This window comes from Myxococcota bacterium, assembly GCA_039030075.1.
Taxonomy (GTDB): Bacteria; Myxococcota_A; UBA9160; order UBA9160; family SMWR01; genus JAHEJV01.
In genome coordinates this window covers 171,341-218,624 of the sequence record JBCCEW010000009.1, presented here as the reverse complement: position 1 = coordinate 218,624, position 47,284 = coordinate 171,341, and the positions used below count along the sequence as shown (strand labels likewise).

Genomic DNA, 47,284 nt, shown 5'->3' with positions numbered 1-47,284 from the left:
GTGGGTGTTGGTGTGTGTGGGTGGGTGTGTGTGACCACCCCCCGCCCCGGGCGCCGCCCCCGCGGGGCGCCGGAAGACCGCGAAACCGCTTCGCGGCCTTGACCACCCTACGTCCTGCTCTGCAGGCGCACACCATCATCGGAGGAAACCGACCCGTGAACCGTGAAGAGATCTTCGAAGTGATCAAGTCCTCGATCCGCCTGGTCATCGATGGCGCCGACAACCGCGACATCGTCGAGAGCGACAGCATGGCCGACTACGGCGCCGACTCCCTCGAGATCGTCGAAGTGGTTTCCCGCTCGATGAAGGAGACCCGCATCAAGGTCCCGCGCACCGAGCTTTCGACGGCAGAGAACCTCGGCGACCTGCTCGACCTCTTCGAGAAGGCCCAGGCCAGCTAGGCCGCGGCCGGAGGGCCCTCGTGAACGACCGACGCGTCGTCATCACCGGCATGGGTGTCGTCACCGTGCTCGGCCAGAGCTTGACCGAGTACTCGGCGAGCCTGAAGGCCGGACGCTCGGGCATCACCCACTGGAAGGACATGGACCGCCGCATCTACTCGAAGATCGGCGGAGACATGGGCGACTTCGACGTGCAGGATCACCTCGCGTCCTATTCGCAGAACGTCGCGCCGATTCCCGAGGACCTTCAGAAGCGCGCGCAGAAACTGCTGCGCGCCACTCCGCTGTCCGGACGCATCACGTCCATGGCCGCCTTGCAGGCGGCCATGGACGCGGGCCTCCTTCCCGATCGGGAACCCGGCGAAGGCATCGCACCCGAGCGCTTCGGCCACGTGATGGGCGGTCACAACCTGACCGTCAAGTACTACCGCGACAACGTCGAGGTCTTCGAGGACGAGCCCGAGTTCCTCGACCCGCTCTTCGGCGTGCTCTGCCTCGACACCGACGTGCTGTCGGTGACCTCGGAGCTCCTGAACCTCCAGGGTCCGAGCTACACCGTCGGTGGCGCCTGCGCGAGCGGAAACCTGGCCCTGCTCTCCGGCCTGCAGCTCGTGCGCTCCGGCGCCGTCGAGGCGGTCGCGGTGTCGGGGGGAGCTTCGGACTGCGACCCGATTACGCTGCAGGGCTGGACCCAGATCGAGGCGCTGTCCTTCAAGTCGTTCAACGACGAACCCGAGCGTGCCAGCCGACCCTTCGACGTGCGCCGCGAGGGTTTCGTGCCCAGCGAGGGCTCGGCCGTCGTCATCCTCGAGAGTTACGAGAGCGCACGTGCGCGGGGTGCCCATATCTGGGGCGAGCTGCTCGGCGCAGCGTCGGCCTCGGACGCGTCGCGGCTGCCGAAGCCGAGCCAGCTCGGTCAGGTCCGCGTGATGCAACTCGCGCTCCAGGATGCCGGCGTCGACCCGGATCAGATCGACTACGTGAACGCCCACGCCACCTCGACGCCGCTCGGCGACGCGATGGAGGTGATGGCGATCCAGGAAGTGCTGGGAGCCCGCGCGAAGCAGATCCCGGTGAACGCCACGAAGTCGATGCTCGGCCATTGCCTCACGGCGGCGAGTCTCGCCGAGCTGGTCGCGTTGGTGCTGCAGATGAACGAGGACTATCTGCACCCCACCATCAACCTCGAAGAGCAGGACCCGGAGCTCGACCTCGACTTCGTGGCCAACGAAGCCCGCGACCACCGCTTCGACATCGCCATCTCGAATGCCTTCGGCTTCGGCGGGCTGAACTCCTGCGTCGTGGTGGGCCGCAAGCCGTGAGTACGGTCTTCCTCTTCGGCGGCCAGGGCTCCCAGACGCCCGGCATGGGCGACGAGCTGCGCGAGAGTTCCGCCGTCGCACGCGCCGTGTTCGAAGAGGCGGGTGCTGCCGTCGACTTCCCCCTGCTCGAGCGCATGTCCAAGGGTCCGGCCGACGCGCTGCGGCGCACCGAGGTGGCCCAGCCCGCGCTCCTCACGATCACCGTGGCTCACGCACGCGAGCTGATCGCGCGGGGAATCACTCCGGACTACGCGATGGGTCACAGTCTCGGTCAGTACGGGGCCCTGGTCATCGCCGGCGCGCTCGACTTCGCCGATGGCCTGCGGCTGGTGTCCGAGCGCGGCCGACTGATGCAGGCGGCCGTGCCCGAGGGAGAAGGGGCGATGTTCGCGATCGTCGGCGTGGACCGCGACGAAGTGGTCAACGCGTGCCAGACGGCCGCCACGCACGGCATCGTCGAGATCGCCTGCCACAACACCGAGGGACAGACCGCGATCTCGGGAACTCCCGCCGCCGTCGAAGCCGCGGCCGACGCCCTCGAAGAGGAAGGCGCGGGGGTCGTGCCCCTCGAAGTGTCGGCACCCTTCCATTGCTCCTTGCTGGCCCCGATCCGCGACGACTTCCGCCGCTGCCTCGAGGCCGTCCCGTTTCGCGCCCCGGAACTGCCGGTCATCGACAACGTGAGCGCGCGGCCCCTCGAGAGCGCGGACGCCGTGCGCGACGCGCTCCTCGAACAGGTCACGGCGCCCGTCCTGTTCGAAGAGAGCCTCTGCTGGTTGGCTGAACGAGGCGACGTCGATCGCGCGATCCAGTGTGGACCGGGGAAGCAGCTGCTCGGATTCGCGCGACGCATTCTCCGCGAGGCCCGCGGCGAGACCTTCGACGAGGTCGCGTCGCCGACGGCCGCCGCCTGAGGCTCGGCGCCTTGTCCGAGCGGGGATCATTGATCGATCGCGGGTTCGTCATCACGGGCGGAACGCGGGGCCTGGGACGCGCGACCGTCCTCGAAGCACTCGAGCGCGGGGCGAAGGTCGTGTTCTGCGGTCGGCCGGGCTCCGAGGACGCCGCGGCGGAAGTGCTGGACGCGGCGAAGGCGCGCGACCGGGGCGACGCGGTCTGGTTCGTCCCAGCCGACGTGCGCAAGGAAGAAGACGTCGAGACGCTCTTCGACTTCGCCGCCGAGAAGCTCGAGACGCTCCACGCGCTGGTGAACAACGCCGGGATCCTGAAGAACGAGCTCTTGATCTCGACCTCGATCGAGGACTGGCAGGAAGTACTGGACACCAACCTGCGCAGCGCCTTCCTCACCACCCGGCGGGCCGTCGAAGAATTCCTGGTCGGCGGCGAAGGCGGTCGGATCGTCAACGTCAGTTCGATCGTCGCCGGCGGTGCCGCCGGACTCGCGAGTTACGCCACGTCGAAGTCGGCGTTGCTCTCCTTCACTCGCGCGGTCGCCAAGGAGTACGGGCGCCGCAACATCGCGTGCAACGCGGTGGTCCCGGGTTTCCTCGAAACCGGGGTCACCGACGTCCTCTCCGACGAGGGCCGCGAAGACCGCGCGAAGCTCTCGCCGCACCGCCGCCTGGGCCGCACCCAGGAGGCCGTCGAGGCGATCCTCTACCTGGCGTCCGACGAGGCGTCCTATGTCACCGGCGACGCCCTCTACGTCGCCGGGGCGGTGCGCGACGTCCCCGAGCTCCGCTCGTGATCGACGCCCTGGCCGTGACCATCGCCCGCGTCGGCATCCGCGGGTTGGTGGCGCTTCCGCTCGAACGCGCCCTCGCCCTCGGCCGCTTCGTCGGCGACGTCTGCTACCACGTCCTGCGGCTGCGACGCCGGGTGGTGCTCGCGAACCTCGCCCATGTGCTGGGCGATCGCACGACCGAAGCCGAACGTCGCGAGATCGCCGCCGAGTCCTATCGCCAGTTCGCGATGAACGTGGTCGAAGTCGCGCGGGGTCTCCATGCGCCGGAAGAAGTGCGCGGGCTCGTCGAGATCCCGCAGGCCGAGCGGGTCCGCGCCATGCAGAAGGCCGGCGAGCCGCTGATCCTGTGCATCCCGCACGCGGGGAGCTTCGACCGGGCCGGCTGCGGCGCCGCCCACCTGGGCGTGGAACTCCACGCGATGATGACCCCGGTGAAGAGCCCGCGCTTCAACGAGCTGCTGGTCGCCAGCCGCGAGCGCGTCGGGCTCCGCGTCCTCTTGAAGGGCGAGGAGTCGTTCCACGAGATGTTCGACCTGCTCGACGAGGGCAAGACGGTCGCCCTGCTCCCCGATCAGAACGCGCGGCGCGGCGTGACCGTGAACTTCCTCGGGAAGCCGGCGGTCACCTTCCAGGGACCGGCGGTGCTCCACCTCGTGACCGGCGCACCGCTGGCGATCGCGATCGACCGCCGACGACGCGATGACCCGCGCCGGCACGACGCCGAAGTCCGCTTCCTGCCGCCCTACACACCGACGGGCAAGCGCAAGGAGGACATCCGCGCCGTGACGCAGCAACTCTGCGACGTCATGGGCGAGATGATCCTCGAAGCGCCGGAGCAGTACCTGTGGCTGCACCGCCGCTGGGGCAAGGAAGTCACGCGAGGCGAGGCGACCCCGGCCTAGAAGAACTTCTGGGCCATCCCCAACAGGTCGTCGGCCATCGAGCCGTCCTTGTCGGCATCGAGAAAGCTCGAGAGCATGTCGAGTCCCGGCGACCCCGAGCTGCCGCCGCGGGAGCCACCGCCGCCGAGCGCGGCGCCCAGCACGTCGCCCAACCCGCCACCGCTGCTCCCGCCGGTGGCGCCGCCGAGCCCCTGTGCGAGCTGGCCGAGCAGTCCCCCGCCGCCCTGCGTCTGCTTTCCCATCGCGCCCATCACGGCCGCCGCCAGCATCGGGAGCATCTGCTTGATCAGCGACGAGTCGACACCGGTCTGCTGGCTGGCGTGACCCGCCACGTTGCGGCTGACGTCCTTGCTGCCGAGCAGGTGACCCAGAATGGCGTTGCCGTCGGCAATCGTGTCGGGGCGCCCCAGTGTCTCGGGCTGGTCGTAGTACTGCTCGTGGTTGCCCTTCTGCAGTGCCCCCAACAGCGCGTCGAGCCCCCCTTGCGACTGGGCATTGCGCTGCATGCCGCGCGCGAGGGTCGGCAGGACGGCGGCCGCGGCCGAGCGCGCCTGGTCTTCACCGATGCCGAGCTGGCCTGCCAGCTGCTGGACGATGGCACCTTGGTTCTGGTTGAGAAGCATGTCGGCGAGGTTCACGGGGGGTCTCCAGTGGGCGAACCCGCGCTGGGGGAGCGCCGGGGTCACGGTGAGGGCGCAAGCCTCCCACGGAACCCCGGGCCGGGCAACGCCGGGAAAGGCCTGCAGGAGAGCGGCGCACCCGGTCCCCGTGGGGAAACCCGGATGTCACAGGAAGGACACCGGAACTCGCGGCGCGGGAGCTAGAATGGGAGCGCGGATCCCTCCTGGGTGGGCCCTCGTTCGAGCGGCTCCCGATGCTCCCGCGGACCCGACGTCCGCTCCCGATCGTTCATGCCGTACTCGCCTGCCCATGCCGCTCCCTGCTCGCTGCGCCTCCTCGGCCGCCGGTGCGCTGCGCTCGCGCTGGCGGCGGTCCTCCTGGCCGTCGCTGCGCAGGCCGACGAGCCCGAGCCGACCCAGCTCGCCGCCCTGGTTGGCGACGGCACTCCGCCCGTCTCGGCCGGGCCCGTGACCACCATGGCCCTGGCGGCGGCCCTGGGTCACCTGCCCCCGGGCGTGCGCCCGCCGGAAGGCACCGTGATCCTGCGCGAGGAACGCGGGACCTACGGTCCGCGACTGATCGAACAGCTCCCGGTGACCGCACCGGGTGGCGGCGCACCCTACGAAATCGAATACACCGTCGATCCGACCATCGACGCCGAGATGCGCGCGGTGCTCGCCGAGAAAGAGGTCACGCTGGGGCACGTGATCCTGATGGATCCCCACACCGGCGAGGTGTTTTCCTACGTCTCGACCGACCCCACCGTATTTCCCGCGACCGGTACCTACCCGACCGCGTCGCTCATGAAGGTGGTGACCGCGGCTGCCGTCCTGCAGCACGCCCCCAGAGCCGCGAAGCGGAACTGTCGCTGGGATGGCAACCCCTGGATCGTCGAAGAGGAACAGCTCGAACCTCCCGAGACGGGCGGACGCCTCGACTCGCTCGCCGACTCCCTCGCGATCTCGAACAACCAGTGCTTCGCGCGCCTGGCTGTCCACGATCTCGGCGAGAAGAAGCTGGTCCGCGAGATGGAAGTCGCGGGCCTCTTCGAACCGCCGGCCGCGCATCACCTGCCCGGTCGGGTCGAAGAGATCGAAGACGACCTCGCGCTCGGCTACCTCGGATCGGGGCTCGGCGGCTCCTTCGTCTCTCCGATGGCGGCGGCGCGCCTCGCGGCACTCTTCGCGAGTGGCAACCTCGTCCAGCCCTACTGGGTGGCGCGCGTCCGTGACGCGCGCGGACAGCTGCTCGCGAATCCGCCCCACCCTGCGCCGGAGTCGGTCTGGCCCGAGCCCGTCGCGCACTCCCTGCGCCAGTGGATGATCGACGTCACTGCACGCGGCACCGCGAAGAGCGCGTTTCGCGACGAGGAGGGCGTACCCCTGCTCGGCGACATCGCCGTCGCGGGGAAGACCGGCACCCTGCGCGGCACCGAGCCGGAAGGTCGCTACCAGTGGTTCATCGGCTTGGCTCCGGCCGAAGCGCCGCGCCTCGCGATCTCGGCGGTCGTGGTGAACGAGGAAGGAATGTCGAGCGCCGCGCAGGTCGCCGGTGCCGCGCTCGCCCGTCTCTTCTGCTTCGAAGGCACCTGCCACCCGGCGCGCGTCGAACGCTTGCATTGGCGCTCCCGGGAACGGGATCGCGCCACCGCGTCGGAGCTGGCCACCCAGCGCGCCGCGCGGGAGATCGCCGCGCTGAAGCCCCACCCGCGACCGCGTCTGCTCGGCCAGCCGGTGCTCGATTTCCCGCCGCGACTGCGCCGACGGCCGGTGACCGGCGAGATGCGGCTGCGCATCGGCCTCGCGACCTCGGGCAACGTGGTGCGCGCCGAAGTCCTGGACTCGGGACTCCCGACCCGCTTCTCCCCGGTCGTGCTGCGGCAGGTGCGGGGTTGGCAGTTCAGCCAGACCTACGAGGACGGCGAGGCGATCGAGCGGACCTTCGAGTTCCCGATCCGCATCTCGATCGAGTAGCGCACGCCCGGGGGCCGGGGCGCGCGCCCGCACACCGGTTCGGAATGGCTTGCCTCGCCGGCAGTGCGCACCGAGAATGCGCCCGTCCCCCGTCGGTGAGGAGAACCATGGCTGGAGCCCAAGAACGAGACGCCCACGCGGACCCGCTGCACCGCCCCTTCCGCGGCGTCCGGGTGCTCGATCTCTCCCAGGAGATCAGCGGCCCCTACGCGACGAAGCTCCTGGCGGATCTCGGCGCCACGGTCCTCAAGGTCGAGGATCCCGAGGCACCGGACCCGCTGCGCCGCCGGACCGCCTCGCGTCAGGACCTGCCGGACGGCGAGGACAGCGCCCTGTTTCGGTTCCTGAACGGAGGCAAGCGCGGAGCATCCTGCGGAGCCGGGCAGCGCGAAGCGCTACTCGCCCTGGCGAGAAACGCGGACCTGCTCTTCGAGAACGGTCCGCCGGGATCCCTGGAGCGCCGACTCGCTTCCGTCGCGGAACTCCGCGAGGCCAACCCGCGCCTCTCGGTCGTCTCGGTGTCGCCCTGGGGCCGCCAGGGACCGTACGCCGAGCGGCCGGCGAACGAGTGGACGCTGCTCGCGGCGACCGGCTTCACCGGACGTCGTGGCACCCCCGAGCGAGGTCCGATCGGTGCCGGCGGACGACTCGGCGACTACATCGCGGCTTCGTTCGCGGCGGTCGGCGCCCTCGCCGCACTGCACGGTGCGCGGCACACCGGAGAGGGACGCCACGTCGACGTCTCGATGTTCGAAGGCATGTTGCTGTGCACGACGACCTTCGCAGACCTGCACAGCCAGTTCGTGGAAGGCCTCCAGCCCCAGTACCTCGACACCCCGGCCATCGAGCCCGCGTCCGATGGGTGGGTGGGCCTGTCGGCGATCACCAGCCAGCAGTGGCAGGACTTCTGCCTGATGATCGAGCAGCCCGAACTCGGCTTGGACGAGAAGAACCTGAGTGCGGACCTGCGCATGAAGAACCTCGAGTTCATCCACGGCGTCATCCACGCCTGGACCCGCGCGCGCAGCGTGGAGGAGATCCTCGAGCAGGCGAATCTCCTGCGGCTGCCGTCGGCGCCGGTCTGTGACGCCGAGCGCCTGCTGCGGGTCGACCACTTCGCGAAACGCGGCGTCTTCGTCGACAACCCCCACGGTTTTCTGCAGCCGCGGTCCCCCATCCATCTCTCGTCGGTGCCCGACCCGGCGCCCCGACCGGCTCCGTCGCTGGGCGAGCACGCGCTGGCCTGGCCCGAGGAAGCGGGCAACGGCGCACCGGCGGCGCCTTCCGACGCAACCTCGCTCGAAGGGCTGCGCGTCGTGGACCTCACGGCGTTCTGGGCTGGACCGTTTGCGACCCGGGTGCTGTCCCAGCTCGGCGCGGACGTGGTGAAGGTCGAGTCCATCCAGCGCCCGGACGGCATGCGCTTCGTCAACACGAAGCCCGGCTGCACGCCGTGGGAGGCCGGATCGATCTTTCACGGCACCAACACGGGAAAGCGAGGCATCACCCTGCGCCTGGACGCGGCCGAGTCGCAGCCCGCCCTCCGGGCACTCGTCGAACGCGCCGACGTGCTGATCGAGAACTTCTCTCCCCGCGTGCTCGAGCACTTCGATCTCAGCTGGGAAAAGCTCCACGCCTGGAACCCGCGTCTGATCCTGGTGCGCATGCCCGCCTGGGGGCTCGACGGCCCGTGGCGCGACCGCACCGGCTTCGCGATGAACGTGGAGCAGGCCTGTGGGATCGCCTGGCGCGCGGGCTACGCCGACCTTCCCCTCACCCCGAACGTCTGCGACCCGATCGGTTCGCTCCACACGGTGACCGCCCTGCTCGCCGCGTTGGCGCAGCGCGAGCAGACGGGCGAGGGACAGCAGATCGAGGTGCCGCTGGTCGAACCGGGCCTCAACCTTGCCGCGGAACAGGTGTTGGAGCACTCGGCCTACGGCGCGTCTCTGACTTCGGAAGGGAATCGCGGCCCGGATGCCGCGCCGCAAGGGGCGTATCGCTGCCAGCAGGGGGAGTACCTGGTGCTGGCCGTCGAGAACGACGATCAATGGCGCGCGCTGGGCTCCGCCTTCCCGGACGCCGGCCTCGCCGACCCCGCCTGGAACACGGCCGCGGCTCGCCACACCCACCACGACGCGATCGACGCCCGACTTGCGGCGCTCTTCGCGGAACTCCCGGTCGCCGACGCCGAAGCGCGCGTCCTCGCCGCGAGCGTCCCGGCCCAACACCTGGTGAACGGACACCGGGTGTCGCCGCATCCGCAGCTCACCGACCGCGGGTTCTTCGCGGAGATCGACCATGTCGAGACCGGCCGCTCGCGCTACCCCGGCCTCCCCTATGTCGGGGTTGCCGGTGACGGGCCGAGTACGCCGCCGCCGACGCTCGGCGAGCACAACCGCGAGGTCCTCGAAGGCGAGCTCGGTTTCGATCGCGAAACCGTGGATGCCTGGGAGGAAGCGGGGCTGATCGGCCGCAAGCCGGCCTGGGTCTGACCCGCCCCCAGGGCGCGCGCCGGTGAGATAGGCTCTGCCAGCAGGGGTTCGGCGGGCTCAAGCCATTGCTCGGGACGCCGCTAGGAGGAACAGCCCGGAACCACCGCAGCGCAGGGGGGCCGCATGTCGGCCAACGGCAAGTATCGGCTCGAAGACCGCTATCTCGCAGACGAAGGCACGGTCTTCCTCACGGGTATCCAGGCCCTGGCCCGCTTGCCCCTCGAGCAGCTGCGCGCGGACCGCCGCGCGGGACTCACCACCGCCGCGCTCATCACGGGCTATCCCGGATCCCCGCTGGGCGGCTACGACGGCGCGGCCGCCCGGGCAGCCGCCCTGGCCCCCGACCTCCCCGTGCGGTGCCGCCCGGCCATGAACGAGGAGTACGCGGCCAGCGCCGTGATGGGATCGCAGCTCGCCGCGATCCAACCCGACTGCCGCTACGACGGCATCGTCGGACTCTGGTACGGAAAAGCGCCGGGCGTCGATCGTGCCTCGGACGCGCTGCGCCACGCGGTCTACGCCGGAACCTCGATGTACGGCGGGGCCGTCGCGATCGTCGGCGACGACCCGTCCGCGAAGAGTTCGACCCTGCCCTCGTCGTCGGCCGGAATCCTGGCCGGCATGCACGTGCCCCTGCTCTACCCGGGCGACCCGGCCGAGGCGCTCGACCTGGGCCGACACGCCATCGCGCTCTCGCGACTGACCGGGCTCTGGTCGGCGCTGAAGATCGTGGCCGATGTCGCCGACGCCACGGCGAGCGTCGAGCTGCACCCCGAACGCATCGTTCCGGTCCTGCCCACCTGGAACGGTCGTCCCTACCTCCACCGCCCGGACGGCCGCCTGCTCACCCCGCACACCCTCGACCTCGAACGCGAGATCACCGAGGTGCGCTACGAGCTCGCGAAGCAGTACGCGTCGGACAATCATCTGAACCGCGTCACCGTCGACCCGAAGGAAGCCTGGCTCGGCATCGTCGCTTCGGGGATCACGTACCGCGAAGTGCGCGAGGCCTTTGGGCGCCTCGGCCTCGAGAGCCACGCCGACATCGAGGCCTGCGGGATTCGCCTGCTCAAGATGGGGATGCCGCTTCCCTTCAATCCCGAGACCGTGCGGAGGTTCTCGCGCGACCTCCACGAAGTCTTCGTCATCGAGGAGAAGCAGCCGAACCTCGAGTCACTCGTGAAGGACGCGCTCTACGCGCTGCCCGGACGCCCGGCCGTCGTGGGCAAGACCGACGAAGACGGCGCCGCACTGCTCCCGGGACACGGCGCCCTCGATGCAGACGTGCTCGCTCCGATCCTCTGGACGCGTCTCGAGTCACGCGTCGGCCACAGGCTCGACCGCCCCGAGTTCGCACCCTCCCCCGAACTCCCGGTCCTGCAAGCGCAGCGCACCCCGTTCTTCTGTTCCGGCTGTCCCCACAACCGCAGCACCGTCGTGCCCGACGGCGCGCTCGTCGGCGCCGGCATCGGTTGCCACACCATGACGCTCCTGATGGACGAGAAGCGCGTGGGCGAGATCGCCGGCGTCGCCTGCATGGGGAACGAGGGCACCCAGTGGATCGGCATGTCCGATTTCGTCGAACGCGAACACTTCATCCAGAACCTCGGCGACGGCACCTTCTTCCATTCGGGACAGCTCGCGATCCAGGCCGCCGTCGCCGCCAGGGTCAACGTCACCTACAAGCTGCTCTTCAACGGCACGGTCGCGATGACCGGCGGGCAGGACCCCCAGGGTCAGCTCGACGTGCCGGCAGTCACCCGGATCCTCCTCGAACAAGGGGTCGCGAAGGTCTGGATCACCGCGGACGAACCCGACCGCTACGACGCCGTCGTGCTTCCCCCGGACGTCGAGGTCTTCCCGCGAGCGCGGCTCCTCGAGGTGCAGGAGCGTCTGGCGCGCGTTCCCGGCGTCACCGTGCTGATCCACGACCAGGCCTGTGCCGCCGAGACGCGACGGGCGCGGAAGCGCGGCCGGCTCCCGACCCCGAAGCAACGCGTCGTCATCAATCCACGGGTCTGTGAAGGCTGCGGAGACTGCGGGCGGGTCAGCAACTGCCTGTCGGTGCAACCGGTCGAGACCTTCTTCGGCCGCAAGACCGAGATCGAGCAGACGAGCTGTAACCTCGACTACTCCTGCCTCGAAGGCGACTGCCCGTCGTTCATGACGGTGACCTCCCGGCCGGAGCGCTTCTGGCATCGCTGGTTCCGCGCCGACCCGAGCGAGGTCGCGAGCGCACCGCCCGCCCCGCCGGCACCGCTCCCCGACCCGGAGCTTCGGGTCCCCGCCGACGATTTCGCCGCGCGCATCACGGGCATCGGCGGCACTGGCGTCGTGACCGTGTCCCAGGTGCTCGGAACAGCCGCCATGCTGGATGGGTTCCAGGTGCGGGGGCTCGACCAGATCGGACTTTCCCAGAAGGCCGGCCCGGTGGTGAGTGACCTGCGCCTCTCGCGGGGCGCTCCCACCCACACCAATCGACTGGGCGAAGGTCAGGCCGACCTCCTGCTGGCCTTCGACGGGCTGGTGGCGGCCTCGGAAAAAGGGCTGCTCACCGCGAGCCCCGAGAAGACCACCGTCGTCGGATCCACCTCGCCCACACCCACCGGCGAGATGATCACCCACCCCGAGCCCGGGCTCCCCACCGCCGACGCGCTGGCCGAGCGGCTGTCGGAAGTGACGCGCGCCGATGCCCATTTCTGGGCGGATGCCGCCGGCATCGCCCGGGCCCTGTTCGGAGGCGCGACGACGGCGAACCTGTTCGTCGTCGGCATGGCCGTCCAGGCCGGGTGTCTGCCGATCTCACCCGCGCGCATCGAAGAGGCGATCGATCTGAACGGCGTGTCCGTCGACCAGAACCTCGCCGCCTTCCGCTGGGGCCGCGCCCAGGTCGCGAACCCGGCGGCGATCGAGGAAGCGTGTGCAGCCACGGCGAGCGCGTCGCCCATCGCCCCGGTGCTGCCCGCGGCCGTCGAGGCGCGCGTGGCGGCGCTCGGTCTGACGGAGACCCGCAGCTTGGCGCTCCGCCGCTACGCGGCGGAGCTGATCGCCTGGCAGAACGTCCGCACCGCCGAGCGGTGGCTCGACGTCGTCGAGCAGGTCGCCGAGGCCGAGGCCCGCCTGCCCGGCACGCGCGACGAGCTGACCCTGGCCGTCGCAGCGAATCTCTACAAGCTCACCGCGTACAAGGACGAGTACGAGGTCGCGCGCCTGATGCGCGACCCGGAGGGTCTGGCTCCCGCGGACCGGGTGCGGGGACGTGGAGCACGGCTGCACTGGCATCTGCACCCGCCGCTGCTGCGCGCATTCGGTTTGCAGCGCAAGCTCCGCTTCGGGAGCTGGGCGCGGGCCTTCATGGCCCTGCTCGCCGCGGCGAAACCGCTGCGCGGCAGCTGGCTCGACCCCTTCCGCTGGGCCGAGGTCCGGCGCCTGGAACGAGAGCTCCCGCCCGAGTACGTCGAGCGGATCGAGGCCGCCCTACCGCTCTTGCGGCCGGGGAACCACGCGGAGCTCGTGGCCTTCGCAAGCCTGCCCGAGCAGATCCGGGGGTTCGAGGACCTGAAGATCGAGCGGATCGACGCCTACCGGCGCCGCGCCGCCGACGCCTGGAACGAACTCCGCGGCGATCCGCCCGAGAGCGACGAGGCCTGACTTCGCCGACGGCCGCCGGCAGCGGCCGCCTCCCTTCCGACCGGAACGGACCGCTCCGCCCCGAGCGGACCCGAGCCGCGAGAAACCTGCGGCAGACCGTTCAACTCCCTGGAGTTTCTGGGCGAATCCGCCGATTCGGAGATGGCGCGCGGGCGCGAGCGCTTTGAGGGACCGGATCGGGAATGACCGAGTCTGCCGACTCGACACAAGACCACTCCATCTCGCTCTTGCTGGTGGAGGAAGACGACCTTTCGGCGAAGCGCCTGTTCGAGGTGCTGTCGCGGCCGGAGGGTACGCGCTTCTCGATCACGCGCGTGACCGACGTCGAGGAGGCACTCGGGAAGCTCCAGCACGAGAGCTACGACGTCCTGTTGCTCGATCTCTCGATCGACGAAGCGGGTGGCCTCGGCTCGCTGATGCGCGCGCGCGTGGCGGCGCGCCACATCCCGATCGTGGTGCTCACCTACGAGCGGGACGAGGCCGTCGCACTCAAGGCGGCGCGTGCCGGCGCCCAGGACTACCTGACCAAGGGTGAGGTCACGCCGGCCCTGATCTCCCGCACGCTGCTCCACGCGGTCGAACGCCACCGCATGCTGCGCGATCTCACCGAGGCCCAGCAACGTCAGCACTTCCTGGCCACCCACGACAGTCTGACCGAGCTTCCGAACCGCTACTCGTTCCTCGCCCAGCTCGGCACCGCGATCGCCGATGCGAAGCGCAACGGGAGCCAGCTGGCGGTGCTCTTCTTCGATCTCGACGGCTTCAAGGCCGTGAACGACAACCTCGGGCACCCGGTCGGCGACGAGCTGCTCGTCGACGTGGCGCGACGCCTGCGCAAGATGATCCGCAAGAGCGACATGGTGGCGCGTATCGGCGGAGACGAATTCCTCGCCGCGATCCGCAACGTCCCGAACGTGAAGGCCGCCGAGCGCGTCGCGAATCACATTCGCGAGCAGATCGAGAAGCCCTACCACCTGGCCGGCGCCGAATGCTGGGTGAGCGCGAGCGTCGGCATCGCGATGTTCCCCGAGAACGGCGCGGACGTCGACGAAGTGATCCGCCACGCGGATACAGCGCTCTACCACGCGAAGGAATCGGGGAAGAACCGCGTCAGTGTGTTCAGCCACGAGATGAACGAAGCAGCGACCGAGCGCTTCGAGCTCGTGAACGGCCTGCGCGAGGCGATCCACGGCGGACAGCTGCTCCTGATGTTCCAGCCCCAGGTCAACGTCGTCACCGAAGAGATCATCGGCGTGGAGACGCTGGTCCGCTGGAAGCACCCCACGCGCGGCATCGTGTCGCCGGCCGAGTTCATCGGCGTCGCCGAGGAAGCCGGCATGATGGTGCCGCTCGGGGAGTGGGTCCTGCGAACGGCCTGCATCGCCGCCGCGAGCTGGGAACGCATCCCCGACGCCCGCGTCGCCGTGAACATCTCGGGGCGACAGCTCGACCACGAGGAATTCCCCAACCGCGTGCGGGCCATTCTCGAGGAGACCGGACTCGAGCCGCACCGCCTCGAGCTCGAGCTCACCGAGTCCCTTGCCGCCAGCGACTCCGCCTTGCAAGGCCTTCAGCGCTTGCGCGAGATGGGGATCCGCACGGCGATCGACGACTTCGGAACCGGCTACTCCTCGCTCACGCTCCTCAAGCGGCTGCCCGTCGACACCCTCAAGATCGATCAATCCTTCGTGCGCGGCGCGGCGGTCACCGACCCGGACGCCGTGATCCTCGAGGCGATCATCCGCATCGCCCACGGCCTGGGCCTCGAGGTGCTCGCCGAGGGAGTCGAGACGATCGAGGAAATGGACTCTCTGCACCAACGGGGTTGCGCCATGATGCAGGGCTATCTGTTCTCGAAGCCGATCCCGCGCGGAGAACTCGAAGACACGGTCGCCGGCACCGAGGCCGCCTGGCGGCTTCCCATCGAGCGGCCCGAGACCTGGTCGCCGCCCGATGCGATGCCGCCCCCCTCGAGTCCGCCGGCGGCGTCGCCCGACAGCGCCAGCGCCGAAGCGACCGAAGACGACGAGGACGACGCCTAGAACAGCACGACCGGGTCGTAGCGCGGCAAGGTGAAGAACGCGCGCTCGGGCGTCGCCGCCCGCTTTGCCTCGAGGAAATCGCGTAAGAGGTCGTCGCCGCCGGCGGCGACCAGCGTGAGCACACGCACCGAGCCCTGGAAGGGCCCCTCGATCGGGTTCGTCAAACCGTCCCAGTGGATCGGGACGACCCGGGTCGCCCCGATACGGTCCACGGTTTCGTGCCAGTAGGCTTCGCGGTACTCGTCGGTCTGGGACCCGAGTGCACCGATCCCCAGAAACACCACGTCGGCGTCGTACCCCTCGAGGCCGCCCTTCACGTACCCAGCGCTACCCACGATCGCGAACGATCCCTTCGGATGGGCGACGTGGAGCACATAGGCCTTGCCGACCTTGTAGGCAAAGGCGCCGGCCGGGGGCACGAGCGGCTCGGCGATGGTCGGATCGGCCAGCGCCGACTCGGCGAAGGCCGGATCCGGGAACGCGAAGTGCTTCGACTCGATCGGCGTCACGACGAACCGACCGATCCGCACGGGCACGCGGTCTTCGACGACGCGGATCTGGGATTCGTCGAGCCCCCACCCACGCCCGATGTTCGCCGTCGACTCCGAGCCGAGCAGCAGGGCGCCCGTCCGCTCCGCCACCTCGGGAGCGTCCATGGCGTGGTCGTAGTGCGAATGCAGCGGGAAGACCGCCGCCAGCTCGGTCACCTCGTTTCGCGCGAGCCCGCGATCGATCGCCGCGAGGTCGGGCTCGATCTCGCCGAAACCAAGAGCCAAGGGGCCCGGACGGGTGAACCAGCCATCGGTCATCCAGGTCGTCTCGCCGTCGGAGAACACCAGGGTGGCGCACCCCGTGTAGCGGACCGTGAGGGCCCCTTCCGGGATGTCGCGATCGCCTGCGACCTCCCAGGCCGGATCGACCGCCAGCGGCGCGTAGGTGCCGAAGGCGATCCAGCCTCCCACGAGGAGTGCCAGCGCCAGAACGAGCGCGATTCCGCCGACGATGCGCATGAGCCCTCCCCTCGAACCCGGCCGCGCCGCGGAACCGTGTCTCCGAGATCCTCGGCGCGCGACACGGGCGAAGGTCGCAAACGGCGCCGCGCGGTCAACGGGGGCGTGGCGTCTATCCGTCGAACAGGCCGGCGAGCACGTGGCGCAGATGCTGGACCAGCCGCGCCCGTCCGCGCCGATCCCGGCGATGCTCCTCTTGCCGCGCCCGATCCGCCAGCGCGTGGAAGACCAGCAGCACGGCCAGCCGATCCCGTTCCGGGTCGGACCGTGTCGTCCCCAACGCGCGCGACAGGTATCCCACGAGCTCGCGTGTCGCTGGGCGAAGCCCCTCCTGGCCGAGACGCTCGGCCTGGATCAATAGGTAGGCGCGACCCGTGGCCGACTCGAGCTTTGCCGCGAGGGGTTCGAGGAGGACGTCGAGAAGTGCGTCGAGATCCTGCTCGCGTCCTCCGCGGAGACAGCGATCGAGGCGGGCGCGCCGCTCTGCATCGATCTCGGCCTGGTGCCGGTCGACCAGGTCGGCGATCAGGCCTTCCTTGCTTCCGAAGTGGTACTGGACCGCCGCGACGTTCCGCTGCCCGGCCTCCCGGGCGATCTCCCGCAGCGTCACCGCTGCCAGCCCGCGCCGGGTGAAGAGCGACTCGGCGGCCCGGCGGATCTTCTCGCGCGTCGCCTCGCCGTCGCGCCGCTCGACGACCGCGGTACTCATGCGGCGTCGCCGAGCGCTTCGTCCGTGAGGCGGATCCGGTAGTGCAGCCAGTCGATCTCGTAGCTGTTGCCCAGCTCCTGGGCATCGTCGAGGAGGCGCTCGAGCGCCGCTCGCCGTACCTGCTGGCCCCGCTGGTGTCGGGGTTCGGCCTCGACCACGATGTCGAGCAGGTGCAGCGCGTGCACGGGACGTCCCGCGTCCAGGTGCAGCTGGGCGCGTTCGACCAGGGTGTCACTACCCGCAGCCGCTGCGATGTCCCCGTAGAGCGCGCGGGCCGGGACGGGATACAGCTCGGTGGTCGTGTCGAAGTGGAACCAGGTCGCGTAGTACTCCCAGATGCTCTTCACCGCCCAGCTCACCCGGCCGTGGGCCTGGGTCAGTTCGAGATGGGGCGGCAGCGTGATCTCCTCCATCAGCTCGTAGACCGTCTTGCCACCGTTCATCCCGGCGACGACCGCGTCGTGCACGTGGCGGACGGCGTCGCGCATGCGCCGGAGGTCCGACAGGATCTCCTCGCGACCGGTGACGGGATCCTTGTGGCTCGGCACGATCATCTCGGGCTCCAGCGCGATGATGAGGTCGAGCGAGCGGATGTATTCGATCGGCTTGCGCACCTTCTCGCCCCGCATCGTGAACACATTCGGGAACTGCGGGAAGATGGGCCCGAAGAAGTCGCCGCTGAACAGGATCTTCTGGTCGGGGAGCCACAGGCAGATGTTGTCGGCTCCCTCGGCTCCGGGCGTCGAGAGCACTTCGAAGCGGACGCCGCCCTGCTCGAAGACGAGCGGGTTCAGGTCGTCGACGAGGATCGTCGGCTCGTCGCCACCGTAGACGAAGGGGCCCGACTTCGGCGCGGACTCGGGCATCCAGGGGAACAGGGTCCGGTTGCGGAAGAAGAGGTAGTCCTCGAGCTCCTTCAGGTAGCGCTGCTCTTCGGAGAACTCGCGATGCGCGACGAGCTCGACGCCGTCGCGGACCCAGAACTTCGCGCCGCCCGCATGATCCTGGTGCGAGTGGCTGACGACGACGTGGGTCACGTCCCCTTCTGGCACGGCCTCTTCGAGCAGGCGCTTCTGCTTCGCGGCCTGGGTCGCGAGCCCGGTGTCGTAGACGACATGCCCTTCATCGGTCGCGATGAGATGCACGTTGCCGACGCCGCGTGCCTGATAGACCCCCGAGGCGAGTTCACGCACCTCGACCGGGATGTTGATGAAATCCGCCGCACGGGAGCTGCCCGCCTGGCGACGCACGAAGCCCGTCGCGACTTCACCGGCCATCTCGGCCGCGCGCAGGTTCGCCTCGTGCCGGGCATCGTCGGAGAACCAGAAAACCCCTCCCACGACGAGGACCAGGAGCGCGAAGCCGATTCCCAGGGTCTTCCACATGGTGTCGTCCCTCCTCCGGCGAGCGTGCCGGTTCGGGTCCTCGATAGACCATTCCATGAACTAATACAAGTGTTTTATTTCGAAACGAAGGCGTCGTCGGAGGACTTTCTGTGCCGTGGCTCGCGACACAGCGGTAGGATGGGGTGCGATGGAATGGCACTCGCTGCTGCTGCTGGCCTTCTCTCTCGCGGCGCTCGGCCTCTGGATCGGTGGTCGCCGCGCGCTCACCAGCATCGCGCCCAGCGGGTACTGGCCGATGGGTTGGGCCTGCCTCCTGCTGACAGGCCTGCTGCTCGCGTTCCGCTCGCGTTTCCCCGAGGTCCCGTTCGGCCTGCTCGCCTTCGTTCCGAGCGCCGCCTTCGTCCCGTTGATGGTCGCGGGCGCGCTTCAGTTCTCCCACCGCCCCGTCCCGCGAGCCCTGCTCTGGGCGCCGGTCGGCATCGCGGCGGTGCGGATCGCGGCCTCGCTGGCCGGCGCGTCCACGGTCGTCGCCCTGGTCCCCCTGCTGGTCGAGCCGCCGCTGCTGCTGGTCGCCGCGAGCCTGGTGCAGCGCGAGACGCGGGAGGCCAGCTGGGTCCAGCGGGCCATCGCCCCTGGCTTCCTCGCCCTCGCCGCCCTCGAAACCGCCGACGCGATCACCAATCTGCGGCTCGGGACGCGCGAAGTTCCCTGGTTCGCCTGGATCGGCGTCGCGATCCCGCTCGTCGCCCTTCAGCTGATCTCGCAGATCGAGCGCCTGCGGGAACTCGCGGCCCAGTCCCTGGCGGAGGTGCAACAGAGCGAGGATCACCTGCGGACCGTGCTGTCGTCTCTGGGCAGCACGCGCGTCGTGGCCTTCGACCGCGAGGGCCACGTCTTGGAGGTGTACGGCGACCCGGTGGGCCCGAACAACCGCGCCAACCCGTACGGAATTCGGCGCACGGAAGCCCATGGCAAGGGCCCCTTCGACTTCCTTCCCGAGGCGCGCGCACGGGAAGCCGTCGAGGTGATTCGCGACGTCTACGACCGGGGCGTCGAGCGCCAGTTGGAGGTCGAGCTCACCACCCCGCTCCGGAGCTTCTCCCTGGCCGTCAACTTCGCGCCCGTCTGCCACGCCGGCGGCTCCACCGACTTCGTGTTGGGCGTGATCCACGATACGACCGAGCGGGTCGCAGAGAGCGCCGAACTCGAACGCAGCAAGAACCGGCTGCAGGCGATCGTGTCCGCGCTCTCCCAGAACCGCGTCGTGCTCCTCGACCGGCATGGCCGCATGGAGTCGATCGTCGGCCTGATCGAGGACCGCGTCACGGTCCACGGCGTCGACAAGAGTGACGTCGAGGGATCGCTGCTCACGCGTTTCGTCCCGGGCGCGGCCGGCGCCGAGATCCTCGAGAAGATCGCCCGGGTGTTCGAGTCCGGGATCGAAGAGAGCCTCTTCCAGCGCGTCGAACTGCCCGGAGGCGAGTTCTACTTCGAGGCGGAGATGCGGGCACTGCGCGGCCCGCACGGCCAGCCCGAGTGGGTCCTCGCCGTGTGTACGGACGTGACCGAACGGGTGCGCGCCGAGGAGCGACGCCGGGAGCTCGAGAGCCGGGTGCGCCAGTCCCAGAAACTCGAGAGCCTGGGCGTGCTCGCCGGAGGCATCGCCCACGACTTCAACAACCTCTTGAGTGGCATCCTCGGCAACGCCGACCTCGCGCTCTCGGACGTCGACCCCGAGAGCCCCGTCGCGACCGCCCTCATCGACATCCGCCGCTCGAGCGTCCGCGCGGCGGAGCTCACCACCCAGCTTCTCGCCTATGCCGGTCGCACCAGCGTGGCGCCGGCACCCCTCGAAGTGGGGGCCCTGGTGTCGGAGATGAGCGCGCTCCTGCGGACCAGCGTCGGGCGCGGGCGACTCGCGCTCGAGCCCGCAGAGAAGCCGCTGTGGATCCACGCCGATGCCACCCAGATTCGCCAGCTGGTGATGAACCTCATCACCAACGCGTCCGAATCGCTCCCCGACCTCGGCGGGCGGGTCCAGGTCCGCATCGGTCACGAGTGGGTGGATCGCGACCGCCTGCTCTCCGGCGGCATCGCCGAAGAGCCGACGGAAGGCGACTACGTCTTCATCGAGGTGCGCGACGACGGCTGCGGCATGGATGAAGCCACCCAGCAGCGCATCTTCGACCCGTTCTTCAGCACCAAGATCGAGGGCCGCGGGCTCGGCCTGGCCGCGGTGCTGGGCATCGTGCGGTCCCACCACGGGTTGCTCGAGGTGCGGAGCGCGCCCGGCGAGGGCACCACCTTCCGCGCCCTCTTCTTGCGGGAACAGCGGATCCCGGCGACCACCACCGAGTCGGGCGCTGCGACCCGCCTGCCGATGGGCGAGGGCCGCGTGCTCGTGGTCGACGATGACGAGGCGGTCCGCCGCGTCGCATCGCGGGTGCTGCGGAAGCTGGGCTACGAGGCACATGCGGCGGCCGGCGGTCCCGAGGCCGTCGAGGTACTGCGGATGGCGAGCCCGCCGTTCGCCTGCGCCGTCGTCGACCTTTCGATGCCCGAGTGGGACGGAGAGCGGGTGGGTCAGGAGCTGCGCGCGATCCACCCCGACCTGCCCCTCATCTTCATGAGCGGTCACAGCGAGCGCGACGCCATTCGACGCACGGCGGCGCTCGACCGATCCTGCTTCGTCTCGAAGCCGTTCCGGATGAGCGAGCTCTCCGACGCGATCCGCGCCGTCCTGGGCGACGTCGACTAGCAGGTTGCCGAAGAGCCCTGGACCGAGCCACGCGAGCGAGTTCCGGTTGCCTTCGAGGCGCCGAAACGAAGCCGTAGTGCCGCTACCGCGAGTTTCGGGAACGAAGAAGGCGGCCGGGAGACGCCGCGTGGCGACGGGCATGGGTTCTTCAGCATCCTGCCAACCGGCCGTGCGCCGAAACCCGGCGCGGGGGCCGGCATCCGAGAGGCGCCCCTCGAAGCGGAGAAGCGTCGTGCCTCGAGATCGATCTCACTCGCCCGGGGCGCGCCCGGCCGGGTTCGCCCTGCCCGCCCTGTGTCTCGTGATGGCCCTGTCGGGTTGCGTCACGGTGCACGCACCGCCGCTCGCGGCAGGCCCAGGGGAAGCCACCGCTCTGTTCCAGCACGACGGTTTCGACGCCTTCCTTTCGCGTCACGTCGATGATCGGGGTCGCCTCGACTACGCGGCCGCTGCCGGCGATCGGAGCGACCTGGACCGCTACCTGGTTGCACTGGCAACGGCGAGCCCGGACGCGACGCCCGACCACTTCCCGTCGGACGCGGATCGACTCGCCTACTGGCTGAACGCCTATAACGCCTGGGCGATCGCCCTCGTCCTCGAGCACTACCCGATCGCGAGCGTCCGCGAGGTTCCCTCTCCGGCCCCAGCCCGTTGGGTCGTGCCCGATCTGGCGGGCTTCTTCTTCTTCCAGCACGTCACGCTCGGAGGCGAGACCCTTTCGCTCTACGAACTCGAGAACGGCGTGGTGCGCGAGCGGTTCCCCGATCCGCGGATCCACTTCGCCCTGAACTGCGCCTCGCGAAGCTGCCCGCGGCTTCCGGCCGAGGCGTTCCGGCCGACCACGCTCGAGGCACAGCTCGCCCGGGAAACGCGGCGCTTCCTCGGTGAGGCGCGCAACTTCGAAGTCCGCCCGGGAGACCGGGAGATCCACCTCTCGTCGATCTTCGACTGGTACACGGACGACTTCACGGATTGGGTGACGCAACAGGATCCGGCCCGCGAGGCCTCCCTCGAGAGCTACGTCCGGCTCGCCCACCCCGATGGCGACCGCGTCCTCGCGGGCTGCGAAGACTGCCGCCTGGTCTTCGTTCCCTACGACTGGGGTCTGAACGATCGCGCGCCGGCCCAGCCCGTCGCGTCGCCCTGACCAACCGGTTCCCTCCACGCTTTCGGCTAGATTGACCCGGCCCCCAACTCGGGGAGCGCGTCCGTCGAGGAGAAGCGTATGGCGTATCGGGTCGTCCAGTGGAACACGGGCAACGTCGGAACCCAGACCCTGAAGGCGATCCTGCAGCACCCCGACCTCGAGCTGGCGGGTTGCTTCGCCTGGAGCGAGGCGAAGGCTGGCGTCGACGCGGGCGAACTGGTCGGCGAGGCGCCCGTCGGCGTCGTCGCTACCCGCGACGTCGACGCACTGCTCGAGCTCGGGGCCGATTGCGTCTGCTACACGCCGCTGTGGCCCGACCTGGACACACTTTGCCGCATCCTCGCCTCGGGCACGAACGTCACGACGACCGCGGCTTTCCTCACCGGACACGGATCCTTCGGAGAGGCCGGTCGCGCGCGGCTGCGCCAAGCCTGCGAGCAGGGACAGACCTCGATCATGGGCACCGGCATGCATCCGGGGTTCAGCAACCTGATGGCGCTCGCCACCGCCGGGGCGTGCAACCGGATCGACAAGATCACGATCACCGAGTCCCAGGACGCGTCGGGATACGCCTCGGCAGAGACCCAGCGCAGCGTCGGCTTCGACGACCCGATCGATTCGCCCCATCTCACGGCGAAAGTGCGCGAGGGCTCGCTCGTCTTCTCGGACGGTCTCTACGTCATGGCCGAGGCGCTCGGCATCACCCTCGACGCCGTGGACTTCGAGGCCCGCTTCGCCCCCGCCACCGCCGACAGCGACCTCGGCTTCATGGTGATCCGCAAGGGACACGTCGCGGGGGTCGAGGGGCGCTGGCTCGGAAAGCTCGGCGGCCGCACGGTCTTCGATGTCGGTTTCCGCTGGAAGATGGGAGCCCACGTCGAGGAGCCCTGGCCGATCGAGCACGCCTATCTGCTCGAGGTGCAGGGCAGCCCGACGCTCAAGCTGCGCATGGAGATTCGTCCGCCGCGTGACTTCGTCGCGCGCAGCCCGGACGACTGGATGTCCCTCGGCATGATCATCACGGGTCTGCCGGCGGTCCATGCCATCCCGGCCGTCTGCGAAGCACCGGCGGGGCTGCGCAGCTACGCCGATCTGCCCCTGGTCACCGCCAAGGGATGCGTCGCCGGATGAGCGCGGAGATCCTCGACCTGGGCCTCGACGAGCTGCTCACCACGACGCGCACGGTGCGTAAGCGCCTCGACTTCGATCGCCCCGTGCCCCGCGCGATCATCGAGACCTGTCTCGAGATCGCCACCCAGGCACCAAACGGCGGCAACCTCAACAGCTGGCGCTGGATCGCGCTCGACGACCGCGCGCTCATCACCCGCATCGCCGAGATCTACAACGCGGGCCTCGACGACTACATCGCCACGTTCGGCGACGCGGGCTATCCGGGTGCTCACGTCCCGGGCGCCGACCGCATCGAGAGCTCCACCCAGTACCTCCGCGACCACTTCCACCGGTCGCCCGTCGTGGTGATCCCGCTCCTGGCAGGGCGCACGGATGGTGACGGTCCGGGAAGCCACGCCTTCTACCAGGCCAGTCAGTGGGGCTCGATCCTCCAAGCCGTGTGGAGCTTCATGCTGGCCCTGCGCGCCCGCGGCCTCGGGAGTGCCTGGACCACCGGCCATCTGTGGCGCGAAGCCGAGCTCGCGGAGCTGCTCGGCGTGCCGTCGCAGGTCTACATGCAGGTGGGACTCTTCCCGGTCGCCTACACCCTGGGGACCGGGTTCCGCCCCGGCCCCCGCAAGCCCGTCGGCGAGATCCTGGGCTGGAACGCCTTCGACACCGCAAGCTGACGAGCGCCTCTCGCCAGTCGACAGTCCGAGACGCCTTCGCTTCCATGCGGCCATGAAATGGGTGCTGCTGCTGGTCTTCACGCTGCTCGGCGTCGTGCTCGCCGAGGGCGTCGCGAGCGTTCTGGTCGACGAGGTCTACCTCCAGCGACGCTCGCGGATGGGGGGCATCCTGGTTCCCTACGCGCCGAACACGGCGGCCGACCTGCTGGCCGACGAGTTTCGCGTGGGCTTCTCGATCAATCGCTTCGGCCACCGCGATCGCGCGGACCGCAGTGAGACGCCGACGCCGGACACCACGCGGGTGGTGGTGCTGGGCGACTCCTTCTCGGCGGGCTGGGGCGTCGAGTTCGAGGACACCTACGCCTATCGGGTGGAAGAAGCCACCGGCGTCGAGATGATCAACGCGGCGAAGAACGGCGGGTGTCCGCTGTGGTTCGTGCCCCAGGCCCGCTATACGCGTGAGCACTTCTCCCCCGATTGGTTCGTCGTTCAGCTCTTCGACAACGACCCCGAAGACAACGTCATCCACATGAACCGTTTCGACCTCGAGGTGGGGGACGTCTACACCACGCTTCCCGAACGCCTGGAGCCTCCGACCGGCGTTCGCAGCCTCATCCAACGCTTCGACGCGTCGGTCCTGCGGCGACGCTTCCGGCAGCTGAGCCGGCGGCTGCGCGGCAAGCGGCTCCACAGCACGCCCTACGTGAAGCCTGGTCGCAAGGCAGACCAACCGGTGCTGAGTCGCGAAGAGGCGATCGAGAAGCACGGCGTCCGCTTCGACGCCGAGCGTCCGCTCAGCACCAGCTGGGCGTTCCACGACCCGGAGCAAACGCCGCAGTGGGAGGAGCGCATCGCCTGGAACGCACAGCTCCTGGGGCAACTGCTCGAAGAAGCGCGCGCCGCCGGGATCCGGGTGGCCGTGCTCTACATCCCCGCCTACGACGTCTTCCTGCGGCCACCCGGACGCAACCCGCACGCCGAGAGTGCGCGCGAGGTCACCGAAGCCCACGGAGCCGTGTGGATCGACGCCCAGCAGGCGCTCGCAGGGACCCCACGCCCCTGGGAGCTCTACCACGCCTACGACGGGCACCTGAACGCGCCGGGACATGCCGCCATCGCCACGCTCCTCGGCGATCGCATGGCCGAGCACTGGTAGAGCTTCGGACGGACCGGCTGCGCGGAAGCGGGCACCCGATGTGCGAACGCCGGACCTCGGTCGAGATCCGGCGTTGCGCAGCGCCCTGACGGACGCGGAGACCCCCGCGAAGGTCATCCAGGGCCCGGTGTGTCCCCCCACTCGGGTGACCCGGACGACCTTCGCGAGGTTCTTCCGAGGGCGACTCAGCGCACGACGGTCAACTCGGTGCGGCGGTTGAGCCGCATGTTTTCCTTCGTGTCGTTCGGGGCGGCGGGCTGGGTCTCGCCCAGGCCGCGCCACTTCAGCTTGTCGCCGTCGATACCGCGCGACACGAGGAAGTCGCGCACCGCCTTCGCCCGCCGCTCGGACAGGTTCTGGTTGTAGGCGGCGGCACCCCGCGCGTCGGTGTGGCCATCGATGCTCATCGTGACACCCGGATTCGCCTTGAGGACGGGAACGACTTCCTTGTCCATGCGGATCTTCGAGGCCGGATCGATGACGTCGCTGTTCGTCGCGAAGTAGAGGCCCTGGATCCGCCAGCAACCGCGCGAATCGACCTTCGCGCCGCGCAGCGTGTTCGGGCAGCGATCGTCGGGATCGAGCACCCCGTCGCCATCGCGGTCACCGGGCATCTTCTTCGCCACCGGAGCGGCTCCACCCAGGAACACCGCGCGCTCGAAGCTCTCGACGCCCGCCGCGCTGGCCAACTGCGACTGGGCCACGTTCACGCCGCAGCCCGACACATCGGAGAGCTGCTTGAGGAACGCGGCACCGGCCGGATCGTTCCCGATCTGCACGGTGTGGATGCAGAGCTTCCCGTCGTAGCTGGCAACCGCCTCGCGGGCGGCGTCGAGCGGAACACTGTCGGGAATCTCGCGGCCACCGATGTCACTCGGACGACCGTCCGAAAGCAGCACGATCGCAGCGCGACCGCGCGAGTCGCCGAGTTCGCTGCGGGCTTCCGAGATCACGGTGTGGATCGGCGTGCCCTCGTTCAGGTAGGAGAGGCCGCCCGCGTATCCCTGGAGCGCCGAGCGATCGAAGCTCGAGAGCGGGTGGGTCTCGCGATTGACACCGCCGAAGCTGATTCCGCCCGACTCGTACTTGCCGTCGGGCATGCCGGCCACGAGCGTCTGGAACAGAGCGCGCTCCTGGGCGAACTGAGCGCCGCCGTCGATCGAACCCGAGGAGTCGATCAGGTACACGGCCTGGTCCACGATCACGCGCTCACCGGCGCGGGGCTTCAGACTCTGCACCTGCAAGGGCGCGACTTGGGGAACGCTGGCGCACGCCAGCGCGGTGCCACAAAGGGCGACCATCAAGGGAAAGGATCGACGCATGGAAAGGGATTCTCCTGGCTGAGGTTGGGATGGGGTCGGACGCGCCTGCTCGCGCACCCGGGAGCCTTAGCGCGTTGCGGCCGGCGCCTCACCTGCCGCTTCGAGCGCCGCCCCACCATCGGCCATGGCCGACTCGGCCGCATCCGCCGTGGCCGCCGTGGCCGCCGACGCGTCGGCGACCGCGTCCGCCGCCTCCTGGGTGGTTTCCGCAGCGGCGTCGCGCAAGGCGGCGGCCTTCTCCGCGGTGGCATCCTTGGCGTCGGTCATCGTTTCGGCCGTCGCATCCTTGGCATCGGCGACCGCGTCGACCGTGGCGTCTCGCGCGTCGGCGAGCTGCTGGGTGGCCGCGTCGGTGGTCTCGGCGACGTTCTCGACGGCGGTTTCGTAGCCCTCGGCCGCGGCGTCGCGCGCGTTGCGGGTGGTCTCGGCGGCCGATTCCGCCATGTCCTTGGCGCCTTCGGCGGCCGCATCCGCGGCGTCACCGACGCTCTCGCCCAGGGCAGCCGCCCCTTCGCGTGCCTCGGCAGCCATCTGCTCGGCCGCATCGCCGAGGCTGTCCATCGCGCTCTTGCTCGAATCCTCGGTGCCGCACGCGAGCGCGACGGCCAAGGCAAAACAGGTGATCCAGATTCGCATCGTGGGGGTCCTCCGCTGAGGCGCGTTCTGTCGCGCCGTCACGAAGCCAATGCGCGCCTCGGCGGATTCGTCACAGCACCCGGCAAGAATCCGGAAAGCGCAATGGATCCGAGGGCTTCCTGCCGCTCCCGGATCAGCCCCCGGCGGCGTCGCTGCGGATCATCTCGTCGACGAGGCGCTGATTCGAGATCGACCAGCTGCGCTCGCCGTCCCGGAACACGGTGCGCAGGGGCCCGACCTCCTCGACCACGCCCCGCTCACCCCCGATCTCGACCGCTGCATCGGTGGGCAGACTCTGGCGCAGGTAGTGGCCGGCCAGCAGCCCCCCCACCACGCCCCGCGCCCCCAGCGCGAAGGCCAGCGCCATGCCCGCGGTGATCGCGGCGACCACCACTGTGATGACCGTGACCAGGATCTGGGTGTCGACGCCGAGCTGCTCCAGGGTGACGACTCCCACCATCACCACGATGCTGGTCCGCGACACCGCGCCGAGACCGCGCGCGTAGGAGAGGTTCGCGGCGCTCCCCGCCGACTCGACCAGGTTGCCGACGAACCGCGCCAGGAACACCCCGGCCGCGAGCACTAGGGCCGCGGAGATGACGTTGGGGATGTACCCGAAGATTCGGCTGATCGCGCTCGTGACGGCCGTGAGCCCGAGGATCTGGGACGCCGCCATCAGGAAGGCGATCATCAAGAACCAGTAGACGACTCTGGCCAGGATCTCGGAGGGAGTGGCCGAGATCGAGGTGCGCTCGAGGGCGGCGCTGACGCCGAGCCGCTCGAGCACCCCGTCGAGCCCGGTGGCGACGATGCGCTGCAGGATCGCGCTGATCAGGCGCGCGATCATCCACCCCACGATCAGCACGGCCAGGGCGCCGATCAGCTTCGGCAGGAACCCGATCACCGCGGCCGCGCTGTCGGTGAACATCGTGCGCAGGAGCTCGCTGATCTCCTGGAACTGATCAGTCATGGGAACCTCGTTGGTCCTGGCTCTCGACGCCGAACAGTGCCGCGACGAGGTCCATCAGGGGTGCACAAAAGCGTAGGACGAACACGATCGTAGTCAGATCGATGAGATCGCGCGACGTGATCGACGCGCGGACCTTCTGCTTCGTCTTCTCGGCGAGGTTGCCCGGCGGGTCCGGTTGATCCGCGCGCAGGAGCTCGAGGAGCTCGCCAGCGACCTCTTCGTCGGGGCGGATGGGATCACTCATCGCCAGACTCCGGGCCGGACGCACCGGCCGATTCGCGTTCTTCGTACAGCTGCCGCAGGCGCTTCGCACCCCGGGAAACCCGCATCTTCGCCGCCGACTCCGAGATCCCGAGATTCTCGGCAATCTCGCGGTAGCCCCGCTCCTCCACGAAGCGCATCACGAGAGCGACCCGCATGCCCGGATCGAGCTCGTCGAGCAGCGACTCGACCACGCGACGCAGACCGATGTCGCGGGTGGGAGGGGGCTCGGGCGGCGGTTGCTCGCGCTCATAGCTGTCCCTGCGTCGCTGTTCGGCGGCCCGGCGACGCAGGATCATGCGGCAAGCGTTCAGCGTGACGCGCGACAGCCAGTGGGAGAAGGGGCGATCGAACTGGTAGCGGGGCAGGCTCCGAAACACGGCCAGGAACACGTCCTGGGAGGCCTCTTCCGCATCGGCGTGGGAACGCAGGATCGCGTAACACCGCGCGAAGACACGCGACGAATGGCGGCCGATCAGCTCGTCGAATGCCTTCGTGCCGTAGGGCAACTCGGCCTGGGCGCGTTCGACGAGCGCTCGGTCCGGGTCCGTGAGGGTCATTGCACCCCTTCGCGCTGTCGCGCGCGGAGATAGGTAGGTTCGATGGGCTTGGGATGCAAGCAGCCCTGCGGCTGCGTTCGCCGGAAACGTTGCGCCCATACGGGACCAATGCGTTCTCGCGACCCGGGGTCACTTTTCAGATCGCCGTCCGAGAACCGTGGAGTGACGAAACGCGACCCGGGCGCATTCCCTCCACGAAGACCGCGGCCTGGGCCGCGCTGGAGGACACCGTGAACGAAGATGTACTGGCAGGCTTCGACCTGTCGTCGACCCTCGAATCGCTCTCGAGCCTGCTCTCGACCTGGGGACTTCGCGTCGTGGGCGCGATCGCCTTCCTGGTGGTGGGACTGATCGTCGCACGCATCGTGAAACGCTGGACCCGGAAGGGGCTCGAGCGCACGCGTCTCGACGAGACCCTGGTCCCGTTCTTCGCCTCGCTCGCCTACTACGCCGTCCTCACCTTCGTGGGCATCGGCGTCCTCGGACTCTTCGGGATCCCGACCACTTCCTTCGTCGCCGTCCTCGGCGCCGCCGGCCTGGCCATCGGCCTGGCTCTCCAGGGCAGCCTCTCGAACCTGGCTTCGGGAGTCATGCTCCTGATCTTCCGTCCTTTCCGGCTGGGCGACTACGTCGAAGCCGGCGGCGTCGAGGGAACGGTGGAGGAGATCGGCCTCTTCGCGTCGTCCCTGGCCACGCTGGACAACACCCTGATCGTGCTGCCCAACTCGGCCGTCTGGGGCGCAACGATCAAGAACTTCACGGCGAAGGAAGCCCGTCGCAACGATCTCTCGTTCGGGATCTCCTACAGCGACGACATCGACGATGCGCGCGCAGCGATCCTGCGAGTGCTGCGCGCAGACCAGCGCGTGCTGGCCGATCCGGCGCCGCAGGTCTGGGTCACGGCGATGGGCGAGTCCTCGGTCGACCTGCTCGTCGCTCCCTGGTGCAAGCCGGAACACTATTGGGACCTGCGCTTCGATCTCTACCAGAAGGTCAAGGAAGGGCTGGAGGCCGGTGGCGCCACGATCCCCTTCCCCCAGCGCGACCTGCACGTGCTCGACATGCCGAAGCAGGCGGGCGCCTGATTCGAGATGGAACCCGGTCCGCATTCGGCGCGCCAGAGCGTCGACTTCGGCCCGGCAATCTGGAAGGCTCTCAACATCACAAAAGGGGGTGCCCGAGATGGCGGGACGTTTCGAGAGAAAGAAGACCAGCAACGGTCAGTACATGTTCAACCTGCGCGCCGGAAACGGAGAGATCGTCCTCACCAGCCAGCGCTACGCGTCGCGCAGCGGTGAGCTGAACGGGATCCGCTCGGTGAAGGCGAACGCCCGCGCCGACAAGAACTACGAGCGACGCCGCGCGAGGAACGGGAAGCACTGCTTCGTGCTGCTGGCGAAGAACCGGCGGGTCATCGCCCACAGCCAGCTCTACACGACGACCCGGTCGATGGAGAACGGCATCAAGGCGTGCAAGCGCGACGCGCCCGGCGCCAAGCTAGACTGAGGGGGTACCCGAAAGGGCCCACTGGGGAGTCGGATCCCTCTTGAAACCGGCTTCCGAGCGCAAGCAAAGACGCCCTGTCTGGAGATCCGGACAGGGCGTCTTGCGTTTCGCGAATCCGGGCCAGGGTCGTCGCAGGCAGGAGCCTCGAGCTCAGCGCGCCACCCCCTCCGAGGAGCCGTCCGGATCGTCGACGCACGCCGCGAGCACGTCGGCGTAGGCCTCGAGATCGACGGGGCCAGTCGTCCCCGGATCGATGCCGTCCGCGCGGAGTCGCAGCGCGAGGCAGCGGCAGGCGGGCTGGGCGACGCCACTCGCCGCGCAGCCGGCGACGAACTCGGACTCGGACGGGGAGAGAGGGACCTCGACGGCACCGAGGGCCTCGGGGAGCTCCTCGGGCACGTCGTCGAGCACGGAAAGACGGTAGCCGGCGCGTTCCAGAGGCTGGGCGTCGAAGACCAGAACGTCGCCGCTGCGCGTTTCGCAGCGGACGTCCCAGCGACCCGCTGCCAGCGCGAGGGACAGGCTGTCCCCGGGTTGGAGGTCGGACTCCAAGCGGTTCTCTCCCCACGCGTTCCCGGCCGGATCCGCCGGGCGCACCCGCACGTCGGTGAGGGTGAAGGAACTCTCGTTGGCGACGACGAACGGACCCGTCGGCGCAGGGCCGCCCGCGCAGGCGAGCGCGAACACCAGCCACGCGACACACCGGCTCCACCTTCCGCCGCTTGCGCGATGTTCTTCCCGACCGTGGTCCATCGGGTCTCCCTCGACCTCTGGCCCCGAAACCGCACCCTGAGTCTGGAGTCGCCCTCGGAACTTCGTCAAGGCCTGCCGCCGAGCTTCGCCCGCCGATCTGGACTACCCCTCCCTCGACCTGGAGATTCTGGCGAATCTCCGGAGACTACGGCGCACCTCTGGAGACTACGGGGTCGGGTGAGAGGTCGATCGATGCGAACGGGCGAGCACTTCATGTTGGGCTTTCGGGGGTTCGAGCTCCCCGACTGGCTGCTCGCGTTCGAGGCGCGCTTCGGACTCGGCGGCGTCCTGCTCTTCGACCGCGACATGACCCGCGATGGCGGCCCCCGCAACGTCGCCTCGAAGGATCAGGTCACCGCGCTCTGCGCAGCGGTGCACGCGCTGCCCTCGCGCCCCCTCGTCTGCGTCGACCAGGAGGGCGGACTCGTACGACGCTTGAAGCCCGACCACGGTTTCGTCGACCTGCCGAGCGCCAAGGCACTTTCCGCGCTCCCCGAGCTGGAAGCCCGAGCCGCGCTCGCTGCGAGTCTCGGCGAGATGCACGACGTCGGGATCGATCTGGACCTGGCCCCGGTGATCGACCTCGACCTCAACCCGGCCAACCCGAACATCGGAGCCGTCGAGCGTTCCTTCTCGCCCGACCCGCTCGAGGTCGTTCGCGGCGCGCGCCTGTGGTTCGAGGCCGCGCGGGCCGTCGGGCTGCAGCTCTGCCTGAAGCACTACCCGGGTCTCGGCTCCGCGCGCACCGACAGCCACGCCGAGCTCACCGACGTCACCGACTCGCTCGAATCCCGCGAGGTCGACCTCTTCGCTCAGCTGGCGTCGGAGGTGCCGGGCGACGCCGTGCTCGTGAGCCATGCCGTGCATCGGGGCTGGGACGCCGACTGGCCCGCGTCGGTGTCGCCCGCAATCCTTCGCCCGCTGCGCGAGGCGCGGCCCGACACGCTGCTCGTCAGCGACGACCTGCAGATGCGCGGCCTCCCCTGCCCGACCGCCGAAGCGGTGACCCGCGCTCTGCAGGCCGGGATCGACTTCGTCTGCATCGGGAACAACCTCGACTACGAGCCCGAGGTCTGCGTCGCGGCTGCGGAGGCCGCAGCCGCGCTCGTCGAACACGCCGACACGGCCGAGCGCCTCGCCGCGTCGCGGGAACGCATCGCCCAGCGCAAGCGCGCTGCCGCCGTCGGACGCTAGCCGCGTCCCGCCCGCCTAGAGCGCTCCGGCCGCGAAGCGGGCCGCGAACCCACCGACCCGAACGCGGAGGCCGTCGGCACCAGCGTCCACTTCGACGTAGGCGCGCCCACCTCGCCCCATCTCCACCCCTTGCTCGTTCCAGAAGCGGAACGGCAGCGTGAAGCCCACGCCATGTGCGGCGACATAGGCAGCCACGGCCCCGTTCCCCGAGCCGCAGACCGGATCCTCGGTGATCCCGTGGCGTGGCGCGAAGGTGCGCAGGCGCAATCGACAGTCCGGCGCCTCGGCCCCGTCGCAGAAGACGGTGATGCCCTCGCATTCCGCCTTCGCCGACCACTGGGCGAGTTCGGGCAGGTTCGGCGCGAGCGCCTCGATCGCCTCGCGAGAGCGGAGACCCGCCACGCACCAGGGCGCGCCCGTGGACACCACCTCGATCGGACCGGGCGCGATGTCCTCGGCGGCGCATCCGAGGAGGGCCGCGAGCGACTCGGGGTCGAGACCTGCCGGGCGGTGGGACGGCGTCGCCTGGGTCATGACGAAACGCGTGGCGTCGTCCGCGCTCTCGATCTCGACGGGCACCACGCCGATCCCGCATTCCTGATGCAGATGCCCGGCCGTCTTCGGAGCCACGTCGCCCAGCCAACCGCTCTCGTGCACCGCAAACGCGGCCGCCAGGGTCGGATGTCCCGCGAAGGGCAACTCGGCTTTCGGGGTGAAGATGCGGACGGCGTAGTCGGCCGCCGGGTCGCTCGCGGCGCGCGCGAAGACGGTCTCGGACAGGTTGAACTCGGCGGCGATGCGCTGCATCGCGTCGGTGTCGAGACCGTCGCCGTCGAGCACGACCGCTGCCGGGTTGCCGCGCAGCGGCACCGACGAGAACGCGTCGACGATCCAGAAGCGTCGTGAGGGCTCGGAGAGGGCCATGGATCCTCCAGGGGTGCGCCGACCCGAGCCTGCCGTCGGGTCGTAGGCCTGCACCGGTTCGGGTAGGATGCGCGCGAGGAGGCGGCATGACGTCCTTCGACTACGCAGCCGACGGATTCACGGTACGCAAGGCGGTCGCCGACACCCACCAGACAAGCTGGGACGCGATTGGCCGGAGCGGCTCGCACTGGCGGAGTCACGAGCGCGTCGAGATCGCCCGTCAGGCGCGCGCCGCTCGAGCGGCGCGGGTGGATCCGCCGTGGCTCCGCAAAGGCCTGCCAGAGCCGCAGGGGCTGCCCGAAGTCGCCGCCGGGGCGGCGCGCAAGATCGCCGCGGACGCCCACCAGATCGATCGCCCCTGGGCCGAGCGGCAGATCGCCGCGCTCGGTGCCGAGCGCTACGTCGAGCTCGTTTCGGTGGTCGTCACGGTGGCGGCGATCGATGCCTTCGCCGAAGCCCTCGGCCGCGCGCACGCGCCGCTCCCCGAGCCGATCGACGCAGACGCCCCCGACGGGGAGCGCGCCGACGGCACGGGAGACATCGGCGCCTACCTCCCGATGGTCGATCCCTTCCCCGGGCCGAACGTCGGTCGCGCGCTGAGCCTCGTTCCAGCCGCGAACACCCTCTTCTTCTCGAACGTGATGCAGATGTACGCGACCGAGGGGGGCGGCTTCTACGACATGGTCTGGCCCGGCCCCTTCGAGCGACCGCAGGCCGAGCTCTTGGCCGCGCGGGTTTCCGCGGTCAACGAGTGCTTCTACTGAACGACGTCCCACGTGATGCTGCTCCGGGCGAGCGGCGAGGAAGCGGGAGACGCGCCGCCGGACTTGCGGGCCAGCGTCGGCGAGGGTGACGGCGGCGTGGCCCACGGCGCCCAGTTGGTGCGGTTCGGAGAGACGATCACGCGCGGGAGCGACGACGCGGACGACGCGCGGGCCGAGTTGCGCGCCGCGCTGGGCGAGGTCGCGTTCGCGGATGCGGCCGGCATCGTGGGAATCTTCAACGGCCTGGTGCGCACGGCGGATGCGACCGGCATTCCCCTCGACGAGAACACGCTCCAGCAGTCCGCGGCGTTTCGCGAGGAACTCGGGCTCAACGCCTTCGCCGGCGCGCAGAACTCACCGCTCGAGCGGGAGGACGCCTCGGCAGCCACGCCCCCTGAGCGGGGCGACGTGCTCGGCCAGTTCAAATAGGCGCGAACCGCTCCCGGATCGACGAACCCAGGACGCGCCGTTGCGCGCGCAAGGAGACTCCATGGACAAGAGTGCGGCGTTGACCAAAGCGAACCTGGGGATCACCCCCGGGCTTCCCCTCGATCTCGGATCCGGGAGCCCGGAGGAGCTGCGCCGCGGCCTCCAGATGCTGCTCGACATCGAGGCGATCAAGCAGCTGAAGCACGCCTATTTCCGCTGCATGGATACCGCCGATTTCGATGAGCTCGCCTCGCTCTATCACGAGAACATCAAGGTCCACTACGTCGGCGGCTTCTACGAGTGGAAGCTGGAAGGACGCGACGAGCTGATCGCGTCCCAGACCCAGTCGTTCCATCAACGTGCGGTTGGGCACCACAACGGTCACCAGCCGGAGATCCAGATCCTGAGCGACACCGAGGCCACCGGGCTCTGGTACCTCTCGGACAACATGTGGATCCTCGACGCGAACTTCTTCACGACGGGGACTGCGCTCTACTGGGACCGCTACGAGAAGGTGGATGGCCGCTGGCTGATCCGCGAGACGAGCTACCGGCGCATCTACGAGATCAGCCAGCCCCTCGAAGAGGCGCCGAAGTTCAGCGCCCACTACCTCGGCGAGCACGGCCCGCCGGCGCCGACCGCCAAGTAGCGAGGAGGGCTAACGCCCTTCGTACTTCGGGTCGCGCTTCTCGGCAAAGGCCTTGAGACCTTCCACGAAGTCCTTCGAGCGGAAGAGCTGCATCAGCTCGGCCATGGCGAGGTGCGAGTTCGACTCGTAGTCCGAGGTCATCGCGGCGCGCATCGTGCGCTTCGCGGCCTTCATGGCGAGCGGCGCGTTGGTCGCGGCCTCTTCGGCCCAGCGCATGGCCTCGTTCATGAGGTCGGCGTCGGGCACCACGCGGTTCGCCATGCCCAGCCGCTCGATCTCCTTCGCGTCGAGCTTCCGCGCCAGCAGCGTCACCTCACAGGCCCGCTGCCAGCCGATCAGATGGGGCAGGAGCCAGGTGCCGCCACTCTCGGGCACGACACCCCGCCGCACCGGAGGCGTGAAGGAAGCGCGATCCGACGCGATCAAGAGGTCGCACCCGAGGGCCATGTCCATGCCGTAGCCCGCCGCCGGGCCATTCAGCGCGCAGATCACGGGCTTGTCGACCCGGCGCAGCACGAAGGGCGGGGTCTCCGCGATCGTGAAACCCTGGCCGCCGCCGGTCAGGTCCGAGGAGCCCGCGTTCTTCAGATCGAGCCCGCTGCAGAAGCCGCGCCCCGCACCGGTCAGTACGATCGCCCGCACCTCGGGATCCTGGTTCGCCTCCAGGAGCATCCGGGACAGATCCTTCAGCATGGGACCGTCGATCGCATTCAGGCGATCCGGGCGGTTCAGGGTGAGGATCAGGACGTGGCCGCGGCGCTCGTGGAGAAGCTGGGGAGCCTGGGGATCGGACATGGGGAATGCCTCCTTGGGGGCATCACCCTACCACCCTTTCGCGGCCTCCACCTTGGCCGGCAACGGAAGACCCGATCGGGCGTCGCGAAAGCGCACGCGGAGGCTCGCGCAGAGTAGAATCGCCGCCATGGATGCGGACGCGCTCTATCAACAGGTGTACGGGCCGGGAGCCCCCTTCGAGATCGCCCACGAACCGGTGCTCGGCGAGACCCTGCCCGTCTTCAAGAATCGGCCGCGGTCCCTGCGCGACCTGCTCGAGCGTTCGCGCGCCCACAGCGACACCGACTACATCGTCTTCGAAGACCAGCGCATCACCTATGCCGAGCATGTCGAGCTCGTGGCCCGCGTCGCGCGACGCCTGCGCGACGACTACGCCATCGGACCTGGAGACCGCGTCGCCATCCTCGCCGCGAACTGTCCCGAGTGGATCCTGTGTTTCTGGGCGGTCACCAGCCTCGGCGGCGTCGTCGCGGCCCTGAACGGCTGGTGGACCGAGGACGAGATCCGCTACGGCCTCGAGCTCTCCGAACCCAAGCTGCTGATCGGCGACCAACGTCGCCTCGCCCGGCTCGAAGGCCGCGACCCGGGCGTGCCGGTCGCCGTCATCGAAGAAGAAGTCACGGCCTGGCGGAACGACCCGCCGACGCCTCTTCCGGACGCGCCGATCGACGAGGACGATGCCGCGCTGCTCCTGTTCACGAGTGGGACGACCGGACGCCCGAAGGCCGCCCTGATCTCCCACCGCGGTCTGATCGGTTTCGTGCAGGTCGTGCAATCCGGCGGCATGCTGCAATTCCTGACGAATCCGCCGGCTGGCGGCCCGAAGCCGACCCGGGCGCTGCTGACGGTTCCGCTCTTCCACGTATCGGGCCTCTTCGCGGGGACCATTCTGTTCCTGGCGAGCGGCGCCACGACCGTGTGGCGCGCCGGACGCTTCGAAGAGGTCGCGGTGCTCGAACTCCTCGAGCGCGAGAAGATCACCAGCTGGGCCGGCCTCGGCAGCATGGGCCCCCGCGTGCTCAACCACCCCGACATCGGCAACTACGACCTCTCCTCGCTCACGAACCTCGGCGGGGGCGGCGCGCCGCTCACGCCGTCGTACATCCAGCGTGTGAAACAGGTGGCATCGAACGGTCCGGGAGCCCTCGCGATCGGCTACGGCTCGAGCGAGACCGTCTCGACCGCGGCCTCCCACTCGGGTGAAGAACTCGATGCCCACCCGGACTCGACCGGGCGCGTGGTCGCGACCGTCTCCGTCGAGATCCGTGACGAGCAGGACCGCCCGCTCCCCGATGGACGAGAGGGCGAGATCCACGTGCGCAGCGCGTATCTGATGCGCGAGTACTGGCGCAACCCCGAGGCCACGGCCAAGGTGCTGAAGCCCGGCCGCTGGCTCGCCACCGGCGACATCGGCCACCTGCGCGAGGGGCGCCTCTACATCAACTCGCGCGCGCGCGACATGATCCTGCGCGCCGCCGAGAACATCTACCCGATCGAGATCGAGAGCCGGATCGATCTGCACCCGAAGGTCTCCGAGTGCGCGGTGATCGGCGTCGACCACCCGGAGCTCGGCCAGGAAGTGAAAGCCGTCGTCGTTCCGACGGCAGGCACCGAGGTCGACTTCGACGAGCTTTCGAAGTGGTGCGCGGAGACGCTCGCGCCCTTCAAGGTGCCGTCGTGCTGGGAGCTGCGACCCGAGCCGCTGCCCCGGAATGCGGCGGGCAAGATCCTGAAGAACGCCCTCGAAGACGGTGCGCCGACCCCGCCCACCGGCGAGTAGCGCCGGTCCCGCTCCGCCCCTCGCGCCCCTCGACGTCGCTTTGACATTTCGATATCTATCGAATTTAAAACCACCGTCCCCGAGATCCGCCGCGCCCGTGCCGCCCTCCCCGCGCGGCCAGGAGATCGCCCATGACCGCGCTTCCCGCTTTCGACCTCGAGGGACCCGACGCCTGGCGCAGTTCGGAGCTAGGACCGACCGAGCGCTGGGTCGAGCACTGGCAGCCCGAAGAGATCGCCGAGCTCGAGGCGGCCGTGGAGCGAGTGGTCGCCAGCGGTCGGGCAGGAGGAGTGCTCCGCGCCGAGGACTTCGCGCTGCCGCGCTGCAAGGAGCGCATCGCGGGCTGGTTCGCCGAACTCGAACACGGCCGCGGCTTCTGCCTGGTGCGCGGCCTGCCCGTGACACGCTGGGGCGACGAGCGCGCCGCCCTCGCCTATCTCGGACTGGGCCTGCAGATGGGCGGCATCCAATCCCAGAACGCGGCCGGCGACCGCCTCGGGCACATTCGCGACGTCGGAGCCGACCCGGACGACCCGGCGGTGCGTCTCTACAAGACCCGGGTCGCCCAGCCGCTCCACACCGACGGTGCCGACGTCATCGGGTTGCTGTGCCTGCGCACCGCCCAGTCCGGCGGCACGAGCCAGATCGTGAGTTCGGTCGCCGTGTACCGTGCCCTCGCCGAACGCCGGCCCGACCTCGCGGCGCTGCTCTTCGAACCCTTCCACTTCGATCGCAACGAGGAGCAGGCAGCCGGAGAGCCGCCGAGCTTCGCCATCCCCATCTGCCGTAGGGAGGGCGACAAGGTGCGCACCTTCTACGTGGGGTGGTACATCCGCGACGCCCAACGGCACGCGAGCGTGCCGCGGCTCACGGACCAGCAGCGCGAGCTCCTGGATCTGTACGACGCCATCGCCGCGTCGCCCGAGCTGCGTCTCGACATGGAGTTCGTGCCGGGCGACATCCAGTGGCTGAAGAACGCGTCGATCCTGCACGGACGCACGGCCTACGAGGACGCCGGGCCACCGGAATCGCGCCGCCACCTGCTGCGGCTGTGGGTTCGCGCGGACTCGGCCCAGCTCGGGGCCGATCCGCGGGTGCGCGAGGTTCCCCGGAAGGAAGGCGTCGCATCGGACGCCGCAGCGTTGGCTGGGAACGAGGCGCGCTAGTCGGCGCGAGCCTCGGCCAGCAGTGCGTCGACCACGGCGTAGGGCGTGCGCTCCCCGCGGCGCACCGCGTCGATGGCCTCGCTCACCGCTCGATCTTCGGCCGCGCGTCCCAGGAACCAGTCGGCCGCGCGCTCCGCGAGCACCTCTCGAAACAGGCGCTCGTTGCGGCGCTGCTCGATCGCGCGTCGTCCCGCGCTGCCCTGATGGGACCCGTGGGAGGCCAGCGCCTCGACGAGTTCGACGACCCCCTGCTCGCGCTCGGCGATCGTGCGCACGAGGGGCGCTTCCCAGCCGTTGGCATCGGCGCCGCGCAGGTGGAGCAGGGTCCGCAGCTGCTTCTCGGTCTCGTCGGCGCCGGAACGGTCCGCCTTGTTCAGCACGAATACCTCGCCCACCTCGAAGATTCCGGCCTTCAGTGCCTGGACGTCGTCCCCCAGCCCGGGGACGTTGACGACCACCGTGCTGTGCGCGAGTTCGACGACCTCGAGCTCGTCTTGGCCGACACCGACGGTCTCGATCACGACCACGTCGTAGCCCATGGCGTCGAGGACGAGTCCGGCTTCGAAAGTCGCGCGACACACGCCGCCCAGACGTCCGCGCGTCGCCATCGAGCGGATGAAGACGCCGGGGTCCGTCGCGTGTCGCTGCATCCGCACCCGATCCCCGAGCAGCGCCCCGCCGCTGAACGGACTGCTGGGGTCGACGGCGATCACGCCGACGCGCTGGTCGCGCCGACGCCACTCGGCCACCAGAGCGCCGACGAGCGTCGACTTCCCAGCACCGGGGGGACCCGTCACGCCCACCCAGTGGGCGCGGCCCGCAGCGTCCAGCACCTGCTCCAGCACGGCATGACCCGCCGCGTCTTCGTCCTCGAGCCAGCGAATCGCCCGTGCGCCGCTGCGCTGGCAGCCCTCGCGGACCCCCTTGGCGATCCGGGCGACTTCCTCGGGAGAGGCCGTCACGAGGCGGCTTCGCGCTGCGCCATCCAGTCCTCGATGCAGGCGACGATCTCCTGGGTCTCGGTCCCCATCGTGAACACGCGATCGATCCCGGCCGCCAGCAGGTCGGCGGCGTCTTCCTCGGGAATGACGCCCCCGCCGAGTACGAGCTTGTCCTCGACTCCCTGCTCGCGGAGCAACTCCACCACCCGCGGAAAGTGGGACATATGGGCCGCCGAGAGGCTGCTCATGCCGACGACGTCGACGTCCTCTTGGATCGCGGTGGCGGCCACCATTTCCGGGGTCTGACGGAGACCCGTGTAGACCACCTCCATCCCGGCGTCGCGGAGCGCCTGGGCGATCACCGTGACGCCAATCGTATGCGCGTCGAGGCCGAGCTTCGCGAGCAACACGCGGGTGCGTCGCGCCATCAGAAACCCACCGAACCCATCAGCCCTGCGCGTCCATTCGATCCGGCTCGCCTCAGACGCCGGTCGTCTGCGAGTCGGGCGTGTACTCGCCGAACACGTCGCGGAGCGCGCCACACATCTCGCCGTGCGTGGCGTAGGCCTTCGCGGCCGCGAGACAGGCGGGTACCAGGTTCCCGCCGTCGCGGGCAGCTTCGCGCAGGGCGTTCAAGCTGCGTTCGACTTCGGCCCCGTCGCGCTCGGCGCGGAGGCGCTCGAGCTTCTCGATCTGACGGCGCTCCACCTCGGGATCCGGCCGATGGATGGGAATGCTGCGCGGACCCTCCTCGCGGGTCGAGTGGTTCACGCCGACGAGCACCCGGTCGCCATCGCCGATCGCACGCGTGCGCTCCACCTGCTGCCGCGCCAGCTCCTTCTGGAAGTAGCCGCTCTTGATCGCAGCCAACCCGCCTCCGAGCGCCTCGACCTTCTCCATCTCCTCCCAGACCGCCTGCTCGATCCGCTTCGTCAGCGACTCCACGTAGTAGGAACCGGCGAAGGGGTCGACGGTGTCGGCCACGCCGGTCTCGTGGGCGACGATCTGGTGGATGGCGGCTCCCACGGCGATCGCCTCCTCGGTCGGCAGGGCGTGGGCCTCGTCGTGGAGCGGTGTGTTCATCGCGTAGCCGCCGTTCGCCGCAGCGCAGGCCAGCATCTGGATCCCGAGCCGCGCGATGTTGTTGAGCGGCTGCTGCAGCGTGAGCGACATCGTGCCCGGCGATGCGGTGAGACGCAGCTGCAGCGACTCGGGCTTCGTCGCGCCGTACTGCTCGCGCATGATGCGCGCCCAGAGCTTGCGGTACGCCCGGATCTTGCAGACCGCCTCGAAGAAGTCCATGTCGACGCCGGTGATGAAGCTGAAATAGGGGGCCAGCGTGTCGATGTCGAAGCCGCGCTCGAGGGCGGCGTCGAGATACGCCTTCGCGATCGCGAACGAGAAGGCGAGCTCCTGCACCGGGTTCGCGTAGGCGGCGTAGAGCTGAGCGCTCACCACCGAGATCGGGATCCAGTTCGGGTGGTTCTTGACGCTGTATTCGAGGGCGTCGGTGGCGACCCGCAAGCCGTGGTCGGGGGGAAAGATGTAGCGACCGACGCAGGTGTACTCGACCAGGATCGCGTTCGGCATCTGCAGCGTGAAGGAGTCCGGATCGATGCCGCGACGCTCCAGGGCGGCGAGGATCATCGCCAGATTCACGGTCTGGGGGCCGTTGCAGATCGAGGTGAGCCGCTGGAGCTTCTCGAAGGGCAGATCGAGGAGCGCCTCCATGTCGGCCAGGGAATCCAGGGCGACACCGGCGCGTCCCACCTCGCCTGCCGCCAGGGGATGGTCCGAGTCGTAGCCGTTCGTCGTGGGCAGGTCGTACTCGAGGAAGAGCCCGGTGAGACCCTGGTCGAGCATGTAGCGCCCGCGCTTCGCCCAGTCTTCCCCGCTGCCGAACCCGGTGACCTGCATCATGGTCCAGAGATCCGACCGGTAGCCGTTGGCTTCGGTGCCGCGCGTGTAGGGATACTCGCCGGGGAACCCGACATCGCTGAGGTAGTCGAATCCGACAGCCTCGAGGTCGAGGGGGGTGTAGAGCCGCTCGACGGGCCAGCCGAGGCCCTGGGTCGCGAACGCCGCTTTCCGCTCCGGGCGCTCGGCGAGCTTCCGCGCGAGGGTGTGCGCCTCCCATTGCTGCTGGTGGGCGCGAAGATCGCGCGAACGGCGCTCGTCGGTCATGACCCGCTCCCTGGCTGGAAGCGGCCCAGTATACCCGCCCCTCCGGTCGGCCCGGGGTGCCAGGCCAGCCGGCGCAGGCCTTGGGGGCGAATCAGTAGGCGGAGGGAACCCGGGTGCGGCGCTTCGCCCGGCGCGCGCCGAAGGCCTCGTCGAAGCGCAGGCGCAGACGCGTTCGCCAGGCGTCGAGGCCCGACGCGGGTTCGACCACCGCGCTCAGCAGCGCATCCTCGAAGAAGCGATCGGTTTCCGCTGCCGACAGTCCGCAGACGCGGGTCACCGCGATGGCGACCGACGCTCCGGCGCCACCCGAGCGCAGCTGCACGCGGTTCGCGAGGGCGACGCCCTGGGCCAGCGACGGGCGCCATACGCCACAGCGCGCGACGAGCTCGTCGACCTGCGCTGCGGTGGCTCCGCCCACCATCGCACAGGCGTAGCCGACACCCGCCCACAGATCCGAGGCGCGTTCGGCGGCGAAGCCCTCGATCGTCCGGGCGATCGCCTCGGACGACGCGCCCCGTTGCATCCACAGGCTGCGCCCCACCCCGCTGTCGAAGAGGCCCGCCGCTTCCGCGGGAACGCCGCGAGGGCGCCGTGCCGCATCGATGGTGCGGTCGGCGTGGAACAGCCCTTCCTGCGAACCCCAGCCGTCGTAGGCGAGGCCGCGCAGGACCGCTTGGATCCGCGCCGCCGAGGAAGAAACCTCGGAGACCGGCGGGAGGAAGTTGCTGCGCGCGAGGTGGCCGGCCTTGCCCCAGGCCGCGCCCGCGCCGAACAGGAGCGGAACCTCGTACCGATGCCCCGGTCCAGCGAGGAAGCGATCGAGCTGGGTGCGGCGGCGCCACGGAGCGAGCGTGTCGTCCGCGGCGAGCGCCATCCCCACCCCCTGGTAGGCGAAGGGGCGCAGCGAGGCGTCCATCCGTTCCAGGCGGTTCGCCAGTACGGCGAGATCCTTCGCCTCGAGTGCAGCTTCGTAGCCCGCGAGGAACTGGCCCGAGACCGCTTCGAAGCGTGCGATCCGGCTGCTGTCGCAACCCTCCACCGAGACCCGCGCGCGCACGTCGCGCGGGTCGAGACCCAATACCCAAGATCGAAGACTCTTCACGGGACCCACGAGCCACTCCAACAGGACGAGCGATCCGAATCCGAAGCCACGTGCCGGCGGTGTGCCGAAGAACGATTCCGACGGTGTGGGCGCCAATCCCCGTCGGAGCAGTGCAGCGTCAATCCAGCTTGTCACAGTTGTGAGACGGCGACAACGAAAGAGCGAACGACGTTTCGAAGAACACGTCGGTTCCACCGTCGGAGGACGGCGATTGGGGACCCCTCGGGACGACCGACTCAAGCGAGCTTGAGTGTTCCGAACGCGCCCACGCGAGCCTGGGCGAACTCAGTCGGCGGCTTCGGTCACCTCGCGCGCACCGCGCGCGTCGTTCACGAAGATCCGGTTGCCGCCGGCGCGCTTCGCCATGTACATGGCGTCGTCCGCGAGCCGCAGCAGGTCGTGGGAGGCCGCCCCGGGGAGCGGGAAGGGGGCGATGCCGACGCTGGCCTTCGGCGTCAGCGTCTGACCCGCCACTTCGATCGGAACGCAGAGGTTCGCCAGGAGCTTCCGGGCGAAGACCTCGGCTCCCCGCGGGTCCTCATACTCGGAGAGCAGCACGACGAACTCGTCGCCGCCGAGGCGCGCGGCGGTGTCCACGCTCCGGGTGAAGCGACCGATCGTGTCGGCGGTCGCCCGGAGCAGCTCGTCGCCGACGGCGTGGCCCTGCGTGTCGTTGATGAACTTGAGACCGTCGAGGTCCAGGAAGACGACCGCGCCCCGGCGCTCGAAGCGCTGCGAACGCTGGAGGGCGTCGTCGAGGTCGCGCGCCAGCTTTCCGCGGTTCGCGAGCCCGGTCAGGGCGTCCGTTGTGGCGCGCCGCTCCAGCTCGGCCGACTGGCGATCCTGGGACCGCCGGAACGAGACGGCGAAGGAGAGGATCGTGAGCAGCGTGGCCGTGCGCACCGCGAAGGTGATGGCGGGCTCGACCTCGCGGGGTTCAGCGGGCGCGTAGAAGACGGCGGCGGCGACGAGCGCCACGCTGGGAATCGCCCAGAACAGGGCCGCGCGCGCCCCGAGCAGCTGAGCTGCCCCGAGCAGCACGATGGCCGGGAAGTACACGCTGATCACCGGCGGCAGCGAGAGCCCGAAGATCGCGTAGGCCACCGCGGCCAATGCGGCGAAGTAGACGACGTGGGCGATCTGACCGAACAAGACGGGACCTGCGGAGGCGGCCTGGAGATTCGCCGCGAGGGCGGCGAGGATCATGACGCCGATCACCGAGAGCGTCGGAACGCCGAGCAGCCCGGGGATCACGATCACCACCACGCCGACCATCGCCATCGCGATCCACAGCGGAATGCGGGCGCGACGCATCATGGTGACGGCACGGTTCGCGGACGGGTCCGCGACCGGATCGATGACCGGGTGGGAGGTCGGCGAGGGCTCCACCGATGAGGGCTCCTTTTCCTGTGTCATCGACCTGCCCATGTGCGGGCATGAGCGCTGCACCACACCAATCGCGGACCTCAGTGTAGAACAGGGCCGCGAGGCGCCGACCTTCGCGGAGCCGCGGCCCGCCTCCGCCGATCGGGCCCCGGTGGGCCCGACCCGGCTCACCCGCCGTTGGACGAGAATCCCGCGGCGCGGGTCGGCCGGGCGGGCGTCAGCCCCCCGACTTGCGGGAGCGATCGTGACGGCGCTTCCGCCAGGCGTACACGCTCTCCGAGGGCTGGGCGTCGTAGCCGAGCAGAACGTTCAGCTGGGGATCGTCCGCGTACTTGCCCGCAAGCTGAGTGGGGAGGCTCACCTGCTGCTTGAACAGACCGCAGCAGTAGATGGTGTTGAGGCCCCGGCGAATGGCGCCGGAGCTGTTGAAGCCCGCCATGTGGATCGCCATCGAGTCCATGATCGTCACCGAGCCCGCCTTGGCGTTCGGCGTGACGGCGGTCTTCTCGATGAACTCCCAGGACGGCATGCGCTCGAGCCGGTGCGAATGGGGCACGATCTTGGTGCCCCCGGTCTCCTCGTTGAAGTCGTCGAGGCAGATCATCGCGCTGACGGACAGGGGCTTCGAGCTCGTATAGTCCTGGTAGAGCAGATCGCGGTGCCACACGGACTGACGGTTCTCGGTGTCCGGCGCGTTGATGATCCCGATCTGGAGCTGGATCAGGAAGTAGCGACCCAGGCTCGCCTGGATCACCTGGAGAATCCGCTCGTGCCGCGCCATGTCGACGAACCGATCGTCGTAGCAGAGGGGCGCGCGCACCTGGTTCTCTTCCTGAACGTCGGGCAGGGTGAACTCGGGCTCCACCTCCTCCTGCTGCTGGACGTAGATGGCGTCCAGGCGGGTACGGAGGTCGACCAAGTCGGGCTCGGGGATCACGTCCTCGATGACGGTGAAGCCGAGGACCGAGAGCTCCTCGAGGTGCCGATCGAGTTCGGAGCCGAGTTCGGTTTGCGGAAGTACGCCGTAGAAGTCGCTCATCTGGGTCCTGAGGGCTCAGACCAGCTCGATCGGTCGATCGAGGGTCCGCATGGGATTGCCGATCACGGAGGATCCGTCCTCGACGTCGCGGGTGACGGCCGTGCCCAACCCCACGATCACGTCGGATCCGACGTGCACATCATTCGATACGGTGGTTCCGGAGCCGATGAAGGTGCCCCCCCCCACGCTGACCTTGCCGCACAAGGTCACGCTGGCGCCGAACCAGCAGCACGCGCCGACCTCGCAATCGTGCGCGATCACGTCTCCATTCGCGATCCAGCTGCCGCGTCCGATCTTCGTCCCGCGATCGATGTCACAGCCGGGATAGATGAACGCCCCCGGCCCGAGTTCGACGGAGGAGTGCACCCAGGCGCTCTCGCTCACGAAGGGCGGCACCGCGCGCCCGAGATCGACGAGTCGGCCGATCAGATCGTTCTTGACCCGGAGATGCTTGTACCCGAGGCAGACGTAGAACGACAGATCCTTGAAGGCGTCGTCGGCGTGGTCCTGGAAGGCGAAGGCATTCTCGCCGCCGGCGTCGCGATAGACGTCGTCGAAGTAGGCGAAGTCCTCCTCGTGTACGCCCTCGTACTCCTGGAGGACCGTCTTCATGTAGTGGCCGAGATCGCCGAAGCCGACGATGCCCACCTTCATCGCGTCCACTCCCCCTCTTCGCGCAGGCCCCAGACGATGGCACAGGTGCGTCGAGCGGCGAGCGGCGTCCGCCCCGGTGAAACGGCCAGAGGGAGGACCACGCCGGATCCCCGAGGGGGCGAAATCCTCGCGGGGACGCCTCGGCCTCGGTCCTGGATCCGTCTATCCTCTGGCCACAGCCCTGGGGGGGGACGGCATGACCACGACGTACGAAGTTCCGTTCAACCAACCCACCTTCGACGGAAACGAGCTCGCCTACATCATGCGAGCCGTCGAGAAGGCGCACACGTCGGGGATGGGGCCGTTCACGCAGCAATGCGAGGCACTCCTCGAGGAGGCGCTCGGCGTGCCGCGGGTGCTCTTGACGCCCTCGTGCACCCACGCGCTCGAGATGTCCGCGCTGCTGCTCGGGCTCGACCCCGGAGACGAGGTCGTGGTGCCGTCCTTCACGTTCGTCTCGACGGCGACTGCGTTCGCCCGCGAGGGAGCGCGACCCGTCTTCTGTGACATCCGCCCGGACACGTTCAACCTCGACGAGGTGGCGCTCGAACGCCTGATCACGCCGAACACGAAGGCGATCGTCCCGGTCCACTACGCCGGCGTGGGCTGCGAGATGAACCGGATCCTCGAGCTCGCGAACGCCCATGACATCGCGGTGGTCGAAGACAACGCGCATGGCCTGTTCGGTCGCTACCACGGTCGCTACCTGGGAACGATCGGGACCTTCGGCACCCAGAGCTTCCACGAGACCAAGAACTTCTCGTGTGGCGAAGGCGGCGCGCTGATCGTGAACGACGAGCGCTTCGTGGACCGCGCCGAGATCATCCGCGATCGCGGCACCAACCGGAGCCAGTTCCTGCGCGGCGACGTCGGCAAGTACACCTGGGTCGACACCGGCTCGAGCTATCTGCTCTCGGACATCCTCGCGGGTGTGCTGCTCGCTCAGCTGGAGCGCCGCGACGTGATCCAGGAGCACCGCAAGCGGATCTGGCAGACCTATCACGCGAGCCTCGAGGGGTGGGCGAAGAGCACCGACGTGCAGCTCCCGATCGTGCCGCTGGACCACGAGCCCTCGTATCACAACTTCGCGCTGCTCTTGCCCACGCGAGAACGCCGTGACGCGTTGATCGAGCATCTGAAGGGCCGCGGCGTTCACGCGGTCTTCCACTACATCCCGCTGCACCTGTCGCCGGCCGGGCAATCGTGGGGCGGCGCGCCCGGCCAGTGCCCGG

Annotated in this window: 42 protein-coding genes (1 of these 42 only partly in view); 23 read left to right on the top strand and 19 right to left on the bottom strand. The window is 69.4% G+C overall.

The window, feature by feature from the left end:
• The first annotated feature begins 155 nt into the window (after positions 1–155).
• Genes AAF430_12280 through AAF430_12260 form a run of 5 tightly spaced genes read left to right on the top strand, consistent with a single transcriptional unit; the run spans position 156 to position 4,330 of the window.
• Positions 156–401 (top strand): phosphopantetheine-binding protein, encoded by a 246-nt coding sequence (locus tag AAF430_12280; GenBank protein MEM7411006.1) that lies wholly within the window; start codon positions 156–158, stop codon positions 399–401.
• Between the two features lie 20 nt (positions 402–421).
• The gene (locus tag AAF430_12275; protein ID MEM7411005.1) at positions 422–1,723 is read left to right on the top strand and encodes a beta-ketoacyl-[acyl-carrier-protein] synthase family protein; all 1,302 of its coding nucleotides are present in this window, start codon (positions 422–424) and stop codon (positions 1,721–1,723) included.
• Positions 1,720–2,637 carry an ACP S-malonyltransferase gene (gene fabD / locus AAF430_12270; protein MEM7411004.1) on the top strand — a complete coding sequence of 306 codons (918 nt, stop codon included), beginning with the start codon at positions 1,720–1,722 and terminating at the stop codon, positions 2,635–2,637. Before AAF430_12275 ends, fabD begins: the two co-directional genes overlap by 4 nt.
• A gap of 11 nt (positions 2,638–2,648) precedes the next feature.
• A complete protein-coding gene (locus AAF430_12265) occupies positions 2,649–3,431 on the top strand; it encodes an SDR family oxidoreductase (GenBank protein MEM7411003.1) in 783 nt (260 codons plus the stop codon).
• Positions 3,428–4,330, top strand: coding sequence for a hypothetical protein (locus tag AAF430_12260; GenBank protein ID MEM7411002.1), 903 nt, complete (start codon positions 3,428–3,430; stop codon positions 4,328–4,330). Before AAF430_12265 ends, AAF430_12260 begins: the two co-directional genes overlap by 4 nt.
• Here the strand turns inward: AAF430_12260 and AAF430_12255 are convergent.
• Complete coding sequence (locus AAF430_12255) at positions 4,327–4,968, bottom strand: DUF937 domain-containing protein (protein MEM7411001.1); 642 nt, start codon at positions 4,966–4,968, stop codon at positions 4,327–4,329. The genes AAF430_12260 and AAF430_12255 overlap by 4 nt on opposite strands.
• Positions 4,969–5,241: 273 nt before the next feature.
• Between AAF430_12255 and AAF430_12250 the strand changes: the two genes are divergently transcribed.
• From AAF430_12250 to AAF430_12235, 4 genes are all read left to right on the top strand, one after another.
• The gene (locus AAF430_12250) at positions 5,242–6,924 is read left to right on the top strand and encodes a penicillin-binding transpeptidase domain-containing protein (protein ID MEM7411000.1); all 1,683 of its coding nucleotides are present in this window, start codon (positions 5,242–5,244) and stop codon (positions 6,922–6,924) included.
• Positions 6,925–7,031: 107 nt separating this feature from the next.
• Positions 7,032–9,419 (top strand): CoA transferase, encoded by a 2,388-nt coding sequence (locus tag AAF430_12245; protein MEM7410999.1) that lies wholly within the window; start codon positions 7,032–7,034, stop codon positions 9,417–9,419.
• 123 nt (positions 9,420–9,542) lie between these two features.
• Positions 9,543–13,070, top strand: coding sequence for an indolepyruvate ferredoxin oxidoreductase family protein (locus tag AAF430_12240; protein MEM7410998.1), 3,528 nt, complete (start codon positions 9,543–9,545; stop codon positions 13,068–13,070).
• 182 nt (positions 13,071–13,252) lie between these two features.
• Positions 13,253–15,112, top strand: a complete 1,860-nt coding sequence (locus tag AAF430_12235) for an EAL domain-containing protein (protein MEM7410997.1) — start codon at positions 13,253–13,255, stop codon at positions 15,110–15,112.
• Here the strand turns inward: AAF430_12235 and AAF430_12230 are convergent.
• From AAF430_12230 to AAF430_12220, 3 genes are all read right to left on the bottom strand, one after another.
• A complete protein-coding gene (locus AAF430_12230; protein MEM7410996.1) occupies positions 15,109–16,122 on the bottom strand; it encodes an MBL fold metallo-hydrolase in 1,014 nt (337 codons plus the stop codon). The two genes, AAF430_12235 and AAF430_12230, sit on opposite strands and share 4 nt — an antisense overlap.
• Before the next feature lie 112 nt (positions 16,123–16,234).
• Positions 16,235–16,831 carry a TetR family transcriptional regulator gene (locus tag AAF430_12225; protein ID MEM7410995.1) on the bottom strand — a complete coding sequence of 199 codons (597 nt, stop codon included), beginning with the start codon at positions 16,829–16,831 and terminating at the stop codon, positions 16,235–16,237.
• Positions 16,828–18,216, bottom strand: coding sequence for an MBL fold metallo-hydrolase (locus AAF430_12220; protein ID MEM7410994.1), 1,389 nt, complete (start codon positions 18,214–18,216; stop codon positions 16,828–16,830). Before AAF430_12220 ends, AAF430_12225 begins: the two co-directional genes overlap by 4 nt.
• A gap of 148 nt (positions 18,217–18,364) precedes the next feature.
• Here AAF430_12220 and AAF430_12215 point away from each other — a divergent pair, with 148 nt between their 5' ends.
• The 5 genes from AAF430_12215 to AAF430_12195 all read left to right on the top strand — a co-directional run bounded on the left by AAF430_12215 (position 18,365) and on the right by AAF430_12195 (position 25,037).
• Positions 18,365–20,935: an ATP-binding protein gene (locus AAF430_12215; protein ID MEM7410993.1), complete on the top strand. Its 2,571-nt coding sequence runs from the start codon at positions 18,365–18,367 to the stop codon at positions 20,933–20,935.
• Between the two features lie 232 nt (positions 20,936–21,167).
• Complete coding sequence (locus tag AAF430_12210) at positions 21,168–22,082, top strand: DUF547 domain-containing protein (GenBank protein ID MEM7410992.1); 915 nt, start codon at positions 21,168–21,170, stop codon at positions 22,080–22,082.
• A gap of 78 nt (positions 22,083–22,160) precedes the next feature.
• Positions 22,161–23,213, top strand: coding sequence for a dihydrodipicolinate reductase (locus tag AAF430_12205; protein MEM7410991.1), 1,053 nt, complete (start codon positions 22,161–22,163; stop codon positions 23,211–23,213).
• Positions 23,210–23,881 (top strand): nitroreductase family protein, encoded by a 672-nt coding sequence (locus tag AAF430_12200; protein ID MEM7410990.1) that lies wholly within the window; start codon positions 23,210–23,212, stop codon positions 23,879–23,881. Before AAF430_12205 ends, AAF430_12200 begins: the two co-directional genes overlap by 4 nt.
• Positions 23,882–23,933: 52 nt before the next feature.
• Positions 23,934–25,037 carry an SGNH/GDSL hydrolase family protein gene (locus AAF430_12195; GenBank protein MEM7410989.1) on the top strand — a complete coding sequence of 368 codons (1,104 nt, stop codon included), beginning with the start codon at positions 23,934–23,936 and terminating at the stop codon, positions 25,035–25,037.
• Between the two features lie 185 nt (positions 25,038–25,222).
• On the opposite strand, the gene AAF430_12190 is transcribed toward AAF430_12195, so the two are convergent.
• From AAF430_12190 to AAF430_12170, 5 genes are all read right to left on the bottom strand, one after another.
• Positions 25,223–26,359 (bottom strand): OmpA family protein, encoded by a 1,137-nt coding sequence (locus AAF430_12190; GenBank protein MEM7410988.1) that lies wholly within the window; start codon positions 26,357–26,359, stop codon positions 25,223–25,225.
• A 66-nt stretch (positions 26,360–26,425) separates the two neighbouring features.
• Positions 26,426–26,995, bottom strand: coding sequence for a hypothetical protein (locus tag AAF430_12185; GenBank protein MEM7410987.1), 570 nt, complete (start codon positions 26,993–26,995; stop codon positions 26,426–26,428).
• 133 nt (positions 26,996–27,128) lie between these two features.
• Positions 27,129–27,965 carry a hypothetical protein gene (locus tag AAF430_12180; protein ID MEM7410986.1) on the bottom strand — a complete coding sequence of 279 codons (837 nt, stop codon included), beginning with the start codon at positions 27,963–27,965 and terminating at the stop codon, positions 27,129–27,131.
• Positions 27,958–28,209 carry a hypothetical protein gene (locus AAF430_12175; GenBank protein ID MEM7410985.1) on the bottom strand — a complete coding sequence of 84 codons (252 nt, stop codon included), beginning with the start codon at positions 28,207–28,209 and terminating at the stop codon, positions 27,958–27,960. The genes AAF430_12180 and AAF430_12175 overlap by 8 nt, the downstream gene beginning before the upstream one ends.
• Positions 28,202–28,786 carry a sigma-70 family RNA polymerase sigma factor gene (locus AAF430_12170; protein MEM7410984.1) on the bottom strand — a complete coding sequence of 195 codons (585 nt, stop codon included), beginning with the start codon at positions 28,784–28,786 and terminating at the stop codon, positions 28,202–28,204. The genes AAF430_12175 and AAF430_12170 overlap by 8 nt, the downstream gene beginning before the upstream one ends.
• Positions 28,787–29,016: 230 nt before the next feature.
• Here AAF430_12170 and AAF430_12165 point away from each other — a divergent pair, with 230 nt between their 5' ends.
• Entirely contained in the window at positions 29,017–29,871 is an 855-nt protein-coding gene (locus AAF430_12165; protein MEM7410983.1) for a mechanosensitive ion channel domain-containing protein, read from the top strand.
• 97 nt (positions 29,872–29,968) lie between these two features.
• Complete coding sequence (locus AAF430_12160) at positions 29,969–30,292, top strand: YegP family protein (GenBank protein ID MEM7410982.1); 324 nt, start codon at positions 29,969–29,971, stop codon at positions 30,290–30,292.
• 150 nt (positions 30,293–30,442) lie between these two features.
• Here AAF430_12160 and AAF430_12155 read toward each other — a convergent pair whose 3' ends face one another.
• The gene (locus AAF430_12155) at positions 30,443–31,045 is read right to left on the bottom strand and encodes a hypothetical protein (protein MEM7410981.1); all 603 of its coding nucleotides are present in this window, start codon (positions 31,043–31,045) and stop codon (positions 30,443–30,445) included.
• Between the two features lie 192 nt (positions 31,046–31,237).
• Here AAF430_12155 and AAF430_12150 point away from each other — a divergent pair, with 192 nt between their 5' ends.
• Positions 31,238–32,239, top strand: a complete 1,002-nt coding sequence (locus AAF430_12150; protein ID MEM7410980.1) for a glycoside hydrolase family 3 N-terminal domain-containing protein — start codon at positions 31,238–31,240, stop codon at positions 32,237–32,239.
• A gap of 15 nt (positions 32,240–32,254) precedes the next feature.
• Here AAF430_12150 and AAF430_12145 read toward each other — a convergent pair whose 3' ends face one another.
• Positions 32,255–33,163: a PhzF family phenazine biosynthesis protein gene (locus AAF430_12145; protein MEM7410979.1), complete on the bottom strand. Its 909-nt coding sequence runs from the start codon at positions 33,161–33,163 to the stop codon at positions 32,255–32,257.
• An 86-nt stretch (positions 33,164–33,249) separates the two neighbouring features.
• Here AAF430_12145 and AAF430_12140 point away from each other — a divergent pair, with 86 nt between their 5' ends.
• From AAF430_12140 to AAF430_12130, 3 genes are all read left to right on the top strand, one after another.
• Positions 33,250–33,927, top strand: coding sequence for a hypothetical protein (locus AAF430_12140; GenBank protein MEM7410978.1), 678 nt, complete (start codon positions 33,250–33,252; stop codon positions 33,925–33,927).
• Positions 33,928–33,939: 12 nt separating this feature from the next.
• Positions 33,940–34,356 carry a hypothetical protein gene (locus AAF430_12135; GenBank protein MEM7410977.1) on the top strand — a complete coding sequence of 139 codons (417 nt, stop codon included), beginning with the start codon at positions 33,940–33,942 and terminating at the stop codon, positions 34,354–34,356.
• A 61-nt stretch (positions 34,357–34,417) separates the two neighbouring features.
• Positions 34,418–35,005: a nuclear transport factor 2 family protein gene (locus tag AAF430_12130; GenBank protein MEM7410976.1), complete on the top strand. Its 588-nt coding sequence runs from the start codon at positions 34,418–34,420 to the stop codon at positions 35,003–35,005.
• Between the two features lie 9 nt (positions 35,006–35,014).
• Here the strand turns inward: AAF430_12130 and AAF430_12125 are convergent, their stop codons facing one another.
• Complete coding sequence (locus tag AAF430_12125) at positions 35,015–35,800, bottom strand: enoyl-CoA hydratase/isomerase family protein (protein ID MEM7410975.1); 786 nt, start codon at positions 35,798–35,800, stop codon at positions 35,015–35,017.
• Between the two features lie 127 nt (positions 35,801–35,927).
• Here AAF430_12125 and AAF430_12120 point away from each other — a divergent pair, with 127 nt between their 5' ends.
• Both AAF430_12120 and AAF430_12115 read left to right on the top strand, forming a co-directional pair.
• Positions 35,928–37,580, top strand: a complete 1,653-nt coding sequence (locus tag AAF430_12120; protein MEM7410974.1) for a class I adenylate-forming enzyme family protein — start codon at positions 35,928–35,930, stop codon at positions 37,578–37,580.
• 131 nt (positions 37,581–37,711) lie between these two features.
• Entirely contained in the window at positions 37,712–38,746 is a 1,035-nt protein-coding gene (locus tag AAF430_12115; protein ID MEM7410973.1) for a TauD/TfdA family dioxygenase, read from the top strand.
• Here the strand turns inward: AAF430_12115 and meaB are convergent.
• The 7 genes from meaB to AAF430_12080 form a co-directional block, all read right to left on the bottom strand.
• The gene (meaB, locus tag AAF430_12110; GenBank protein ID MEM7410972.1) at positions 38,743–39,708 is read right to left on the bottom strand and encodes a methylmalonyl Co-A mutase-associated GTPase MeaB; all 966 of its coding nucleotides are present in this window, start codon (positions 39,706–39,708) and stop codon (positions 38,743–38,745) included. The two genes, AAF430_12115 and meaB, sit on opposite strands and share 4 nt — an antisense overlap.
• Complete coding sequence (locus AAF430_12105; protein ID MEM7410971.1) at positions 39,705–40,115, bottom strand: cobalamin B12-binding domain-containing protein; 411 nt, start codon at positions 40,113–40,115, stop codon at positions 39,705–39,707. Before AAF430_12105 ends, meaB begins: the two co-directional genes overlap by 4 nt.
• A 52-nt stretch (positions 40,116–40,167) precedes the next feature.
• The gene (locus AAF430_12100) at positions 40,168–41,871 is read right to left on the bottom strand and encodes a methylmalonyl-CoA mutase family protein (GenBank protein ID MEM7410970.1); all 1,704 of its coding nucleotides are present in this window, start codon (positions 41,869–41,871) and stop codon (positions 40,168–40,170) included.
• A 91-nt stretch (positions 41,872–41,962) separates the two neighbouring features.
• Positions 41,963–42,973: a DUF1702 family protein gene (locus AAF430_12095; protein MEM7410969.1), complete on the bottom strand. Its 1,011-nt coding sequence runs from the start codon at positions 42,971–42,973 to the stop codon at positions 41,963–41,965.
• Positions 42,974–43,258: 285 nt separating this feature from the next.
• Positions 43,259–44,362: a GGDEF domain-containing protein gene (locus tag AAF430_12090; GenBank protein MEM7410968.1), complete on the bottom strand. Its 1,104-nt coding sequence runs from the start codon at positions 44,360–44,362 to the stop codon at positions 43,259–43,261.
• 214 nt (positions 44,363–44,576) lie between these two features.
• Positions 44,577–45,398 (bottom strand): phytanoyl-CoA dioxygenase family protein, encoded by an 822-nt coding sequence (locus tag AAF430_12085; protein ID MEM7410967.1) that lies wholly within the window; start codon positions 45,396–45,398, stop codon positions 44,577–44,579.
• Between the two features lie 15 nt (positions 45,399–45,413).
• Positions 45,414–46,052, bottom strand: coding sequence for a hypothetical protein (locus AAF430_12080; GenBank protein ID MEM7410966.1), 639 nt, complete (start codon positions 46,050–46,052; stop codon positions 45,414–45,416).
• A gap of 196 nt (positions 46,053–46,248) precedes the next feature.
• Between AAF430_12080 and rffA the strand changes: the two genes are divergently transcribed.
• Positions 46,249–47,284 carry the 5' portion of a dTDP-4-amino-4,6-dideoxygalactose transaminase gene (gene rffA / locus AAF430_12075; GenBank protein ID MEM7410965.1) on the top strand. 98 nt of this gene lie beyond the right edge of the window, so only the first 1,036 of its 1,134 coding nucleotides appear in the window; it begins with the start codon at positions 46,249–46,251; its stop codon lies beyond the right edge, outside the window.

What these genes read in the sequence shown, in the direction of transcription:
- AAF430_12240 (MEM7410998.1), top strand. Translation starts at nt 9,543, where the DNA reads ATGTCGGCCAACGGCAAGTATCGGCTCGAAGACCGCTATCTCGCAGAC.
- AAF430_12080 (MEM7410966.1), bottom strand. Translation starts at nt 46,052, where the DNA reads ATGAAGGTGGGCATCGTCGGCTTCGGCGATCTCGGCCACTACATGAAG.
- AAF430_12120 (MEM7410974.1), top strand. Translation starts at nt 35,928, where the DNA reads ATGGATGCGGACGCGCTCTATCAACAGGTGTACGGGCCGGGAGCCCCC.
- AAF430_12245 (MEM7410999.1), top strand. Translation starts at nt 7,032, where the DNA reads ATGGCTGGAGCCCAAGAACGAGACGCCCACGCGGACCCGCTGCACCGC.
- AAF430_12085 (MEM7410967.1), bottom strand. Translation starts at nt 45,398, where the DNA reads ATGAGCGACTTCTACGGCGTACTTCCGCAAACCGAACTCGGCTCCGAA.
- AAF430_12195 (MEM7410989.1), top strand. Translation starts at nt 23,934, where the DNA reads ATGAAATGGGTGCTGCTGCTGGTCTTCACGCTGCTCGGCGTCGTGCTC.
- AAF430_12220 (MEM7410994.1), bottom strand. Translation starts at nt 18,216, where the DNA reads ATGTGGAAGACCCTGGGAATCGGCTTCGCGCTCCTGGTCCTCGTCGTG.
- AAF430_12140 (MEM7410978.1), top strand. Translation starts at nt 33,250, where the DNA reads ATGACGTCCTTCGACTACGCAGCCGACGGATTCACGGTACGCAAGGCG.
- AAF430_12105 (MEM7410971.1), bottom strand. Translation starts at nt 40,115, where the DNA reads ATGGCGCGACGCACCCGCGTGTTGCTCGCGAAGCTCGGCCTCGACGCG.
- AAF430_12190 (MEM7410988.1), bottom strand. Translation starts at nt 26,359, where the DNA reads ATGCGTCGATCCTTTCCCTTGATGGTCGCCCTTTGTGGCACCGCGCTG.
- AAF430_12160 (MEM7410982.1), top strand. Translation starts at nt 29,969, where the DNA reads ATGGCGGGACGTTTCGAGAGAAAGAAGACCAGCAACGGTCAGTACATG.
- AAF430_12155 (MEM7410981.1), bottom strand. Translation starts at nt 31,045, where the DNA reads ATGGACCACGGTCGGGAAGAACATCGCGCAAGCGGCGGAAGGTGGAGC.
- AAF430_12225 (MEM7410995.1), bottom strand. Translation starts at nt 16,831, where the DNA reads ATGAGTACCGCGGTCGTCGAGCGGCGCGACGGCGAGGCGACGCGCGAG.
- AAF430_12115 (MEM7410973.1), top strand. Translation starts at nt 37,712, where the DNA reads ATGACCGCGCTTCCCGCTTTCGACCTCGAGGGACCCGACGCCTGGCGC.
- AAF430_12170 (MEM7410984.1), bottom strand. Translation starts at nt 28,786, where the DNA reads ATGACCCTCACGGACCCGGACCGAGCGCTCGTCGAACGCGCCCAGGCC.
- AAF430_12250 (MEM7411000.1), top strand. Translation starts at nt 5,242, where the DNA reads ATGCCGTACTCGCCTGCCCATGCCGCTCCCTGCTCGCTGCGCCTCCTC.
- AAF430_12150 (MEM7410980.1), top strand. Translation starts at nt 31,238, where the DNA reads ATGCGAACGGGCGAGCACTTCATGTTGGGCTTTCGGGGGTTCGAGCTC.
- AAF430_12185 (MEM7410987.1), bottom strand. Translation starts at nt 26,995, where the DNA reads ATGCGAATCTGGATCACCTGTTTTGCCTTGGCCGTCGCGCTCGCGTGC.
- AAF430_12230 (MEM7410996.1), bottom strand. Translation starts at nt 16,122, where the DNA reads ATGCGCATCGTCGGCGGAATCGCGCTCGTTCTGGCGCTGGCACTCCTC.
- AAF430_12235 (MEM7410997.1), top strand. Translation starts at nt 13,253, where the DNA reads ATGACCGAGTCTGCCGACTCGACACAAGACCACTCCATCTCGCTCTTG.
- AAF430_12145 (MEM7410979.1), bottom strand. Translation starts at nt 33,163, where the DNA reads ATGGCCCTCTCCGAGCCCTCACGACGCTTCTGGATCGTCGACGCGTTC.
- AAF430_12215 (MEM7410993.1), top strand. Translation starts at nt 18,365, where the DNA reads ATGGAATGGCACTCGCTGCTGCTGCTGGCCTTCTCTCTCGCGGCGCTC.
- AAF430_12100 (MEM7410970.1), bottom strand. Translation starts at nt 41,871, where the DNA reads ATGACCGACGAGCGCCGTTCGCGCGATCTTCGCGCCCACCAGCAGCAA.
- AAF430_12205 (MEM7410991.1), top strand. Translation starts at nt 22,161, where the DNA reads ATGGCGTATCGGGTCGTCCAGTGGAACACGGGCAACGTCGGAACCCAG.
- AAF430_12125 (MEM7410975.1), bottom strand. Translation starts at nt 35,800, where the DNA reads ATGTCCGATCCCCAGGCTCCCCAGCTTCTCCACGAGCGCCGCGGCCAC.
- AAF430_12175 (MEM7410985.1), bottom strand. Translation starts at nt 28,209, where the DNA reads ATGAGTGATCCCATCCGCCCCGACGAAGAGGTCGCTGGCGAGCTCCTC.
- AAF430_12200 (MEM7410990.1), top strand. Translation starts at nt 23,210, where the DNA reads ATGAGCGCGGAGATCCTCGACCTGGGCCTCGACGAGCTGCTCACCACG.
- AAF430_12180 (MEM7410986.1), bottom strand. Translation starts at nt 27,965, where the DNA reads ATGACTGATCAGTTCCAGGAGATCAGCGAGCTCCTGCGCACGATGTTC.
- AAF430_12130 (MEM7410976.1), top strand. Translation starts at nt 34,418, where the DNA reads ATGGACAAGAGTGCGGCGTTGACCAAAGCGAACCTGGGGATCACCCCC.